Genomic DNA, 57,671 nt, shown 5'->3' on the forward strand with positions numbered 1-57,671 from the left:
TCCACAACGCCGGGCCTGGAGGCGACGAAGAAGGGCTGCCTGGTGGTGGAGGACGACGGCGTGACGACGACCCGCGAGGGCGTGTTCGCCGGCGGCGACGCGGTGACCGGCGCGGCCACTGTGATCCTCGCCATGGGCGCGGGCAAGAAGGCCGCCGAGCAGATTCACGCCTACATCGCCGGAAAATAAACCGATAACGACGCGGCCCGACACTGGCGGGCCGCGTTTTTTTCCAGTTGACACAGGAATTGACCCATGGTATGATAGGCCCAGCTTAGAACAAAGGGTGGTTTTTTTGTTAATTGAGTCTGTTCGGACGATGCACAACTAAATGTTGTACCGGGTCGGGAAAAGGGCGGAGTGACTCCGTCTGTTTTGCCGTACCCGCATCTGCCTGAACAGACTGCTGATACGGCCATTCCTGTGAGATACGGAGGGCGCGGCGGGTTTGTCCCGCCGCGTCTTTTTCTGTTTCATCGGAGCCGAATTGCGACAGTGCGCCCACGGGAGCAGTCTGTCCTCTCAGCCGGAGAGGGCAGGTGCGGCCGTGGGCGTTTTTGACTGTTTTTTTACTTGCAAGGAGGCATTGATCCCTATGAATCAGATTGAAATAACACTTGAATACAATCAAATCAAAGATATGCTCTGCGAATACGCCGTCTCCCCGGCGGCCAGGCGGGAGCTCGCGGCTCTGGAACCCAGCCTCAATGAGCGGGAGTGCCGGAGCAGACTGGCGGAGACCACCGAGGCCCGGCGGATTCTGGACGAATGCGGAAGCCCGCCCCTCTCCGCCATGACGGATATGGAGGAGGCGATCTCCCTCTGTGAAAAGGAGGGGATGCTTTCGGCGGAACAGCTGGAGCACATCGCCCGTTTTCTCAACGCCTGCCGGAAGCTGAAAAGCTATCTGAAAAAGACGGAGGCTGACCGGGGCGGCGTGGCGGGCTACGGACAGTCCATCTGGGAGCTGACCGAGCTGAAGGAGGAGATCGACCAGGCGGTGCAGGGCGGCCAGGTCCTCAGCAGCGCCAGTCCCGCCCTGCGGGACATCCGCCGGAAAATTGAACATCAGAGCGGCCAGATCAAGCGGAAGCTGGACGAGCTGCTGCGGGGGAAAAGGAGCTGCTTTTCCGAGAACGGCGTCTCCATCCGCAATGGCCGGTACGTCCTGCCGGTTCGGAAGGAGTACAAGCACCAGGTCTCCGGTTCGGTGGTGGACATCAGCGGCAGCGGCGCTACCTATTTCATTGAGCCCTCGGCTGTGTCCCGCCTTCAGGATGAGATCAACACCCTGAAAATCGAGGAGGACAACGAGATCCGCAAGGTCCTCTACACCCTTACCGCCCTGGTGGACGAGTGCATGGGGCAGATAAAAATCAATATGGAGGCCATGACCGCCCTGGACGTGGTCTTCGCCAAGGCGCGGCTCAGCGCCGGGATGGGGGCGGTGCCCGCCGAGCTCGAGGCGGGCCGGACCATTGAGATCCGAAAGGGACGGCATCCCCTGCTGCGGCGGGAGGAGTGCGTACCCCTGGACTTTACGCTGGGGGGGCGGACCAGAGGCGTGGTCATCACCGGCCCCAACACAGGCGGGAAGACAGTGGCGCTCAAGACGGTGGGACTGCTGTCCATGATGGCCCAGAGCGGGCTCCACGTCCCGGCGGAGGGGGCGAGATTCCCCCTGCGGGATCAGGTGCTCTGCGACATCGGGGACGGGCAGAGCATTACGGAAAACCTCTCCACCTTCTCCTCCCACATCACCAACGTCATTGATATCCTGTCCCGGGCAAGCCGGGACAGTCTGGTCCTGCTGGACGAGCTGGGCTCCGGCACCGATCCGGCGGAGGGGATGGGAATCGCCGTCGCTATTCTGGAGGAGCTGCGGCGGAAGGGCTGCCTCTTCGTCGCCACCACCCACTATCCCGAGGTGAAGGAGTACGCGGCCAAAGCTGCGGGGCTCCAGAACGCCCGGATGGCATTCGACCGGGAGAGCCTGAAGCCCCTGTACCGGCTGGAGCAGGGGGAAGCGGGTGAGAGCTGCGCGCTCTACATCGCCCGGCGGCTGGGCTTTCCGGAGGAGATGCTGGAGCGGGCCGCCCGGGCGGCTTACGGCGGCTGGGAGACAGAACAGCTGACGGAGGAGGTCTTCTTTGAAGACGAGCGCGCCGCCGCTCCGTCGCAGCTCCGGCGGGAGGCCCCGGTCCGGCAGCGGGAGGCGGCGGCGGACTACGCCATCGGAGACAGCGTGACGGTGGGCCCGGAGGGGAAGCTGGGACTGGTCTTCCGCGGCGCGGACGCAAAGGGGATGGTGGGCGTACAGATTCAGGGCGTGAAGAGCCTTGTCAACCACAAACGCCTGACATTAAAAACCCCCGCCAGTGAGCTCTATCCCCCGGATTACGACTTCTCCATTCTCTTCGACAGCGTGGAAAACCGCAAGGCCCGCCACCAGATGGAGCGGCGCTTTACGCCGGGGCTGACCATCCAAGTGGAGGAGCTGTAGGAGAAGAGGAGACGCGGAAAGGCCGGTACGGGCCGCAGGGCGGATGGGGGGCCTCCGCCCTGCCTGTGCGATTTCCATTTGCCGGGCGCAGCCTTGATTCCATGGAAGACCCAAAGGGCGCCCCGTCTTGATTGACGGGGCGCCCTTTGGGTCTTCCTATTACCAGTTAAAGAGACCGCCGGAGGTGCGGTTATCCAGGACCTCCATGGCGCCCAGGAGCATCTCGGCCGCGTCGCCGCGGGTGAGCTGGGCGGAGAGGCCCAGCGCGCCGGTGCTGTCGGTACGGAGTACGCCGCAGGTCTCCAGGTTGGCGGCGGACTGGACCGCCCAGACGGGGGCCAGCTCGGTGTCGGCATACATGGTCTCGGACACGTCGGAGATCTGGAGGGCGCGGTCCAGCAGGACGGTGGCCTCCGCGCGGGTGATGGTGTTCTCGCTGTTGAAGACGATGCGCCCGTCGGCGTCGGCCGCGCCCTGGATGACACCGGACTTGAGGGCGGAGGCCGCATAGGGCTTGGCCCAGGTGGGGATGGCCACATCGTCGGCAAAGCCGGTGGTGGTCACGTCGGAAAGGGCGTCCATCCCCACGGTCTTCATGGCCATGGCCACGAACTCACTGCGGCTGACGGGGGCGTCGGGATTGAAGAAATACTGGCCGCCCATGCACTCGCCCACGAAGATACCCTCCTCCGCCAGACGGATGGCGGCCTTGTAGGAGGGGACGCCCGCCATGTCGGCATAGGTGACCTTGGTGGAGGACTTGTCGATCTTGATTTTTACGGTGGCGGGGGCGGAGGTGTTGCCCACCGCGTCCACGGCCACGTAGGTGAAGGAGTCCTTGCCGGTCTTGTTCTCGTAGGGGGTGTACACGAACTCGTTGGAGCCGTCCTCGGGCATGGTTACGGCGCCCCGGGCGGGCTTCTGGACCAGCTGGAAGGTGAGAAGGTCGCCCTCAGGGTCGGTGGCTGCGAACTGGGCGGTGATGGCGACATTCTTGTAGGTGCACAGGTCCAGGTTCTCCGCAATGGGCGCGCTGTTCTCGGCAGCCAGCAGGTAGATGCCCACGCTGACGGACTCGCCGGAGGCGCCGTCGGCGAAGACGGGGGTGAAGGCGAAAGCGGTGCTGGCCACCGTGGGGACGGCCAGAGGCTGGAAGCGCAGGCCGGAGACCGCGCTCATGGCCACCACGTCACCCACAGCCAGATCCTGGCCGGCCAGAGTCAGCGCTCCGGCGTTCCGGTCGGGAAGCTGGGCGATGACGATGGAGTCCAGAGCGGCGCTGCCCGTGGTCACAAAGTCGTCGGCGGAGAAAGCGATGGCGGAAGTGCTCAGGCCGTTTTTGGAGAAAGCGGCGACGGTGGGAGCCGTCTCGTCCTTACTGCCGAAGAAGAGGGCGGAGGCGGGCAGGGTAAAGGTCAGTGCCAGGGCGGTCAGGACCACCAGGGGGAGGGAACGGCGCAGAAAATCACGGTGTTTCAAGAGAATAACCTCCTTAATTGGATGCCTGTCAATTGACGGGGAAATTGGATGTAAGCATAGTCTTTGCCAATGGAAAGAGATTATTCCTTTGAAAAAGACCGTGCGCACAATTTTGTGCGCACGGTCTCAGCAGCGCTTCTTTGACAGAAAGCCGCATGGCGGATGGGGTCGATGTCTTGGGAAAAGCTGCCCCATCCGCCATGAAAAGTGTCGTTTTCAGGCGCATGTCCCTGGGCGGCATTTTTGCGTGGGAATCCGCCCTTTTCGTGGAGGAACGGATTGCCGCGCCAGCATGTGTGCCGGCGCGGCAATGAATGCTTGACGAGTTGCGTCCATTTTGCAGCGGGCTCTTTTTTACAATTTGCTTCTGTCCCTGAGCCAGCTTGGCAGGGAGCGCATTTTGATGCTGGAGACGATGCCCATGGCGGCGAACATGGTGACGATGGAGGAGCCGCCGTAGCTGATGAAGGGGAGCGTCAGACCCACCACGGGGAAGATGTAGAGGCACATCCCCACGTTTACGGCAATTTGAATCAGGAGCATTCCGGCATACCCCATGGCAATCAGGGCGGATTGGGGGGAGCGGGCCTTCCGCGCCACCCATACGCAGCGCAGGATGATGCAGGAGAGGAGCAGGAGCAGGAGCGCGCAACCCACCAGGCCGAATTCCTCGCCGCAGACGGCGAAAATTTCGTCCGTCTCGCGGACGTATTTGGGCATGGAGTTGTAGCTCTGGGTCTGGACGCCCTTGAGGAAGCCCTGCCCGAAGAGGCCGCCGCTGCCGATATACAAAATGCTTCTGCTCTGCTGATAGCCGGTGCCCAGGGTCTGCTCCTGCAGAGTGTCCGGGTTGCCGATGAGATGGTCGATGACCACCGTGAAGCGGCGCATGCGGTAATCGCCGCTGACGTGGGGCCAGATGAGCACGACGGCCGCCACGGCGGCCACCAGGGCGAGGAGAAACCAGCGCTTCTTAATTCCGCCGGCCCAGGCGACGGTGACAAAAATGAAGAGATAGGTGAGGACCATGCCAAAGTCCCCCGAGGCCACCGCCACGATGCCGCACATGAACAGGGTGTGTCCGGCGGTCTGAAAGACGGAGAAGGGCTTGGAGAGGCCGCGCTCCTGGAGCTTGTGGAACTGCCAGGCCAGCAGGAGCACAAAGGTGAGCTTGACAATCTCAGCCGGCTGGAGATTGACGGGAAAGCCGGGGATGTGAATCCAGCTCTGGTTGCCGTTTGTCCCCTCGACGCGCAGCGGCGTGAGGGTGAGCAGTACGAAGACGACGTTGAAGACGAGCAGGAGCTTCCAGGACTTCTCGGTGATGAGCTCAATGTCCACCGCGGAAAAGAAGATATAGACCAGGACGCCCAGGAGGATGGCGGCCGCCTGGACCAGGACCTTTCGGTTGTTGTCGCCCAAATAGCGCGTGGCGCTGAAAATAAGCACCAGGCCATAGCCCGACGCGGCGACGCACAGGCCCAGGAGGAGCAGGTCGCCTTTTTGAAAGAACTCGCGGACAGAATCGCGCAGCCAGGACAATGGGCCGCCTCCTTTCTGGGAGAAACGTGAGACACACAGCGTGAGAGAGCCGGACAGACCGTACGGCAAAAGCGGAGGAAACTCCAACCAGTGTATTCTACCATCTTTTGCGGCGAGCGTAAACATTTTTTGCGCGCTCTTAAGACTTATGTTATAATGTCTACCTGATTGAGTGCCAGAGGTGTAATATGGAGTATATTTCAAGCAGCGTAAAAGAGACCGAGGACGTGGGCGCCGGGCTGGCTCAGCGGCTGGCGCCCGGCGCGGTGGTGGCCTTCACCGGGGACCTTGGGGCGGGGAAGACCGCCTTTGTCCGGGGTATGGCCCGGGGATTGGGCGTCGCCGACCGGGTGACCAGCCCCACCTTTACCATTGTCAACGAATACGGAGACGGGCGGCTGCCCCTCTTCCATTTCGATATGTACCGCCTGGGCGGGTCCGACGAGCTCTTCGACATCGGCTGGGAGGATTATCTGGCCCGGGGCGGAATTTGCGCCGTGGAGTGGAGCGAGATTGTCGACGACGCGCTGGACGCGGACTGCATCCGGGTGGATATCCGCCGGGGAGCGGACGACAGCCAGCGGGTCATTACCATAGAGGAGGGGAAGCGGGGATGAAAATACTGGCTTTGGAGTCCTCCGCGGTGGCCTGCTCGGCGGCCCTGTGCGAGGATGAGACGCTGGTGGCCCAGGCCTTTCAGAACAACGGCCTCACTCACAGCCGGACCCTCATGCCCATGTGCGGGGACCTGCTGAAAAACTGCGGCGCGGTCCCGGCGGACGTGGACGTGGTGGCCGTGGCGGCGGGGCCGGGCTCCTTCACGGGGCTGCGCATCGGCGTGGCTGCGGCCAAGGGGCTGGCGTGGTCGCTCGGCAAGCCCTGCGCCGGGGTGTCCACCCTGGAGTCCATGGCCTGGACGGCGGCGCACATGGATATGGAGATCTGCCCTGTGATGGACGCCCGCCGCGGCCAGGTCTACAATGCACGGTTCCTCGGCGTGGACGGCGCGCCCGTCCGGCTGACGGAGGACCGGGCCATCAGCCTGGACGACCTGGGGGCGGAGCTAAAAAATGCCGGAAAACCGCAAATTTTAGTTGGAGACGGAGCGGCATTGTGTTATAATACCTTAAAAGAACGGGGGCTGGACCTGCGCCTTGCGCCGGAGCACCTCCGTTTTCAGAGCGCCTGGGGTGTGGCGCGATGCGCCCTGGAGCAAGCCCGCGCGGGCGCGCTGACCGATGCGGACGGCCTGGTTCCCAGCTACCACCGCCTCTCCCAGGCGGAGCGGGAACGGCTGGAAAAAGAAAAGAATAAAGGGGAATAAAACCATGGATAAGGTACACGTTCTGGACCACCCTCTGCTTCAGCATAAGCTCTGCATCCTGCGGGATGAGAATACCGGCGTAAAGGACTTCCGCGAGGTCGTCTCCGAGATTGCCACCCTTATGTGCTATGAGGCCACACGGGATCTGCCCCTGGAGGACGTGGAGATTAAGACGCCTGTGGCGACCGCCAAGTTCAAGGCCCTTACGGGCAAGAAGCTGGCCATTGTCCCCGTCCTGCGCGCCGGCCTGGGCATGGTGGACGGCATCCTGACCCTGGTCCCCTCCGCCAAGGTGGGACATATCGGCCTCTACCGGGACCCCCAGACCCTGGAGCCCGTGGAGTACTACTGCAAGATGCCCAACGATATCGCCGACCGCGACGTCATTATCCTGGATCCCATGCTGGCCACCGGCGGCTCCGCCTCCGCGGCCATCCAGTTCATCAAGAACTACGGTGTAAAACACATCAAGCTGATGAATATCATTGCCGCGCCCGAGGGGATTGAGCGCGTGCACAAGGACCATCCCGACGTGGACATCTACTGCGCCGCTGTGGACGAGAAGCTCAACGACCATGGCTACATCGTCCCGGGCCTGGGCGATGCGGGTGATCGGATTTTCGGCACGAAGTAGGCGTTTCAGGCGCATTGTCCAGGTGCGCGCCATTGGGCGCGCACAAGCGATTTCCCCTGGTAAAAATCTTGATGCCGGACGGATTGAATCCGTCCGCGCAGAATTCCACCGTCCGCAGACGACGGAATAAAATAAGAATCCGTCATTTCCGGGGACATACGCCTGAGAGATGACACTCCTCGTGACGGATGGGGCGACTTTTTCCCAGGAAATTGAGCTCCAGCCGTCATGCGGCCTTCTTTAGACAGGCTGAAAACTCCGGACGAAAAACGTCCGGAGTTTTTTGTTCAACTCCAGAACGCGATTTTGCCCCTTTCCCGCGCCCATACGGCGCCGGAAAGGGGCGTTTCCTCCGGTCACCTGGGCGGCAGAACACCTGTTTGCTGAGCGCATAAATGTCATTTCTGCGGGGGGGCGGGGCTTCAGGGGAGCGCAGTGAGACGGGCGGTAATTGCGCGAAAGCGGTTGAGTATTTTCCTGGAAGGTGCTATAATATTCTCCAACTGCGTAAACTGGAACAGAGTGAGCCCTGAGAGGAGCTTTTTGATTTGAAAATTGTGGTTTTAGCCGGGGGACTGTCCCCGGAGCGGAATGTATCCCTGTCCACGGGCACCATGGTGGCGGAGGCCCTGCAGAGCCTGGGGCATCAGACTGCGCTGGTGGATATGTACTTCGGCGTGGAGTCCGCCGGGCCGGAGCTGGCCGGGCTGTTTGGCGCGCCCGTCGACCGGGCCGGCAGGAAGGTCAGCCGCCAGGCCCCCGATTTGCAGGAGGTCCGCAGCAGCCGGAAGGGAACCAGCCCCAGCCTCTTCGGTCCCGGCGTGCTGGAGCTGTGCGCCATGGCGGACCTGGTCTTTCTGGCGCTCCACGGCTCCTGCGGAGAGGACGGCAGGGTGCAGGCGGCCTTTGACTTGATGGGCATTCCCTACACGGGCGCGGGCTATCTGGGCAGCGCCATCGCCATGGACAAGGACATGACCAAGCGGCTGGTGGAGGATGTGGTGAACACCCCCGGCTGGAAGACCGTAAGTTACACCGCCGCCGACATCGACGGCCTGGTCGCCACCGCACGGCTGCCCCTGGTGGTGAAGCCGGTGGCCAGCGGCTCCTCCATCGGGGTATCCATCGCCCGCACGGCGGAGGAGCTGCGCAAGGCGCTGACGGCCGGATTGGCCCTGGGCGGGCGGACGGTGCTGGAGCAGTATGTCAGTGGGCGGGAGCTCCAGGTGGCGATTCTGGAGGACCGGGCCCTGCCCTCCATTGAGATTATCCCCAAGCAGGGTTTTTACGACTACGAAAACAAATACCAGCCCGGCGCGGCGACGGAGGTCTGCCCGGCGGAAATTCCCCCAGAGGCGGAGGCCAGACTCCGGGAGGCCGCCGTCCAGGTTTATGAGACTCTGGGCCTGTCCGTCTACTCCAGGGCCGACTTCATTCTGGACGCGGACGGAGAGCCCTGGTTTTTGGAGATTAACACTCTGCCCGGCATGACCCCCACCAGCCTGGTTCCCCAGGAGGCCGCCGCCGTGGGCATCGGCTACGAGGAGCTCTGTCAGCGCATCGTGGAGGCCTCGCTGAAGGCGCGGAGAGAGGGCCGGTAAGGCCGCCTGAATATTCAGCGAGCAGGGCGGGGCTTTTGCGCCCCGACTGCCGCCGAGATAAAAATTCGACGCAAGGAGAATTTTATGGAACCGATGACCATACGGGAGATTCTGACCGCAGTCAATGGCCGCATTCTGAACGATTTTACCGACCTGGACCTGGAGCTTGGCCGGGTGGAGACCGACAGCCGGACCATTCACGAGGGCTCTCTCTTTATCCCGCTGTCCGGCGAGCGCTTCGACGGCCACGCCTACATTGCCAGCGCCCTGGAGGGCGGCGCCGCCGCCTGCTTTACCCAGCGCGAACGGGAGAGCTATCTGCCCGGTAAATGCTATATCAAGGTGGAGCACACCCAGCGGGCCCTGCGGGAGCTGGCGAAGTACTATAAAAAGAAATTTGAGATCCCCGTGGTGGCCGTCACCGGAAGCGTGGGGAAAACCACCACCAAGGACATGGTGGCCGCGGTCCTGGGGGAGCGCTACAAGGTCCTCAAGACCGAGGGGAACCTGAATACCGACATCGGCACCTGCATCACCCTCTTCCGGCTCACCCGGGAGCACGAGATCGCGGTGCTGGAGATGGGTATGAACCACCCCGGCGAGATTGAGGTCATGTCCGCCATCGCGGAGCCGGACGTCTGCCTCATCACCAATATCGGCGACTCCCATATCGAGCACCTGGGCTCCCGGGAGAATATCCTTAAGGCCAAGTGCGAGATCTTCAGCCATGCAAAGCCGTACTGCACCGCCGTCCTCAACGGGGACGACGAGCTGCTGCGCACCCTGGCGGACACGCTGGACGGGAGCCGGGCCGGTCATATCCTGTGGGTGGGCGGCAGGCCCGGCCTGGACTACACCGCCGACCATCTCGTCAGCGACGGAAAGAGCAATCTACACTGTGAAGTGATTACACCTCACATGACTTGCGAAGTGGACATCCCGGCGCTGGGCAGCCATATGATCTACCCCACACTGATGGCGGCGGCCGCTGCGGAGCGGTTCGGCGTGAGCGCGGAGGAGTTCCGGCGGGGCGTGCTCCACTTCGCCCCCACCAAGATGCGCATGAACATCCTCCAGCGGGAGGAGGACATCACCATTCTCAACGACACCTATAACGCCAACCCCCAGTCCATGCGGGCTGCGGTGGAGGTGCTCTCCAAGTCCCACGGGGAGCGGAAGGTGGCCGTGCTGGGCGATATGTTTGAGCTGGGAGCCCTGGCCCCCGCCCTCCATGCGGGCATCGGGTCCTATCTGGGGAAGGCGGGGGTGGACACGCTGGTGGCCGTGGGCGAGCTGGCGAAGAACATCTACGACGCCGCCAGGGACGCCATGGTGCCCGAGGTCCACTACTGCGCCACAAAAGAAGAGGCCCTGCCCGTCCTGGCGCAGGTGGTGAAACCACACACGACCATTTTGGTCAAGGCCTCCCGCGGGATGGCGTTTGAGGAATTGGTGGAGTATCTGAAGGGGCTGACGAAAGAGGCGTAGACGGCGGGCCTGCGCGTCCCTCTACCCGAAGAGCTTGGCCAGGTTCTCCTGGAACGGCGGATAGACCACGCCCTTCTCCGTGACGATTCCGGTCAGCAGGGTGTGTGGGGTGACGTCGAAGGCTGGATTGTAGGTTCCCACCTCCAGCGGCGCGGTCTGTACGCCGAAGACATGGGTTATCTCACTGCCCGGGCGCTCCTCAATGGGGATGCCGCCGCCGTCGGGGATGCTGAGGTCGATGGTGGAGGACGGCAGCGCCGTGTAGAAGGGAATGCCGTGGTGGTGGGCGTTGACCGCCACCGAGTAGGTGCCGATCTTATTGGCGAAGTCCCCGTTGGCCGCCATGCGGTCACAGCCCAGGATGACCATATCGATTTTACCCCGGGCCATCAGGAAGGCCGCCATATTGTCTGCAATCAGCGTGGCCGGAATGCCGTCGCGGACCAGCTCGTAGGCGGTGAGCCGGGCGCCCTGGAGAAGCGGCCGGGTCTCATCGGCGTAAACCATATCGACTTTACCCTGTGCAAAGGCAGAGCGAATGACACCCAGTACCGTCCCGTAGCCGCCGGTGGCGAGGCTGCCGGCATTGCAGTGGGTCAGAACGCGGGCGTGCTCCGGCACCACAGCCGCGCCGTGGGCGCCGATGGCGTGGTTCATCTCCACATCCTCCGCGTGAATGGCCCGGGCCTGCGCAATCAGGGCCGGAACGGCGTCAGGGGAGTTTCCGTGGGCGCTGAGGCAGCGCTCCATCCGGTCCAGGGCCCAGAAGAGGTTGACCGCTGTGGGGCGGCTGGCGGCCAGGACGCCCTTTGCCAGGGCCATATTGGACTGAAAGGCGGCGGGGGAGAGGCTGCGGTATTCCATGGCGGCGAGGCAGTAGCCGTAGGCGGCGGACACGCCGATGGCGGGCGCGCCGCGGACCACCATGGCTGCGATGGCCCCGGCCACAGCCCGGTAATCGGAGAATTCCAGCCAGACTTCCTCCACGGGCAGCTTGGTCTGATCAAGCAGGTAAAGGGAATTGGCTTTCCATTGAATGGCTTCCATAGCGGAGCCTCCGTTCTATTCGTTTGTGAACCATATGATACCATAATGTGCATCGGGAGTAAATAAGAGAGATGATAGATATATCGGTCTCGAACCTCTCCAAGGAGTTCGAGGTAGGCAATAAAATACTGGACGGCCTCTCCTTTCAGGTGGATCAGGGGGAGCGGGTGGGCCTGCTGGGAAAGAACGGCGCGGGGAAGACCACGGTCTTTAAAATCCTCACCGGCGAGCTGGACCACGACGACGGCGAGGTCATGGTGGCCCCGGACAAAACCCTGGGGCTGATCTCCCAGATCCCGGTCTATCCCCCCGCCTATACGGTGGAAGACGTACTGAACACGGCGTTTCGCGGACTCAAGGCCATCGAGTCGGAGATGGAGGACCTGAGCTGCCGCATGGAATTGGACGGCGCGCCCGCCCTGCTCAAGCGGTACGGTGAGCTGGCGGCCTCCTTTGAGGCGCGGGGCGGCTACGATACGGCCACGGCCCTGAACAAGGTCTGCAACGGCCTGGAGATTCCACGGGAGATGCGTGAGCAGCTCTTCTCCGCCCTCTCGGGCGGAGAAAAGACCCGGGTAAACCTGGCCCGGCTCATTCTGGAGGATACGGACATCCTCCTTCTGGACGAGCCCACCAACCATCTGGATCTCCACGCCACCGAATGGCTGGAGGAGTATCTGTCCCGCTATAAAGGAACCGTCCTTGCCATCTCCCATGACCGCTGGTTTCTGGACAAGGTGGTCAGGCGGGTCATTGAGATAGAGAACGGCAGGGCCGAGTTCTACCAGGGCAATTATAGCTTCTACGTGGTGGAGAAGGAGCGCCGCTACGAGGAGAAGCTCAAGCAGTATGAGAAGGAGCAGGCCAAGATTGACCAGCTCCAGGAGGCTGCGGACAAGCTGCACCTGTGGGCGTTCATGGGGGCGGACAAGCTTCACAAGCGGGCCTTCTCCATGGAAAAGCGGATTGAGCGCCTGCGCACCACCGACCGGCCCACCAAGGAGCGCCGCATGGACATCAAGTTCGGGGAGCGGGAGTTTCGAGGGGACGAGGTCATGGTCGTCAAGGGACTGGGCAAGTCCTTTGAGGGCCGCACCCTCTTCTCGGACGTGAATCTGCTGGTGGAGGGGGGCGAGCGTATCGCCCTGCTGGGCGACAACGGCACCGGCAAGTCCACCCTGATTAAGATGATCATGGGGGAGGAGGAGCCCACGGCGGGTAAAATCCGCATGGGGCCCACGGTAAAAATCGGCTATCTGCCCCAGATCATTCACTTTGACCACCCGGAGCGCAATCTGGTGGACACCATGATTTACGACCTTGACTGCTCCACCCAGACCGCCCGCAACCGCCTGGCGGCCTTTAAATTCCAGGGGGAGGACGTGTTCAAGAGCGTCTCCGCCCTCTCCGGCGGCGAGCAGAGCCGGCTGCGGCTGTGCATGCTCATGGACGAGAAGATCAACCTCCTGATTCTGGACGAGCCGACCAACCACCTGGATGTGGCCAGCCGGGAATGGATTGAGGAGGCGGTGGAGACCTACGAGGGAAATCTGCTCTTCGTCTCCCACGACCGCTACTTTATCAACCGCTTTGCCACCCGCATCTGGATGCTGGAGGACGGGCACATCACCGACTTTGACGGCACCTATGAGGAATACCAGGACGCCAGGGAGCGGAAGGCCGCTGCAGGGCGCGACGACTCCGGCGCGCCGGCCTCCGCCGCCAGGCAGGTCAAAAAGGAAAAGCCCAAGCGCCCCGGCGGCACCAAGGAGCTGGAGAAGCAGGTGAACGTGGCCGAGCGCGAGGTCTCCAAGGCCGAGGAGAAAATGTTTGAGCTGGAGCAGGAGATTGAGGCGGCCGCCAGCAACTATCTGAGACTCCAGGAGCTCTACGAGCAGCGCACCGCGCTGGAGTATGAGATTGCCACGCTCTATACCAGGTGGGAGAAGCTGGCCGCCGAGCTGGAGGAAGTCCAGGGATGAGGCGGCAAAGGCGAAGCCGCCGCGGCTACAGCGGGAAAAAGCCCACCATCGCCCCCTTTCTCCTGGCGGCCGTACTGGCGGCGGCCGCGCTGCTGATAGAACTCTTCGTCAACGCGGGCATCCGCTTCATCGCTCTGCCGCTGCTGGCGCTGGCGGTGGTCTGCGCCGTCTACGGGCTCTCCCTGCGGTGTGAGCCGGGGCTGGGCAGGGCCGTGCGGATCGTGTTGGTGGCCGTGCTGGCTGCGTCCCTGGTGTTTTTCGCCGTACTGGAGGGCGTCATTATCGCCGGAAGCAGGACGGAGCTGAAGGGCGAACCCCAGGTGGTGGTGGTGCTGGGCGCCCAGGTGAAGCAGAGCGGGCCTGCCGCCCTGCTGCGGGACCGGCTGGAAACCGCCGCAGAATATCTGAAGGAGCATCCGGAGCTTCCGGTGGTGGTCTCCGGCGGACAGGGGCGGGACGAACCCACCACTGAGGCCCTGGCGATGCGGGACTACCTGGCCGCCCGGGGCATTGAGGCGGAGCGGATCTGGATGGAGGACGAATCCCACAACACCAGCGAAAATCTGCTGAATACCCGGGCGCTGCTGGAGGGGAAGGGGTATGAAATGGATGACACCCACCTGCTGGTGGTGTCCAACGGCTTCCACCTCACCCGGGTGCGGATGCTGGCGGAGCGCTATGGGCTGGAGATCTCCACCCTGGCGGCCCCGGCCACCGACCTGCCGGCCAAGGTCTCCAGCTACGTGCGGGAGCTCCCGGCGGTGGTCAAATCCTTCCTGTTCGACTGAGACGGGAAATACCCGCACGGGATGGGACAGAATACAAAAAAGATATTGTGAGGAATACCTATGCTTGACAAGCTCAAAAGCCTGGAGCTTCACTATCAGGACCTGGAGGCGCGTCTCAATGCCCCCGAGACCTACGGAGACCCGGCTTTGGTGGCAAAGCTGAATAAGGAACAGAAGGAGCTCTCGCCGGTGGTGGAGGCATACCGCCTTTACATCCGCCGGCAGGGGGACCTGGCGGACGCCCAGGCGCTGATGTCCGACCCGGATATGAAGGAGCTGGCCCAGGAGGAGTACGCCCAGGCCAAGGAGGACATCGAGCGCCTGGAGCATGAGATTAAGATTCTTCTCCTGCCCTGCGACCCCAACGACAGTAAAAACGTCATCGTGGAGATTCGGGCCGGGGTGGGCGGCGAGGAGGCCGCCCTCTTCGCCAACTCCCTGATGCGGATGTACTCCATGTACGCGGACGCGAAGCGCTGGAAGGTGGAGGTGGCCAACCTCAACGAGACGGAGCTGGGCGGTGTAAAGGAAGTATCCTTTATTGTTGAGGGAGACGGGGCCTACAGCCGTCTTAAGTTCGAGAGCGGCGTGCACCGGGTCCAGCGGGTGCCCGAGACCGAGTCGGGCGGACGAATTCACACCTCCACCGTGACGGTGGCGGTCCTTCCCGAGGTGGAGGACGTGGATGTGGAGGTCAATCCGGCGGACATCGAGATGCAGGTCTTCCGCTCCTCCGGGGCGGGCGGACAGCACGTAAACAAGACCTCCTCCGCCGTGCGGCTCATCCACAAGCCCTCGGGCCTGGTGGTTGAGTGCCAGCAGGAGCGCAGCCAGTTTCAAAACAGGGACCGGGCCATGCAGATTCTCCGCTCCCGGCTCTATGAGATGGAGCAGGAGCGGGTCTCCAGCGAGCTGACGGAGGAGCGCCGCAGCCAGGTTGGCACCGGGATGCGCAACGAGCGCATCCGCACCTACAATTTTCCCCAGGGGCGGCTCACCGACCACCGGATAGGATTAACGCTTTACAGGCTGGACGCTGTGATGAACGGCGACCTGGACGAGATTATTGACGGCCTGGTCACGGCTGACCAGGCGGAACGGCTCAAGCAAAACGGGGAGGGGCGCTGACCCCGCCCGGCAACACGCAATCGAAAAGGAGAACAGAGCGATGGAGATGTATGTCCGTTACCATAACCTGCCCGAGGGGGTCACCCCCGACACGCTGAAGCTGGAGCTTGCCAATCTTCTGGAGGAGGACGGCTGGCTGACCGGCTCCGGAGAGGGGTACGTGGAGCTGGAGCTGGAGGACGAGCTGACCAATCCCAAGCACGGCATCCTGGCAGTGAAGCACTATCTGCAGAGCGCGGGCTACCCCCGCGACACCATGATCGAGCTGTCCGGCGTGGCCGTGGGCATATACGAGTAAGCATTGCAGTCAAAAAGCCGGCGGGTAAAATAACAGGAGGAACTGACGATGAAAAAAGCGACCAGCATCTTGACTCTGATTTCCGGTGTGGTCCTCTTTGCGGCGGGACTTCTCGGCCTGCTCCAGTCCTGCATGGAGCGGCCCGAGGACTGGAAGTAATACGATTCTGAGCTTTCGAGGCGAGTGACTTTGACGACAAAACGACTGGCCGGCCGGGATACGTTGCAGGCCGCGGACATTCTGCGCCGGGGCGGACTGCTGGGCATTCCCACGGAGACGGTCTACGGCCTGGGCGCCAACGGTCTGGACCCGGCGGCGGTGGGCCGCATCTTTGAGGCCAAGGGCCGCCCACAGGACAACCCCCTGATTCTGCACATCCCCACCGCAGACTGGCTGGAGCGGTACTGCGCGGATGTCCCGGCAGCGGCCTACGCGCTGGCGGAGCGGTTCTGGCCCGGGCCGCTGACCATCATCCTGAAGCGGAGGGAACACGTGCCCGACGCGGTGACCGCGGGGTTGGACACGGTGGGGATGCGCTGCCCGGCCCATCCGCTGTGCCGGGAAATCATCGCGGCCGCCGGTCTGCCGGTGGCCGCCCCCTCGGGCAACACCTCCGGCAGGCCCAGCCCCACCACGGCGGCGCATATGCTGGAGGATATGGACGGAAAGATTGACGGCATTGTGGACGGCGGACCCTGCACAGTGGGGGTGGAGTCCACGATTGTCGATCTGACGGCGGACCCGCCCAGGCTCCTGCGGCCCGGCGGCGTGACGCTGGAGGAGCTGCGGAGCGTACTGGGGGAGGTGGCCGTGGACAAGGCGGTCACCGGCCTGTTGTCGGCGGGCGAGCAGCCCCGGGCCCCCGGTATGAAGTACCGCCACTACGCGCCCAAGGCCCCGGTGACGGTGGTCAGGGGGGACCCTGAAAAGGGCGCCGCGTACATTCTGGCCCATATCCGGCCGGGAAGCGGGGTTATCTGCTTCGACGAGTACGCGCCGCGCTTTGCGGGGCATCCCGTGGAGCTTCTGGGTCCCGCGGGCGACAAGGCGGAGCAGGCCCGGCACGTCTTCGACGCGCTGCGCTTTTTCGACGGCACCGGGGTGGAGGAGATCTGGGCCCAGTGCCCCGACGACGCCGGAATCGGGCTGGCCGTCTCCAACCGCCTGAACAAGGCGGCGGGATTTCATATCATAGACATAGAATAGGAGAACTGAGCTGATTCAGCAAATAAAACCATGAAATTAGAGTGTATTCATCAAGTGGCCGTCGTCCGCGAGCCGGGCGTCCTGATTGAGGACGCCCAGTCGGCCCTGGACCTTCTGGCCGCAGTACGGTACGAGACCGGCTGCAGCGCGATGATTCTGCCCAGGGAGGCGCTGTGCGGGGACTTTTTCCGCCTGCCCACCGGCCTTGCGGGGGAGATTCTGCAAAAGTTCGTCAATTACGGCATGGCGCTGGCTGTGGTGGGGGATTTCTCGGCCTTCACGAGCAAGAACCTCCGCGACTTCTTCTACGAGAGCAACCGGGGGAAAACCGTGTGCTTTCTGCCCACCGAGGCAGAGGCCCTGGAGCGGCTGGGCGCGGAGCGGTGAGGGGAGATGGACGCTGTGGAGCCCCGGGAGAGGAAGCAATTTATGTACGACGCGCTGAATGCGCTGGGCATCCCCTATGAGGTGACGGAGCATCCGGCGGCCTTTACGGTGGAGGAGATTGACGGGCTGAACCTTCCCCACGGGGAACTGATTGCCAAAAACCTCTTTCTCAGGGACGACAAGGGCCGCCGACACTTCCTTCTCGTCCTGCGGAAAGAGAAGCGGGCGGATTTAAAGGCCGTCGCCGCCGCAATGGGGCTGGGGCGGCTGGGGTTTGCCTCGGAGGAGCGGCTGGAGCGCTTTCTGGGGCTCAAAAAGGGCTCCGTATCGCCGCTGGGCGTGCTCAACGACGGGGCGCGATGCGTGGAGGTCCTGCTGGACGCAGATTTGCAGGAGCTGCCCGGCATTATGGTGCACCCCAACGACAATACCGCCTCCGTGCTTTTGCGGGTAGAGGACCTGGCGCGGCTGATACGGGCCCATGGCAGCCGCGTGACATGGATTACCATATAAGGCGGGGGTGCAGATAATGAAAATCATCGGCATCACGGGTCCCACCGGGGCGGGAAAGACCACGGCGCTGGGCGCCCTCAGCGGGTTGGGCGGTTATCTTATCGACTGCGACGCGGTCTATCACCGCCTGCTGGACTGCAGCGCACCCATGTGTTCGGAGTTGACGGCGCGTTTCGGTTGGAGTATTCTGGATGCGGAGGGAAGGCTGGACCGTAAACGGCTGGGAGAGATTGTCTTTCACGACGCCGGGGCCCTGTCCGACCTGAACGCCATCACCCACCGCTACGTGGGTGAAGAGGTGGATCGGCTGCTGGCCTCCGCCCGGGCGGAGGGGCGGACCGCCGCCGCCATTGACGCCATCGCCCTCATTGAGAGCGGGCTGAGTGAAAAATGTGGTGTGGTGGTGGGCATCCTGGCCCCCGCCGAGGTGCGCGTGCGCCGGATTATGGCGCGGGAGGGCATAGCCGAAGCGTATGCCCGCGCCCGGGTGGAGGCGCAGAAAGAAGAGAGCTATTTCCGGGCACACTGTACCTATATCCTTGAAAACGGCGCGGACGATACGCCCGAGACCTTCCGGGCCAGGGCGAAGAAGCTGTTTTCACAGATTCTTGAGAATGGGGTGCAGCCGTCTGCCCCCGGTCACAGACAGCAAGCAACATAAAGGAGGAATCATCCCATGGAAGAAAAACAAAAAACCGCCGGCGAGCTGCTGCGGGAGACCCTGCTCTACAACAGGAAGAACGGCTATGACCGCCTGACCGCCGAGGACGAGGCGGCGATGAGGTCCTACTGCGAGGACTACAAAAAGTTCCTGGACGCGGGCAAGACCGAGCGTGAGTGTGTGGACGAGACCGTGCGCCAGGCCGAGGCCCGGGGCTTCAAGCCCTTTGTCCGGGGCATGGCGGTGAATCCCGGGGACAGGATCTACCGGGTGAACCGGGGCAAGGCCGTCATGCTGGCCGTGGTCGGCTCCGCGCCCCTGAGCGAGGGCGTGGCCATCGGCGCGGCCCACATCGACTCCCCTCGGCTGGATTTGAAGCAGAACCCCATCTACGAGGCCGACGAGCTGGGCTTCCTCAAGACCCACTACTACGGCGGCATCCGCAAGTATCAGTGGGTGACCATCCCCCTGGAGCTCCACGGCGTCATCGTCCTCAAGGACGGCTCCACCGTGAAGGTGGCCATCGGCGCGGGGGCGGGGGACCCCGTCTTCACCGTGGACGACCTGCTGCCCCATCTGGCCGCTGAGCAGTCCAAGAAGCCCCTGGGCGAGGCCATTCCCGGCGAGAGCCTGAACCTGCTGGTGGGCAGCCGCCCCTTCAAGGACGACGAGGGCTCCGAGCGCGTGAAGCTGGCCCTGTTGGACATTCTCAACCAGAAGTACGGCATCGTGGAGGAGGACTTCATCTCCGCCGAGCTCTCCGCCGTGCCCGCCTTCCGGGCCAGCGATATCGGCTTCGACCGCTCTCTCATCGGCGCCTACGGCCACGACGACCGGGTCTGCGGCTACGCCTGCCTCGCCGCCCTCTTCGCCCTGGGCACCCCCCGCCGCACCGCCGTGTGCATGCTGGCGGACAAGGAGGAGATCGGGTCCGAGGGCGTGTCGGGCATGAAGTCCGCCGCTTTCGACACCTTTATGTCCGACCTGTGCGACACCCAGCACCTTCCGCTGAAGGTCTGCTATGAGCACTCCTTCTGCCTCTCGGCCGACGTCTGCGCCGCCTTTGACCCCAATTTCCCCGAGGCCTTCGAGAAGCGCAACAGCGCCCTGGTGAACTACGGCATGAGCTTTTGCAAGTACACCGGGTCCCGGGGCAAGTCCGGCGCGTCGGACGCCTCCGCCGAGGTGGTGGCCTACGTCCGCAGGACCCTGGACGCCGCCGGCGTGGTCTGGCAGATGGCGGAGCTGGGTAAGGTGGACCAGGGCGGCGGCGGCACCGTGGCCGTCTATATGGCGGAGCGGGACATCGACACCCTGGACGCCGGTGTGCCGGTGCTGTCTATGCACGCCCCGTTCGAGACCGTGGGCAAGCTGGACTGCTACATGACCTACAAGGGCATGAAGGCCGTCTACGAGGCGTAAATGGCGCCGCGGCGGTATTCTGCTGGTTGTCATTATCAATAAATCAGGTCGGCTGCCGCCTATCCTGTCATCCTCTCCAAAGGCCCGGGGTACAGTGCGTGTACCCCGGGCCCTTTTCCGTCTTGGGAGGAGGGCGCGGCGGAGGAACAGCAGGACACACGGCGGCGGTTCCTCTGTGCTGCTCCGCGCAGAGGCGGGGCGGGAACGTCGCGCCGGTGCTGTTTGAGGGGCGGCGCCCTGGGAGATATCGCCGCCGTTCGTTTATTTTGCCGGGGATTTGCGCATACTGTCACCAAGCGAAACAATGGGGAGGCAGATGCATGAGCGACGAGACCGGAGAGACCCTGGAGACGGGAAATGAGGACAAGACCGCCAGCATGAACGACCGCCAGCAGCAGATTGTGGACATGGGGTCGGCGACCATCAAGACGGAGCGGGGGACCATCCATACCCTGACCATCGTGGGCCAGATTGAGGGACACCAGATTCTGCCGCCCACCTTGAAATCGACCAAATACGAGCATGTGATGCCCCTGCTGGCCACCATTGAGGAGAGCGAGGAAGTGGACGGCCTGCTGGTGCTCCTCAACACCGTGGGGGGCGATATCGAGGCGGGGCTGGGAATTGCGGAGCTTATCTCCAGCATGTCCAAGCCCACGGTCTCTCTGGTGCTGGGGGGAGGGCACTCCATCGGCGTGCCCCTGGCGGTGTCCGCCAAGACGTCCTTCGTCGCGCCGTCGGCGGCCATGACCATCCATCCTGTGCGGCTGAACGGGCTGGTCATCGGCGTGCCCCAGACATTCAACTACTTTGAGCGGATTCAGGAGCGCATCATTCAGTTTGTAACCCGCAACAGCAGAGTAAAGCGGGAGGACTTTACAAAAATGATGCTCCAGACCGGGGAACTGGCGGCGGATGTGGGCAGCGTGATCTATGGCGAGGAGGCGGTCAAAATTGGCCTCATCGACCACATCGGCGGGCTGGCCGACGCGCTGGAGTGCCTGCACGCCATGATAGATGAGAGGAGACAGAAGCAGGAGACAAAGGTACGGTAAGCGGCGGACGAGGGGAAGGGCGGCCGTCCCCTTATCCGGCACGGCGCGGCCCTGCCGCTTTCCCACGTGTGGAGGCCGTTGACGTCAGGCCTGGGGCGGGCAGCTGATTGGCTGCCCGCCCTTTCAGCGGCTTCGTTGACATAATCCCAATAAAAATGATGGAAAACCTCTCACAATTGTGGTAGAATACTCTTGTATGTCTATTCGCTGACTGTGGAGGGAACCGCATGACGTATCTGATGTCCATCCTGATGGGGCTCATCCAAGGTGTCGCTGAATTTCTGCCCATCTCCAGTTCGGGACACCTGGCTCTCTTCCAGGCGTTTTTCGGCATGGAAAACGTGGAGGAACAGCATATGTTCTTTACAGTACTCCTCCATTTCGGCACGCTGATCTCAGTGTGTATCGTCTACTGGCGGGACATTGTGGAGATGATACGGGAGTTCTTCCTGGGCATTGCCGCCCTGTTTTCCAAGCGGCCTGACCGCGGCGCACCTCCCCCGGCCCGGCGGCTTGTTATGCTGATCATCCTCGGTACATTGCCCCTCTTTGTGATGGTGTTTCTCAAGGGGGCCATCGAAGCCCTATTCGTCAGTTCCATACCGGTTTCCTGTATGCTGCTTCTGACCGGCTTCATCCTCTTTTTCTCCGACCGGCTGGCCCGGGGCCGCAAAACTGCGAAGAACGCCACCGTGACGGACGCGCTGCTGGTGGGCTGCGCCCAGGCGGTGGCCATTATTCCCGGCATCTCCCGGTCGGGCGCGACCATCTCTGCGGGAATGATGCGGGGGTTTGACCGCAATTTCGCCGTTCGGTTCTCCTTCCTCCTGTCCCTGCCCGCCATTGTGGGGGCCAATATTCTGGAGCTGAAGGACGCGGTGACGGCGGCGGACTTCTCCACGGCGGTGGTGCCGCTCCTGCCGGTCTACCTGGTGGGCGTGCTGGCGGCTGCCGTTGTGGGTTACTTCGCCATCCGGCTGGTCAAATCCCTGGCGGACAAGGGTAAGTTCGGCAAGTTCGCCTACTACTGCTGGGGCGTGGGCGCGGTGAGCCTGATTGCAGGGATACTGAAGTTTGTAATACTGAAATAGGCGGATTTGCAGCATCGCCGCGAGTGCGGCGTCCCAAGCGTTTTGCCTGCAGCAAAGCCTTGATGCCGGGCGGATTGACTCCGCCCGGGCAGATGAAAAGACGGGGTCCCCGCACGGCGCAGGCCGGGTGGGGCTCAAGTTCGCCTGCTACTGCTGGGGCGTGGGCGCGGTGAGCCTGATTGCAGGAATACTGAAGTTTGTGATACTGAAATAGGCGAATTTGCCGCATCGCTGCGAGTGCGGCGTCCCAAGCGTTTTGCCTGCAGCAAAACCTTGATGCCGGGCGGATTGACTCCGCCTGGGCAGATGAAAAGACGGGGTCCCCGCACGGCGCAGGCCGGGTGAGGGTCAAGTTCGCCTGGTACCGCTGGTGCGTGAGCGGGGTGAGCCTGATTGCAGGGATATTGAAATTTGTGATATTGAAATTTGTGATATTGAAAAAGGCGAATTTGCCGCATCGCCGCGAGTGCGGCGATCTAAGCGTTTTGCCTGCGGCAAAACCTTGATGCGGGGCGGATTGACTCCGCCCGGGCAGATGAAAAGACGGGGTCCCCGCATGGCGCAGGCCGGGTGGGGCATACTCCACTCCTAGGAAAGGATTGATTCCATTGGCAACAGCCCAAAAGAAGTCGACAGGGGGAAAGCGGACCGCGTCCTCCTCCGGCGCCCGGCGGAGCAGCTCGTCCTCCAAATCCACGGGGAGCCGGAAGAAGACCGCCCCCCAGCCCAAGCCCATCCGGCGTGAGGTGGGGGCGGTGGTATGCCTGCTGCTGGCCATCTTCTCCGCCTTTGGCTACTTCAACATCCACGCCCTTTTCATCGATTTCTTCGTGAACATCGTGAAGGGCCTCATCGGGTACGGCTTCTGGCTGCTGCCGCCCATGCTGTTGGCCACCAGTGTGATTCTTGCCCTCCACCGGGGCCGCCCGGTCCGGGCGCGGGTGTGGTGCGCCATGCTGATGCCGGTGATTTTCGGCTGTATCCTCCACCTTTTCATGGCGAAGGGGGAGTACACCTGGGGCTGGGAGCTCTTTAAAACCCTCTGGGCCGAGGGACAGGCCCTCCAGAGCGGCGGCGCGGTGAGCGGTCTTATGTCGGTGGCGTTTATCGCGGTGTTCAGCAAAATTGGCGCGGGCATCGTGTTCATTCTGGGCGCGGGCGTTATGCTGATGGCCGCGGCCAATGTGACCGTGGTGGATATCGTGGACTACATCCGGGACCGTCCCCGCCCCGAATACGAGGAGCAGGAGATCCCCGAACCAAGACCCCGGGAGCGGAAAGCGCCCGCCGAGCCCGCCGTCCAAAAGGCGGCCCCGGCGGGGAGGCGGAGGCCCAACATTGATATCCCGGTGGACGACGGCCCCCTGCCCGGCCGTGCGGAGCCGGAGCCCCAGATTGCGGAGAAAAAGGAGAAGCTCTTCAACCGCAAGCCCTCGGTGCCTACCCCGGACCAGATTCTGGCGGGCGCGGCTCAGGAGCGGCCCGCGCCTGTGGCGGAGAGTATCCCCACGCCGGAGAGCGTTATCACGCCGCCCCCCGCTGTCCCCACGCCCATCCCCGAGCCTGTTGTAGTGACCCGGCCCGCGCCGGAGCCCGCTGCGCCCGTCCCCGTGCCGCCCATGCCGGAGATTGAGCGGGAGCCCGCCGTGCCCAAGGTGAAGGCCAGTGAGGCCGCCAGGGCCGCCGCGGAGGTGGCGCAGGAGGTGGAGAAGAGTCTGGAGCAGGGCGCGCCTGCCTACCAGTACCCGCCGGTTTCGCTTCTGAAGGAGGGGGACGGCGTGGTGGGCGGAGACGCCCTGGCGGAGCTGCGGGCCAATCAGAACCGGCTGTCCGACACCATCCGTTCCTTCGGCATCGACGCCAACATCGTCAACGTGACCCGGGGCCCCTCCGTGACCCGGTATGAGCTGGAGCTGGACCAGGGCGTGCGGCTGAACAAGCTGACCAATCTGGCCGACGACATCGCCCTGGCCCTGGGGGCCACCGGCGTGCGCATCGCCCCCATCCCGGACAAGATCTCCATGGTGGGCATCGAGGTGCCCAACAAGCTGGTCTCGCCGGTCTACATCCATGAGGTAATCGACTCCAAGGAGTTTCGGGACAACCCCTCCAAGGTGTCCTTCGCCGTGGGCAAGGACATCGGAGGCAACTGTATCGTGGGCAACATCGCCAAGCTGCCCCATATGCTGATTGCCGGCACCACCGGCTCGGGTAAGTCGGTGTGCACCAACTCCCTTATTATCTCCCTCCTCTACAAGGCCACGCCTGAGGAGGTCCGCCTCATCATGGTGGACCCGAAGATGGTGGAGCTGGGCATCTATAACGGCATTCCCCATCTGCTCATTCCCGTGGTGACCGACCCCAAAAAGGCGGCGGGCGCCCTCCAGTGGGCCGTCACCGAGATGATGAAGCGCTACCGCGCCTTCTCTGAGGTGGGGGTCAGGGACCTGTCGTCCTACAACGCCCACGCGGCCAGGACTGAGGGCATGAGCAAGATGCCTCAGATTGTGGTGGTCATCGACGAGCTGGCCGATTTGATGCTGGTGGCCGCCAAGGAGGTGGAGGAGTCCATCTGCCGGGTGGCCCAGATGGGCCGGGCCTCGGGCATGCATCTGGTTATCGCCACTCAGCGGCCCTCCGCCGATGTGATCACCGGACTGATGAAGGCCAATATCCCCTCCCGCATCGCCTTCGCGGTGGCCTCCAGCCTGGAGTCCCGCATCATTCTGGATACCACCGGCGCGGAAAAGCTGGTGGGCCGGGGCGATATGCTGTATTTTCCGCTGGGCACCGGGAAACCCCAGCGCGTTCAGGGCTGTCTGATCTCAGACAGCGAGGTGGCCGCGGTGGTGGACTTCATCAAGCAGAGCGGCACCGCCGAGTACGACGAGGAGATCATCAGCGAGATTGAGCAGCACGCCGCCGAAAAAGAGAAGGGCGGCAAGGGGGTGGGCGGCTCCGCCCCCGACGCCGTGGACGACGCCTTTGACGAGCTGCTCCCCGCCGCCATCGAGGTGGTGGTGGAGACCGGGCAGGCCAGCGTCTCCATGCTCCAGCGCCGCCTGAAGCTGGGCTATTCCCGCGCCGCCCGGCTGGTGGACCAGATGGAGGAGAAGGGGGTTGTGGGCCCCTTCGAGGGCTCCAAGCCCCGGCAGCTCCTCATCACCAAGGAGCAGTGGCAGGAGATGCAGTTCCGCCAGGGCATGGTGGACTCCGCGCCCGACGCCGGTCCGGTCCCCGAGGAATTCGACTACGAGGGGGACGCTGTACCCCAGAGCCGCGAGATGCCGCCCTTCGACATGGGGGACGACTGATATGTACGAGGTTAAGCCGAGAAACGGAGACGAGCTCCGCCCGCTGGTGGGCCTGGGCGCGTACAACAGGTGCTTTATCCAGGCGCAGTCGGATATCTCCTGCGCCATGGAGGATGAGGCGGGCCGCTGTATCGCGGGGCTCGTCGGCTGGCAGGCGGATGGGCTTGCCATGGTGGACGTCCTCTGGGTGGAGGAGGCGTTTCGCGGGCAGGGCCTGGGGACAAGGCTGCTCCGCTTTGCGGAGGAGGCAGGCCGGACGCGGGGCGCCCGGCTGATGGAGCTGAACACCTTCGGCTTTCAGGCTCCGGGCTTCTACGAGAAGCAGGGCTACCGCCGCTTTGCCGCGCTGGAGGGCGTCATCGGCCAGTATGGACATTATTTTTATGTCAAAGAGCTTTAAACGATAAAAAGAGCCTCCGCAGATGCAGTCTGCGGAGGCTCTTTTTCAATTTCATCCTGTAAAGTAAAGCGGTGTACAGTACCGACGGCGGACATTGAGTACTGATTGAGACGCACGGGATGGTTTTCTATGTAGCGTCTTAGAAGTCGACCTCGGTGCCGTAGTAGATGCAGGTGAAGAGCTTCTCCATCGTGGCGGGGTCGATGGGGCGGGGGTTGGAACCGGTGCAGGCGTCGCCCACGGCGTTCTCGGCGATGGCGGCGATCTTCTCCTTGAACTCATCCTCAATGATGCCGAAGTCCTTCAAGGTGTTGGGGATGCCCATGGTGTCGTTCATGGCGCGGATCTTGGCGCGCAGGCCCTGGACCAGCTCGTCGGTGCCGGCGCCGGTCACGCCCATGGTGCGGGCAATGTCTGCATAGCGCTCGGCCACGCCGGGGGCCTTGGAGTTGTAGGCGATGACGTAGGGCAGGTACATGGCGTTGGCCAGGCCGTGGATGATGTGGCCGGTGGAGAAGGCGGCGCCGGTCTTGTGGGCCATGGAGTGGACAATGCCCAGCAGCGCGTTGGAGAAGGCCATGCCGGCCAGGCACTGGCCGTAGTGCATCTCCTCGCGGCAGGTCATATCGCCGTTGAAGGACTTGATGAGGTCGTTGTTCACAATGTCGATGGCCTTGAGGGCCAGAGGGTCGGTGAAGACGGTGTGCAGGGTGGACACATAGGCCTCAATGGCGTGGGTCAGGGCGTCCATGCCGGTGTGGGCAACCAGCTTGGCGGGCATGGTCTCGGCCAGAGCGGGGTCGATGATGGCGACATCGGGGGTGATGTTAAAGTCGGCCAGGGGGTACTTGATACCCTTGTGGTAGTCGGTGATGACGGAGAAGGCGGTAACCTCGGTGGCGGTGCCGGAGGTGGAGGGGATGGCGCAGAATTTGGCCTTTTGGCGCAGCTCAGGGAAGTTAAAGGGGATGCAGAGGGCCTCAAAGGTGGTGTCGGGGTACTCATAGAAGGCCCACATGGCCTTGGCGGCGTCGATGGGAGAACCACCGCCCATGGCGACGATCCAGTCGGGCTGATACTCACGCATCACGGCCGCGCCGCTCATCACGGTCTCCACGGAGGGGTCGGGCTCGACATTCTCAATGAGCTTGGTCTCAATGCCGGCCTCTTTCAGATAGTCCACGACCTTATCGACAAAGCCAAAACGCTTCATAGAGCCGCCGCCAAGCACGAGGACGGCCTTTTTGCCCTTCAGGGTCTTCAGGTTCTCCAGAGCGTTGGCGCCATAATATACATCGCGGGGCAGAGTAAATCTGGACATAATGAGTACCTCCATATAGTAATATGTAATTGTGAAATCTTTAACAACTTTTCTTACCGGACCCTATCATACCCCTTTGATAAAATTTTGTCAATGGTATTTCGGCGAATTTTTAGTAAAAAAGCGCGGGAAAAATTCCCGCGCTTTTGGTACATTTTGATAGTCTAAAATACTCATATGGTGAGGGTTCCGCTCTCGTCCTCGATAAGGAGGAGAATGCGCTCCTCGTTGCCGGTCTGAGCGTTCACATAGACGATGCAGTGCTTTCCATCGCCGGTTTCGCATTTAAACTCATGGCACAGAACTTCGTTCTCGCCTCCGGTGGGGATCAGGGCAAGCTGGTGGGAGAGGAGCCTGAGGGAGGGGTCCAGCACGGCCTGGGCCTGAGCCAGCGCAACCGCAGGCTCCGCCAGGGTGCGCTGGGTGTGGTTCATCAGGTAGCCCTCGGACTCAAAGCCGACGATGCGTCCGTTGTCCAAGGCCACCGTGACCTTGATAAGGTCGGGATAGCAGACCACTTCGCCCTGACAGGCGGCGAAGTTGACGGTCAGCCGGTTGTCCTGATTGATGTGGTAGCTGGGGGAGAGGCCGGCATACCCCCGCACCGTAAGGAATGCAGCGGCTGTCTCCACGGCCTCCTCCGGGGTGAGGACGGCTTCGCCCACGCTTCGGGAGTTCATCAGAGAGGCCACCATGCCGCCCTGCCGGGTCACCTCCAGATAGACCTCGCCGCCGTCCACCGCCGCGGAGAAGCCCCAGGTGGGGATCCTGCCCTCGCCGGCGGAGACCAGGGAGAAGATCTCCGGCTTGAGGTCCAGGAACGCGGCGGCGGCCGCCCTGGCATCATCCTGGGAAATCTCCTCACAGCCCTCCAGCATCCGGGGGGAGCGGCTGGCGATGTGCTCCGAGAAGGGGCCGTCGTAGATGAGGGTGGGGACCTCGGGAAAGTCGGATTCCACAGTCTGGAAGGCGGAGCCCGCGAGGGCCTGCCCTCCGTCCTCGGTGGCGGAGGAGAGCCGACGCTCGGCGGACTTTAGATCTTCCAGGGTAATGGTGCCGGAGTGAATATCGGCCTGGAGGTCCTGGAGCATCTGAGACAGGGCGGAGGCGGCGGCGGACAGGGAGCGGAGGTTGGAGCGCTCCTCCTCGCTGCAAACGCCGTTCACCGCCGTGTTTTTGGAGAGGGCCACGGCGTAATCCCCCACCTTGGCGACAAAGGAGGCGGTCTCCTCCAGCTCCACGTTGCCGTAGGGCAGCTCGCCGATGGCCATCTGTGCCGACATGGCCCGGCCAAACAGCTCGGTGCACAGGGAGGAGAGAAGGGAGGGCGAGGTGGCGTAGCTGGCCTTTTGGAGGGCCGTATCCAGCTCGGAGACGGCGGTGGTCAGCTCGGCAAAGGCGTGCTGGTAGTTGTTATTCAGATGATTCTCATAGGCCGCGGCACGGCTGTGGCCCTGCACGGCAAAGCCGCCCGTGACGGCGAAAGCGCCTGCCAGAAAACTGGCGGCAAGTATTTTGGCCTTACGGCTCCGCTTGTGGTTTCGCATCATAAAACACGCCCCTTTTGTTGCTAGTGTGGCCGGTTTGGGGCGTGTTTTATGGGATGTAAATTTTGTCAGCGAATCAGCCGTTCAATTTCTGAAAACAGGACGGCACCCACATGGCAGACCGGGCACTCGGCGGGAGGCGCGTCCCCCTCGTGAATGCAGCCGCAGACGGTGCACCTCCAGCGCCTGTCCGCCGCGGATGAGGCCTCGGGGGCGGGCGCCTCCGGCGGCATCTCCTCGAACAGATTTGCACCCACATGGCAGACCGGACACTCGGCGGGAGGCGCGTCCCCCTCGTGGATGCAGCCGCAGACGGCGCACCTCCAGCGCCTGCCGCCGGCAGGGGCCGCGCCGGGCGCGGGGTACTCCGTGAGGGGTTTCTCCACCATGCCGGAGGGACCCAGATCGCCGGCCCGGTTTATATAGGCGGTGTGGAGCAGGTCCTCAGCCCGCCGGGAGAGCGGCACGCCGTAGTACTCCTCATAGACCCGCCTGATGTCCGGATTCTCGTGGGAGAAGCGCAGGGACATGGAGCCGTCCCTGGCGTAGAGGGAGTCGATGCGGGCACTGCGGACGCCGTCGCTCATGGGAATTTCGGTCTTGGGCTGTCCGCCGCCGCCGATGCAGCCGCCCCGGCAGGTCATGACCTCCACGAAGTCATACCCGGCCCGGCCCGCCTTCCACTCCTCAATGAGGAGCTTCGCGTTGGCGGTGCCGTGGACCACGGCCAGGGTGAGGGGGACGCCGGCAATCTCCACGCGGGCGGTGCGGACCCCATCCATTCCCCGGACGGGGGTGAGATTCAGGTAGTCGGCCGGGGGATTCTTCCCGGTGACCAGCCAGTAGGCGGTCCGGGCGGCCGCCTCCATCACGCCGCCGGTATTGCCGAAGATGACGCCTGCGCCGGAGGCCGCGCCCATGAGACTGTCGTAACCGCTCTCCGGGAGGGCGGCGAAGTCCACGCCCTCCTCCTTGAGCCACTTGGCAAGCTCCCGGGTGGTGATTACGTGGTCCATATCCCGCAGGCCCGCGACGCCGGTCTCCCGGGCGGCGCCGGCCATCTCCGGGCGGCGGATCTCAAATTTCTTGGCGGTGCAGGGCGTGACGGCAACGTTAACGATTTTTGCCGGGTCAATGCCCATCCGGGCGGCGAAATAGGTCTTGACGGTGGGACCCTGCATCCCGATGGGACTCTTGGCGGAGGAGATGTGGGGAAGAATCTCGGGGTAGAAGGTCTCGGCGAACTTTACCCAGGCGGGGCAGCAGCTGGTGAATTGGGGCAGGGGTCCGGCCTTTTTTGTAATCCGCTCCACCAGCTCGCTGGCCTCCTCCATAATGGTGAGATCGGCGGAAAAATTGGTGTCCAGCACGTAGTCGGCGCCCAGCGCACGGAGGGCGGCCACCATCTGTCCCTCCACAAAGGCCCCGGCGGGGAGGCCGAAGGACTCGCCCAGCCCTACCCGGACCGAGGGGGAGGTGCTGAAAATGACCACCTTGTCCGGGTCGCGGACGGCGTCGCGGACAGCAGAGTACTCGTATGCCTCGGTAATGGAGTCCACCGGACAGGCGTTGGCGCACTGGCCGCAGTGGATACAGATGGCGGTATCGCCGGTGCTCAGCAGATCGTACAGCCGCCCGACGGCGATCTCCCGCTCGCAGACTCGGCGGCAGCCGCCGCACTTGATGCAGAGGGACTCATCCCTCACAATCGCCGGGTTGTCCCCCTCAATGGGAATACGGATATCCGCAAAAGCATGCCTGTTCATTCCAATCACTCTCTTTCTCTATATATAGTATTGATAATTATTACTATAATAGAGAGAATGGCGGTTAGTCAACCACAACTATCAAAATATCCCTGCGGATGTTCCGCAGGGATATTTTTTGGAATATTTCATCGTGCAGAGAGCGGCGCATCACGATTTCCCGCCGGCCTTCAGCGCCCGGGTGGCGTTCAGGATGGCCAGAACGGACACGCCCACGTCTGCGAAGACCGCCTCCCACATATTCGCCATACCCATCGCGCCCAGTGCCAGTACCAGCAGCTTGACGGCCAGGGCAAAGACGATGTTCTGCTTGACGATGCGCAGGGTTTTGCGGGCGATGCCGATGGCGGCGGCAATTTTAGAGGGCTGATCGTCCATGAGGACGATATCCGCGGCCTCGATGGCGGCGTCGGACCCCAGGCCGCCCATAGCGATGCCGATGTCGGCCCGGGAGAGGACGGGAGCGTCGTTGATGCCGTCGCCCACGAAGGCGAGGGCGCCCTTGCCTGTCTTCTGCGTCAGCAGGGCTTCCACCCGATCCACCTTGTCCGCGGGGAGAAGCTGGGTGTGGACTTCGTCCAGGCCCAGCTCACCGGCCACCGCCTCGCCCACGGCCCTGGCGTCGCCGGTGAGCATGACGGTTTTGCGCACGCCCTGGGTCTTCAGGTCTGCGATGGCCCGGGCGGCATCGCTCTTCACCTCGTCGGAGATGACGATGTGGCCCAGGTACTCGCCCTCGGCGGCCACATGGACGGTGGTGCCGACCTTGTGGCAGGGGTGCCACTTGACGCCGATCTCCTCCATGAGCTTGTCGTTGCCGGCGCAGATGAGCTGCCCGTCCACCCTGGCGCGGACGCCGCGGCCGGAGAGCTCCTCCACATCGGCGACGCGGCCGGCGTCCAGGGGCGCGTTATAGGCGTCCCTGAGAGAGCGGGAGATGGGGTGGTCGGAGTAGGACTCCGCCAGGGCGGCCAGCTCCAGAAGCCGGGACTCAGAGCACTGGTCGGGGTGGATGGCAGTCACGTTGAACACGCCCTTGGTCAGGGTGCCGGTCTTATCAAAAACGACTATCTCCGCGTTGGAGAGGACCTCCAGGTAGTTGCCGCCCTTGACCAGGATGCCCTGCTTGGAAGCCCCGCCGATGCCGCCGAAGAAGGAGAGGGGCACTGAGATGACCAGGGCGCAGGGGCAGGAGATGACCAGGAAGATGAGGGCGCGGTGGATGCTCTCGGACCAGCCCACATCGGCGAAGAAGGGGAGGAAAACTGCCAAAAGGGCGGCGACGAGGACCACCACGGGGGTATAGTACCGGGCGAACTTTGTGATGAAATGTTCGGCCTTGGCCTTCTTGCTGCTGGAGTTTTCCACCAGGTCCAGGATTTTGGCCACGGTGGACTCCTCAAAGGGCTTTGTGACACGGATGCGGAGCAGGCCGGTCATGTTGACACAGCCGGAAATCACGTCGCTGTCGGGCGACGCCTCCCGGGGGAGGGACTCGCCGGTGAGGGCGGAGGTGTTGACGCTGGATGTCCCCTCCAGCACCACGCCGTCCAAGGGGATGCGCTCGCCGGGCTTTACCACAATGATGTCGCCCAGAGCCACGTCCTCCGGGTCCACCTGCTCCAGCCTGCCGTCGCGCTCGATATTGGCATAGTCCGGGCGGATGTCCATCAGCTCGGTGATGGACTTGCGGGAGCGGTCCACGGCGTAGCTCTGAAAGAGCTCGCCCACCTGGTAGAAGAGCATGACGAAGACGGCCTCGGGGTAATCGCCGGTGAAGAACGCGCCCACCGTGGCAAGAGCCATAAGAAAATTCTCGTCAAATATCTGCCCGTGGGCGATGTTGCGTACGGCGCGCCACAGAACGTCCCAGCCGATGACTGCATAGGGGACCAGGAAGAGGGGGAGCCGGAAGAGCCCTTCCAGAGGGATGAGGACCGCTATTACCAGCAAAACCGCGCTGGAGATAATCCGCGCGAGCATTTTTTTCTGCTTCATTGACATGGTTTATCCACTCCGTTATGGCTTTTGGAGCACGGCAAGCCCCGCGGGCAGCCGCCCCTTGACCAGAATGTAGTCCGCCCTTCCCAGGCCGCAGCCATCGATCATCTCCCGATAGCTGCGCCGGGTAAAGCGGTGTTTGGGCCGGAAGCCGGCCAGCTGATAGGCGGGAATCAGAATATTGGTGAAGCCCCAGCCGCCCTCGCCCTGGAGAAAGGTGGGGAGCAGCAGCAGGCCGCCCGGCCTCGTCACCCGCCAGAGCTCCCGGACCGCATCCTCCGGAGCGGGGAGGAGGTGGAGGACGTTGGCCGCGACGGTTACGTCGTACCAATCGTCCGGGTCGGGGAGGGACAGGAGGTCGCGCCGCTCAAAGGAGATGTTGGCGAGCCCCAGCCGCGCAGCCTTGGTTTTGGCCCGCTCAAGCATCGGCAGGGACATATCCGTACACAGGACGTGCCCGGCCCTGGACGCGGCGGCGATGGAGATCGCCCCGGTGCCCGCCGCGCACTCCAGCACGCCGGCCCCGGCGGGGATGCGCTTGACCACAGCGCGGAGAATGCCCTCCACCGCCGTGCGGTTGGTCCTCTCCGCCAGATCATAAAACCCGGCCCAGCGGTCCCAAAAGCTCCTTGGCATAGCTCAGAGCTGGATGGTGCAGTCTGGCTCCACCTTCCTGCAGACGGCGACGACCTGGGCCATAATCTCGTCAAAACGGGCGTCATCGGCGTCGATGCTGAGCTTCTGGGTCATAAAGCTGACGGAGGCGTCGTTCACGCCGTCGATCTTCTTGATGGCGTCCTCCATCTTGGCGGCGCAGTTGGCACAGTCCAGATCCATCAGCTTAAAACGCTTTTTCATGGTAATACCCTCCAATAATCGTGTTATGATGACAGCACGGGATGAATCCCCGGCTGCGCCCCGGGGAGGGGGCTACTCGGCAACGTGCTCCATGCCTTGATCGATGATGGTGCGCACATGGGCGTCGGCCAGGGAATAAAAGACCGTCTTGCCCTCCCGGCGGTATTTGACCAGCTTGCTCTGCTTGAGGGCCCGGAGCTGGTGGGATATGGCCGACTGGGTCATGTTGAGGAGCTGGGCGATGTCACATACGCACATCTCGGACTCAAACAGGACGTACAGAATTTTGATGCGGGTGGAGTCGCCAAAAATTTTAAAGAGCTCGGCCAGATCGTAGAGAATCTCATCGTCAGGCATGGCGGCGTTGACCTTGTCGACGATCTCCTCGTGGGCGTGAATGAATTCACAGCGCTCGACTCCGTTTTTATCCTCCATGGAAATCCTCCTTCCTAATTACATATGAGCTATTGTTCATATGTTTATTATACACGGCGCCGGGCTGTTGTCAATAGGAATTTTTGAAAAAGCCGGAGCGGCTTGATTCCAGGGTTAGGCCTTACAGATTTCAAGGAAAAACTGCGCCGTCCAGGCGGAAAAAAGCCCGCCGATTGGACGTGTTGGCATTTTTCAAGCAAGGTCTAAGCCGGGCGGGAGAATCCGGCGTTTCACAGGGATTCCGGACGGTTTGACGGAGAGACAAAAAAGCGGAGGTATTCGGGAACGGTCCCGAATACCTCCGCTTTTTTGTCTCTACACCGGCCGTTCGCCCCGGGACTTGGAAGAATTGTCCGCGGGGACTTCAGGCGGGCGCCTGCGCGGGTTCTGGTGGCTGCGCATAATGATAAACGCCGCCAGGAGCAGGAGCGCGCCCACAGCAGCCATGATGATGGGCAGCCAGTTCATCTGCCGCTCCAGGATCAGCAGCGTGCCGGAGGAGGGGGCGCGGAAGACCAGGTAGCTGCCGTCCGCGGTGGAGGCGGGGAAGGCCAGCGCGCCGTCCTGCAGGATTCCCGCCCTGCACCTGCCGTCGCCGCAGCGGACGCGCAGGGTGACCTCCTCCACGGCGTCCCCGCCGGAAATCTCATAGCTGTATGCCGCCCGCAGGCTGTACCCCGCGGGAATGAGATAGGCGTCGGGCGTCCAGTCCTCCAGGAGAAGTGCGGCGTCGGGGGAGAAGCTGCCCTCCGCCAGCAGGCGGGGCTGGGCCTCTCCGGTGGAGATGGCGGAGACGAGGGGCGTATAGACTGCGTGAACGGTGATGCTGCGGGTGATATCGTCCGCGTCAAACACCTCCCAGGCGGCGGAACAGCCCTCCCGCCCGGGGAGCGGCGGGAACTGGTCGGGGGAGAGCCTGCCGCCGTAGTCCACGGTAATCGTCTTCAAGGTCTGCCCATCGGCCTGGAAAGTCACTTCAAAGGTGTAAAACTGCGCGGGCAGGCCTTCCAGCGCGGTGAAGTCGGCGTAGCTCAGCGGCATCGCCCGGCCCGCGTAGTTCACGCCGTCCACCCCTGCCAGCTCCTCCGCCAGAAAGAAGTTGCCTGAGAGGGTGCCGTCCGATCCGCCCGCGATGGCTCCCAGCCTTTCGCCGTCGCTGTCGATGCGCACCATGGCGCGGCAGTCCTGGATGTCCCGGCCGGACCCGGCCACGCCGCCTACGCTGTCGTTGCCGGTGAGGTCGCAGAGCACATAGCACCGGCGGATGGGGGAGCGGGCCTGCCCGGCCACGCCGCCGCAGTAGCTGCCGCCGGCGGCCTCCACGCTGCCGTAATTCTGGCAGTCCAGCACGGCGCCCAGGTCGCCCCGGCCGACGATGCCGCCCACGCAGTCGTTCTTGGCGGCCACAGCGCCGAGATTCACGCAGGCGCGGGTGGTGGCCTTGATAACGGCGGTGGTGTCCACCAGAATTTTGTCGGCGTCGATGTCCAGATCATTTTCCGGGTCGGGGTCCAGCTCCAGGGAGACGATGCCCACCACGCCGCCCACGTTGCCGTCGCCGCTCACGGCGCCCTCGTTCCGGCAGGAGAAAACCCTGCCCCTGGCGCCGTCATCCTCCACACTGTCGGACACGTCGTCCACTTTTTTCTCCGGCGTCTCCTTGAGGCCCGCGGCCGCCAGACGCACCGCGTCCAGCTGGCGGATGATGGCGTTGGTGGTGTTGGTAATGTCGGCGTTGGCGGAAGAGGCGTTGGCGGTCATCTGGTCCACCCGGGCGTTGATGAGGTCCAGCTGGCCGTAGATGCTGTCGAAGGCAGCCCGGCCCTCTGTGTCAGTCTGTTCGCCCCAGGCCTTCAGCGTGTCCTCAATGCTGTTGACCGCGCCGTTCACGGTTTTGAGGTGCCCGGCGGCCTGGCCGGAGAAGTCCCCGGCGTGGCCGTTCAGGGCGGAGCCCGCCCCGTCCAGCCGGTCGGCGGCCTCGACCATGGCGTTGCGGGTATCGGACGCCACCTTGGAGAGGATTTCGCCGGAGTCCTCCACCGCATCCCGGATGAAGCCGAGCTGGGCCGTCAGATCCTTGACTGCGCCGCTGATGTTTTTCACCGGGGTGGAGAGGTCGAAACCGTTCAGATAAGCGGTCGCGTCCTGGACGGCGGCGAGCTTCTGGGAGAAGTCCAGCGCTTCGTTGGTAAGCGCGCCGCTGACGGCCTGAAGGAACTGATCCAGCTTCTTCAGTGCGGCGGAGAGATCCTCCATCGCCTTCTGGATGGTCTCCTCGTCGGTGTGGATCATGTCGATGTAGAAGGAGACAAGGTCATAAGCGCGCTCCAGCTCGCTGCCTGTTTCGGTGAGGCCCTTGTCCAGCGCTTTCCGCAGATCAGTGAGGGCTGCGCCCAGCGCGTCCACATCGGAATTGGCAGCGGTAGTGAAGGCGTCCGCGCTGTCAATCAGCGCGGAGAGGGACGCGTTGATCTCCTGCGCGTCGTCGTAGACCTGGTCGAGGGCGGCTTTGGCGTTGTCCGCAGCATCGGCGGAGCTGGACTGGGCGGTATCGCCGATGGAGCCGAGGGCGTCGTTGATGGCGGACACATCGTTTACCGTATTGGCTCCGGCGGCGGAGAGCTCCGCCGTCAGGTCGGACAGGAGGGAGGTGAGGCTGCCCAGAGCCTCGGAGAGGGCTTTGGTGGGGTCCTCACCGTAGATGAGGTTGGAGTCCGGCTCAAACTGGCCCACAATCCCGCCGATATCTTTCCGGCCCTGGATAGAGCCGTAGTTCACGCAGTGCTCCACAACGCCGTTCTGCAGCCCGGCTACGCCGCCCGTGTTGTAGCCCGTGTGCTGGTAGCCCACGCCGCCGTAGTTGGTGCTGCCGGTGATCGCTCCGGTGTTCCGGCCTGCGATACCGCCGGTATCCATGGCGTTCTCGTTTTCGCCGATGTTCACGCTGCCCCGGTTGACACAGGAGGAGATGCTGCCGTCGTTGCGGCCGGCCGCGCCGCCGGTCCGGCGGTTCCCGGTGAGGTCGGCCGCGCTGGTACAGGAGTGGATGGACCCGGTCTCGGCGTTTACGCCGGCGATGCCGCCCACGTCCTCGTCGCCGGCCACTGCGCCGGAGACGGCGCAGTCCCGGATGGTTCCCCGGTTCTGCCCGGCGATAATGCCCAGTCCGGACTTGGTTCCGCTGGGGGCAACCCGGCCCTCGACGGTCAGATCATGGACCACCGCCCCGGCCTGGAGGTAGCGGATGAAGCCGTAGTCGGAGCCTTTTCCTGTGTAGGAGAAACCCCTTACAGTATGACCGCCGCCGTCGAATTCTCCGCAGAAGACAGGGATGGGGGCGAAGTCTGAGCCCGCCAGGTCGATATCGGCGGCGAGCACAACCGTGAGGCCCTGGGAGTAGGTGTCCAGCGTGCAGTCCCTGGAGAGCTGGACCAGCTCCCGGGCGGTGGAGATGGAGAGTGTGGTCTCCGGGGCCGGCGTTCCGCCCGCGGCCGGGGCGGGTGGGAGAAGCCCGCAGAGGAGCAGCAGCGCCAGAAGGGCGGCGGAGACGCGGCTAAGTCTCTTCATCGTCCTCCACCTCCTTTTCCTGGTATTTGCTCTCAATGAGGGCGTCCACGCTGCCCCGAATGACGCCCTTAATCTCGCCGTCCACAAAGCCGGAGACATGGCCGCGGATGTGGCCGTCCAGCCGCATGACGCCGTTGTTGAAGCGCTGCTTGCCGTCCCGCCGGAGGGTGATTGCGGTGCGCTCGATGAGCCAGTCGCCCAGAAGCAGGAGTTGGGGCAGCACCGTCATGACCAGAATGATGGACGTCAGGGTGCCCCGGCCCAGGGTCGCGCCGATGGAGCTGATGATGGAATCGGTGGACAGCCTGCCGATGAGGAAGCCCGCCACCGTCATAATGGTACCCGAGGTGAAGACGGTGGGAAAGCTCTGGGTCAGGGCCTCCACGACGGCATCCTTGCGGTCCATGAGGGTCTTCAGCTCCATATAGCGGTTTGTGATGACGATGGCGTAGTCGATGGTCGCGCCCATCTGGATGGCACTGACAATGAGATAGGAGAGGAAGAAGAGGTTGGTCCCGGTGAGATAGGGGAAGGAGAAATTGATCCAGATGGAGCCCTGAATGGTGAGGACCAACAGGATGGGGAGACCTGCGGATTTGAAGGTGAAGAGCAAAATCACCATGACAAAGAGGACGGTGAGGATGCTGATCTTCAGGTTGTCGCCGGAGAAGGAGTCGCTCAGGTCCCGGGCGTTGGTGGAGTTGCCCACCAGCACCACGTCGCCGCCGTAGTACTGGGCGGCGACGGCGCGCATCTCGTCCAGAAGGGCATAGGTCTCACCGCTCTCCTCCGGGAGGTCGGCGGTGAAGACCAGGCGGGACCAGTTCCTGCCCTGGAGCTGGCGGAGGCCGTCGTCCAGCGTGGCCTGGAGGTCCTCCACCTGCTCCGCCTGTTCCCCCGTCAGGTTCACGACCCCCTTGTCCTTCTGCTCCAGCAGGAACTGGAACACGTCCAGCAGGGGGGCGGAGTAGTCGTCCGGGTTCTGGAAGATGGCCCCGTACTCCTCCACGCTCAGGCCGTAGGCCTGGTAGAGGAGCCGGGCCAGCTCAATATCCACCCCGGCCAGCTCGGCGAACTGGCGGGGGCTCATCTTGTCGGTGAGCATCCGGCCGTCCTCCACCTCAATGTTGGCAAGGCCCGTGGCGCCCTTGATGCCGGGCAGCTCCGCCACCCGGCGGAGGACGGCCCCCTCCTTGTCGTAGTCCCCCCGGGGCACCAGCATGGCGATGGTGTTGCTGTACCCGAAGGCGTCGTTGATTTTGTCCGCGGCGATGCGGTACTCCGGCTTGTTGCCCGAATTGGTGGAGTTGGTGGAGAAGACATACTCGCACTGGTTGGAGCAGAAGATGCCGCCTACCACCACTATGAGGAAAATGACGGGCAGCACAAAGCGGGTCTTGACCACCGCTCTGCCCCAGAATGTGATGCGGGGGACGAAATTTTTGTGCCGGGTCTTCTCGATGCCGCGGTTGAAGAGCATCAGCAGGCCGGGCATAAGGAGGAAGACGGTGAGCATGGAGCAAATGATGCCCTTGGAGAGCACCAGGCCCATGTCCAGGCCGATTTTAAGCTGCATGAGCATCAGTGCCACCAGGCCGGAGATGGTGGTGAGGGAGGAGGAGGAGATCTCCACGATGGCCTTGGAGAGCGCGGTCACGTCGGCGTCCCGGGCGTCCAGGCCGTTGTCCCGCTCCTCCATATAGCGGTGGCAGAAGATGATGGCGTAGTCGATGGCCAGGGCCAATTGCAGCACCACGGCAATGGCGTTGGTGACAAAGGAGATGGAGCCGAACCAGTAGTTGGTGCCCATGTTCAGCACGGCGGACACCACGAAGACGATGAGGAAGACGATGACCTCCAGATAGCTCTTGGAGGTGAAGAGGAGCACCGCCACAATGACCACGGCGGCAATGAGGAGAATGACGCTCATCTCCTTCATCAGGCTGTCTGAGTCGTACTCCCCCGCGCTGGAGCTGATGTAGTGGTCGTAGGGCTTCACCAGCTCCTGAACGGCCTGGGCGGCGGTGAGCACCGTATCGTCCCCGTCCTCGCCGTCGTAGCCCACGCCGATAAGGGCGGCGGCGTCCTTGTAGTGGTCCTCGGAGTCGTCAAAGGTCACCGAGGCCACGCCGTCGACGGCCTCAATCCGGTCGGCCACCTCCCGGGCCTGTTCCCAGGTCACGCTGGTGAGCATCACGTTGGCGCTGGCGAGGGTGGTGAACTCCTCGTCCATCAGGGTGAGGCCCCGCCGGGTCTCGGTATTGGCGGGGAGGTAGGTGGTGATGTCGTTATTGACCACCACCTTATTGATGGACGCGCCGCAGAAGAGGACCGCCGCCAAAAAGACCAGATAGAAGGCTTTGCGCTTGTCGACGATGAAGCCGGCCAGCTTATCCATAAAGCTCAGTGTTTTTTTGCCCTCAGACATGGAAGATCAGCCTTTCCGCGTGAGATAGAAGCACATCATCCGAAACCGGCATATCGTTGTCCAGCCACCAGCGGATGAGCGCCAGGCAGGCCCCGGCATAGAAGCGGGCGACAATATCCGCCCGGAGGTCCGGGGAACCGGGAGGAGAAAAGCCGCCCGCCGCGAAGTTCTGAGTCAGCTCCTCTGCCACAGAATTCTCCAGCGCCTGCAAATCCGCGCCCCCGGCGAAGGCGGCGGAGCGGTAGAGGCCCCGGTGCTCCCGCATAAAGGAGAGGGCGTTCTGGAAGATGGTCATGAAATAGGTCCTGGGGTCGCCGCCCCGCGAGGCCCCTCCCGCGGGCTGGAAGGCCCGGTAGATCTCCGAGACCGCATACCGCAGCAGGGCGTATTTGTCCTCAAAATGAGCGTAAAAGGTGGTGCGGTGGACCATGGCGCGCTCGCAGATGTCCACCACCGAGATTTCACTGAGAGGCCGCTCCTCCATGAGTTCCATGAGGGCGGTCATCAGAAATTTTTTGGTCCGCCGCTGGCGCAGGTCCTCCCTGGGACCGCCGCTGCCGTCGTGCCGCATCGTGCTCCCCTCCGTTTCCCGGATGTTCTGTTGGTATGGGGAACTATAGCACTCTAATCTATAGTTGTCAAGATAATCTACAAATGTATGGATAAAGCATAAAAAAGCCCCGCGGAAACTCCCGCGGGACTGGCAGAATGGCGATGCGGACGGAACCTGCGCGGCAGACAGAGGCTGTGCAGAAGAATGACGCGGCGGCCCGTTCTTCTCGTTAAATTTCATAAACTCCCGTTGGCACTTTACTTCAAATCCACCGGATCGCGGTAGCACTCCTTCGCGGCGGAGAGCACCTCGGAGAAGATGCGCACGCCAACGCTGGAGATGATGACCAGCTGTGTCTGACCCAGGGCGTCGCCCCAGTCCTCCATCTGCAGGACGGAACCCACCATGCTGATGTTTTTCATCCCCACGGTGGTTTTACAAAAACCCTTGACCCGGTAGGTGGCGGGAGCAATGTTCTCCAGAAAGCGCCGCAGCGCCTCGGGGGAGACCGCCTCAGCCGTGCTCAGGGTGACGGTGACGGGGCGGGAGCTCTCTGTGTTGGAGGTCTCCCGGGCCGCGGCCTCCCCGGGCGCGCCCTCGGACAGAATGGCCCGCAGGGAGACCCGGGCGTAGGTGCTGCGGTGGATTGCGGCCTTGGGGTTGATCTCTCGGATGGAGGCCTCCACCTGGGAGAGCTGCTCCTCATCCACCAGGTCGGTCTTGTTGAGAATCACCGCCCGGCTGTACTCCACCTGGCGGCGGAGGGCCAGCAGGAGCTTGAGGTATTTGGGGAAGTAGAGGGCGTCCACCAGGCAGACTGCGCCGCAGTAGTCGTAGGAGGCGCCGGAGAGGGTGCGTATCTGGTCCAGTATGGAGGAGATGCTGGAGGGGTCGGCAAGACCGGAGGCCTCCACAAAGACATAGTCCAGGTCACGGTCCGCCAGACTGATGAGGGAGTCCACAAAGGAGTCCTTGATGCAGGCGCAGAAAATGGAGCCGTTGTTGAGCTCAATCATCTTCGCACCGGGGATATCCTGCCGGATCAGGGCGCCGTCCACGCCGGTGCCGCTGAACTCGTTGACGATCAGCCCCACCTTCGTGCCGGAAAATTCCTCCAGGATGTGGTTGAGAAAGGTGGTCTTGCCGGCCCCGAGAAAGCCGGTCAAAAGTACCAGTTTGCTCATTTCAATCTCCTCCGGTCAAAAGTTCATATTCATGATGTACTCCTCCATGAACCTGGGGCTTGTGGCCAGCTCCAGGTGCTCGATGGAGGCGGGAAGGGCCTGGCAGCGGTCCAGCTGAGCGGAATCCAGCAGACACAGTTGAACGCCCTGGCCCGCGCCGTTGCCGATGGAGACGATGCGCTCCCGGGGGATGGGGGGGAGGAGGCCGATCTCAAGGGCGTGGTCCACGTCAATATAGTTGCCGAAGGCCCCGGCCAGGTAGAGGGCGTCCAGATCCTCCAGCGCCAGCCCGGACGCCTCCAGAAGCGCGACGCAGCCGGAGTAGATGGAGCTCTTGGCCAGCTGAATCTGCCGCACATCGTGCTGGGCGAGGTAGACGCTCTGTTCCCCGCGGGTGAAGAAGAAGGCGGGATTGTACTCCCCCGCCTCGCCCAGATACTGGTCCAGAGTGCTGCCTGGGTGGGCGGCGCGGAACTCGTCGGCGGGGAGGAGCCGCCCGCTCTCGTCGATGACTCCGGCGGAGCGCAGCTCAGCCACGGCGTCGATAATGGCGGAGCCGCAAAGGCCCTTTGCTTCACCGCCTCCGATGACCCGGAAGGAGAGGGCGTCTCCGTCGATGGAGATCTTTTCAATGGCCCCATCCATGCCTCGCATCCCGCAGGCGATGTTTCCGCCCTCCAGGGCGGGACCGCAGGCGGTGGAGGCGACCTTGTAGGAGCCGCCGCCCCCGGCGGCGATTTCGCCGTTGGTGCCCAGATCCACCATCAGACAGCGGCGCTCGTCCACGGGGAGCGTGAGGAGGACGGAGGCGGTGTCCGCGCCTACGAAGCCGCCCAGCAGGGGCAGAAAATCCACCCTGCCGCCGGCCGCCATGTCCATCCCCACCTCGGCGCCGGCGCAGCGGACCAGTCCCGCCGTCACGTTGACGAAGGGATCGGCGGCGAGCCCCGAGGGGTCCAGCCCAAGGAAGAGGTGCTGCATGGTGCTGTTGCCGCAGAGAACCAGGTGGTAGAGGTGGGCGCGGTAGCCGGGAATATCCGACTCGGCGGCGGCGAGCAGGCCGTTGACGGTGTCCCGTATGTGGCCGGTCAGCTCGTCCAGGCCGTCCTCCGCCTGCTGGGTGTGGAGAATGCGGCTGATGACGTCGGCGCCCCGGACGATCTGTCCGTTGAGCGTGGACTCGGTCCGCAGCAGCTTACCGCTGTTCAGGTCGTAGGCGTAGAGGACCACCGAGGTGGTGCCGATGTCGATGGCGCCGCCGTAGAGCATGGACGTGGTGTCCCCCGCCTCTACCGCGACTACCTCGCCCCGGTAGGAGACAAAGGTGATTTCACCGACGGAGTGGTCGGCAATCAGCCTGGAAAAGCTGCGCAGCAGGGCGGGGGAGCCTGTTTCAAGGTATGCGCCGCAGTGCCCGGGCATCAGTTCGCCCCTGGTAAAGCAGCGCTTGGAGACGGCGGGGGAGAGCGCGAGCTTGTGGGCGGTGCGGCCCTCCGTGATGATGGCGGCGGCGCGGGAGAGCTGCGTTTCCTCCAGATAAACCGCCATGTCTCTGTCCACGATTGTCCTGCAGGCGAGGACGGTCTCCCGGGTTCCCCCGGACTCCACCACAACGGCGCATTTGCCGCAGGTGCCCCGTCCCCCGCACACCAGGTCCAGGGGAAACCCCGCGTCGGCGCAGGCCTGGGCAAGGGTCTCCCCGCCGCCGGCCTTGTGGGTCACGCCCTGGTTGACGAGCTTAATGTGATACATAGGCTGAAACCTCCATAATTCCAGTGGTAAATTGACGCAGTGAAAAGCCTCAGGAGCAGGCCGCGGGGCCGTCCTCACAGCGGAAGAAGCAGGTGACGTTGGGGCACTTGCTGCAGTCGTGCTCCACCGAGATTTCCGGGTTGCTGCCGTCCGCGCCGAAGAGGTAGAGCATGGACTTCTCCGGGTAGAGCATATAGCTCTCCGTCAGGCGCACGTGCGCCAGCGCCTGTTCGCCCCGGAAGGACTCCAGCAGGGGGGCCTGGTACTCCAGACCCAGCTCCTCCTCCCCCGGAGAGAAGCGGCGGGTGAGATGGCAGCCGAGGGTCTTCATGGCCGCAGCAATCTGGCGGTTCATCTGGTCCGAGGCGTTGAAGAGAATCTCGTTGACCAGGTCGTTGAGAATGTACCCCTCCAGAAAATCACCCTGCTCCAGCAGTCCGCCAATTGCGGACATAATTTCCTCCGAGCAGGAGGAGAGGCAGGTGACCAGATAGGCGCAGGAGTCCACCTCCGGGATGCCCACCGGCTGAAAATTTTTCTGAACGGTGTAGGCGTGGACCATCTGCAGGCGGGTCTCGGCAATTTCCGCCAGAGCGGGAAAGGAGGCCGCAGCGTAGTGGTGGACATTGGTGCCCGCTTCGATTCTCAGCCGCCGGAAAATTCGGTCACGGTCGTACTGGATGGACACATCGGCATGGTAAATCATACGTTACCCCTCTTTTCTTCAACAATTTGACTCTTGTACTGACGGGGAGTCATCCCCGTTATTTTTTTAAAAATCTTGGTAAAATAGCTCTGGTCGTCAAAGCCGACCAGGCCCGCAATCTCCAGCAGGCTCTTGTCCGTGCTGCGCATAAGCTCGATGCTGTGCTCAATGCGGGTGTTGTTGAGATAGTCGGTAAAGCTGGTGTTCAGCTCCTGCCGGAAGAGCTTGGAGAGGTAGGTGTCGTTCAGATAGAGATTGGCGGCCAGGTCCCGCAGCGTCAGCTTTTCCATGTAGTGGGCGCTGATGTAGGCCACAGCTCTGGTGGTGGCGGAGGAGACCTGGGGCAGGGCGGCGAAGACGTCGTCCAGGAAGTGGAGCACCACGTCCCGGGTCCACGCGGTCAGCTCCTCCAGGGTGCTGATGGCGTTGGGGTAGGCGATGAGCTCGAAATTGGTGCCGAAGATATCGCGCAGGATGGCCCCGTGTCCCGTCGCCATTCTGGACAGAGAGATGTACAGCTCAAAGATATGGAGCTTGATGCTGTCGAAATTGCCGCCCTCCACCAGGATGAGCTCCTCAAACAGCTCATCCAGGCAGGCGAGGGCGGCCTCGCGGTCCCTGTTCTCAATCTCCTTGCTCAGCCGGGCCTCCAGCTCGGTATAGGTGGGGCCGGAGAGGGCGGTGGAGGGGGTGTCCAGCTTGTTCTGCTTGCGCTTCTGGATGTGGTCGCCCACGGTGAGCTGACGCTTGTAGCGCTCCCGGAGCTGGTCGTAGCTGTCCCAGTTTTTGTGGCTGTGGACCACCGCACTGTACAGGAGGAGGGAAAACTTTTGAATTTGATTTGGAGTATACACCTGAATTTGGGAAATGAAAAGAGCAATTTTTGCAAGCTGCTCCACGGCGGAGGGGTTCAGAGAGATGGCCTGTCCGAGATGGCCCTCGTTGATAGGCCCCATGGCGAGGGGCCCCGCCACCGCGCAGGCGCAGTATTTCTCCTCCACGATGACCGGTACGGCGATGTGGATGAGGCCTACGGGGCAGGTGTAGATATAGGGCTCACCCAGCTCGTAGGAGGATTTGGCGGAAAAGACCAGATTTTTGGTGCACTCGCTCTCCGGCTGGTGGTAGGCCTCAAAAAATTTGCAGAATTTCCTGTCGGCCAGAAACTCCTCCCGTATTCCGCCCTCCGGGGTGTATAATGTGACTGGGATGCCGGTGCTCTCGCTGAAGGCCTCCAGATATTCGTGGAGCCGCTTTTGGTTGATTGTTGGCAAAAGGCCGCACCTCCTGAACCCAACGCGTACTTTGGCGGAACTTGTAAAAAAAGCCCGGCGTCGGAATTGGTAAATTGGTAAAATTCTGATTGCCAATTTGTAATTTCACCATCACTATAACCCGGTTTTGGCAGAAAAGCAATAAAAAATTGAGGGCTGTAACCTCTGCGTTGGGTGAAACGCCAGATTTGAACAAAAAGAAATGGTATTTTTCTTAGAAATTAAATGGGAAATTAGATATACTGCAAATGGACAACAGAAAGGAACATGCCTGATGAATCAGTTCAACGCTATTTTTCAGAGCATCATCGACGGGGATGAGGAACAGACCGTACAGCTGTGCCAAGACATGCTCGCCAAGGGCTGTCGTCCGATTGACATTCTTGAAAAGGGAATGATTCCGGCGATGGACCGCCTGGGCGTCCTGCTGAACAGGGAGGAGCGGTTCATCCCCCAGGTCCTCATCTCGGCCAGGGCGATGCAGAGCGCCGTTGCAATCATCCGGCCGCTGCTGCTGAACAAGGCGGAGTCCGGAACCGCGCGGGAGACCGTGATTGTCGGGACGGTTCAGGGCGACATCCACACCATCGGCAAAAACCTGGTGGGAATTATGCTCCAGAGCGCCGGCTTCGACGTGGCGGACCTGGGCTCCAACGTCAGCCCCGAGGAGTTCATCCGGCAGATACGCGCACATAACGCCCGCATCGTGGCCATGTCCGCCATGCTGACCACCTCCATGAACAGCATGAAGAACACCGTGCAGCGCCTCAAGCGGGAGGACTTCGGCTATCCGCTGCATGTCATCGTGGGCGGCGGCCCCATCTCTCCCAGCTTTGCCCGGGAGATTGGCGCGGACTTCTCCGCCACCATGATGGACACCATGCGCCGGGCGGTGGAGATCAGCACCACAAAGCACTAAACTTCGGAATCAAAAAGCGGAGCTGCTTTTGATTACATAAAAGAAGCAAGAAGAAATGAAGAACTATTTGAGAAGGAGCGGAAAACTATGTCCATTCTGAACGAAATCTCCGAGCTTGTCATCAAGGGCGACATCATGGGAACCAAGGCCAAGGTGGCCGAGGCCGTCGACCAGAAAGTCGACGCCACCTCCATCCTGAACGACGGTCTGATGCCCGGCATCAACGAGATCGGTGAGCGCTTCGCCAAGGGCCAGATTTTCGTGCCCAACGTTCTCCTCTCCGCGAAGGCTATGAACACCGGCGTTGAGGTCATCCAGCCCCTGCTGGCCGCCGGCGGCGACACCACCATCGGCACCGCCGTGGTCGCCACCGTGAAGGGCGACCTCCACGACATCGGCAAGAACCTGGTCGCTCTGATGATGAAGAGCGTCAACCTGAAGGTCATCGACCTGGGCGCCAACGTGTCCGCCGAGAAGTTCGTCGAAGCCATCAACGAGTATCACCCCGACATCGTGGGCCTGTCCGCACTGCTGACCACCACCATGAACGAGCAGGGCCATGTCATCGAGGTCCTGAAGGAAGCCGGCGTACGCGACCAGGTCAAGGTCATGATTGGCGGCGCCCCCGTCACCCAGGGCTGGGCCGACAAGATTGGCGCCGACGCCTTCACCGCCGACGCCGCCGAGGCCTCCCGCTGGGCCAAGACCTACTGCACCAGCATCCGGTAAGAGTCGCTTTCACGGCGGTTCCCCAATCGAATTTTGCTGAAATAATGAAATGGAGGGCATGACCCCATGGTAGGAAGAATTAAATACAATGTCATGAACGACCAGGAGCTTCAGCACATGAAGTCCCGTCTGGAGCAGCTGCTCATTGAGCGCGGCATCCATCTGGATCACGAGGAGATGCTGGCCGACCTGGCCAAGCTGGGCTGCGTCGTCGACATGGAGAACAAGGACGTCAAGTTCACCAAGGAGCTTATCGACAAGGCTGTGGCCGCCATCCCCGAGAAGTTCACCCTGTATTCTCCCGGCGGCAAGAACGACCTGACCTTCCCCCATCCCGAGGGCAAGTTCTACACCCGCACCAACACCGGCGCGCCCAACTACCGCACCGTGAAGGGCGACACCCACTACACCACCCTGGAAGAGGTGGACGAGTGGTATAAGCTCACCAACGCCATGGAGAATATCGACTACGTGACCCTGCCCTCCACCTCCGGCGAGTATGTGCCCGGCGACGCCGTGGACGTGTACACCCTGGAGAAGGCCCTGAAGCACTCCGCCAAGCACATCTGGATTCAGCCCTATGAGTCCGACAACGTGCAGTGGCTCATCGATATGGCCGCCGCCGCCGTGGGCGGGCACGACAAGCTCCGCGAGAAGCCCATCGTCAGCTTTATCGCCTGCGGCGTGCCCAGCCTGACCTTCAAGCACATGGACGCCGAGGTCCTCTACCGCTGCGCCAAGGCCGGCGTGCCCGTGCAGCCCTGCTCCCTGCCCACAGCCGGCGCCAACACCCCCGTCACCGCCCAGGGCACCGCGTTTATCGCCTGCGCCGAGGTCTTCGCCCAGATCATCATGCTGGAGCTTCTGTGCCCGGGCCTGCCCGTCATCGCCACCACACTGCTGTTCTCCATGGATATGCAGACTACTTATACCCTCCAGTCCAACACCCAGATCACCATCGCCCGGCTCATCTGCATGGAGCTCTTCGAGCGCGGCTACAACATCCGCGCCCACTCCTACGGCACCGGCACTGACAGCCTGACCATGGACGCTCAGAACTTCATTGAGCGCACCAACCTCATCGACGCCATGGCCATGAGCGAGGCCTCCGTCCTGGGCGGCGCCGGCCAGCTGGAGACCGCCAAGACCATCAGCCCCCTGCAGCTCATCATCGACAACGAGATCTTCGGCATCGCCCAGCGCATCCGCTGCGGCCTGGCCGTGGACGACGAGACCCTCGACTGGGATGAGCTCATCGCCGGCATGGACAAGGACCCCGCCTTCAGCTTCCTGATGAGCGAGCACACCTTCCGCCACTATGCCGAGCCCCACCGCCCCGACATGTTCAACCGCGACGGTCTGGTCCGCTGGGAGCAGGAGGGGAGCAAGACCCTCACCGACAAGGCGCTGGAGAAGTTCGAGGCCATCATGGCAGCCGAGGATACCTATGCCCTGAGCGCCGACAAGGCCGCCGAGGTGGAGAAGGTCCTCAAGCAGGCCCATGCCGCTCTGGTAAAGTAATTAAGCAGCCAATCCGCACGATGTCGCCCGCCAATGGCGGGCGACATCGTGGGTAACGGCCCGATCCTGACAGCGGGCCGGCAGCGCATACCCACTCATATTTCCTGGTTTATCCGGAATGAAAGAAAGGGGCGCAGACATGAAACTGACAAAAACCGAAAAGATTTGGATTACAGTCGTAGCCATCTTCTATATCCTCTACAATATCCCCGGCATTCCTCCCTATGGCGAGGCCATCCCCACCTTTATCCACGCCGCTCTGACCGTGCTCCCCCTGTGGATCGCCGTCTATATCGGTCTGTCCAGGGTCTACAAGATCTACAAACTGAGGGACGACGCGGACGAGGAAACTGCGTCTGAGAAAAAGGAGGGTTAACCGATGCTGAGTGCCAGCACTATTTGGATTGCCTTTGGCGTATATATGGTCTTCCTCCTCGGGGTGGCCGTTTTTGTCACCCAGAAGGAGAAGCGCCAGAAGGTGGGCGGCAGCCTGCTGACTGCCTCCGTGCCCTGGCCCGTCCTGGTCATGACCTACATCGCCTCCCTGATGAGCACCTGGGTGTTCTTCGCCGGCCCCGGCGCCTACTACCGCGGCGGCCTGGGCTACTGGATCTCCGAGCTGAGCTACATCGCCCTGTTCCCCATCATCGCCCACTTCACCATGAACAAGGTGTGGATCGTCAACAAGCAGAGGAAGGGCGCGTTTACCACTCCCGCCGACTTCTACTATGACCGCTTCAAGAGTCCTGTTCTGCGCACCATCCTGGGCATTATCTTCCTGGCCGCCTCCTTCCCCTACATCTCTTCCGTGCTGGTGGCTATCGCCCAGGCGGCGCAGTACGCCACCGACGGCGCCATCAATTACCGCATGGCCGTTATCGTGGTGGGCCTGATCATGACCGTCTTCGTCTGCATCGGCGGCGTCAAGTCCGCCGCCATGGCCGACACGGTCCAGGGCCTGCTGTTTATCCTGATGCTCTGGGTCATCGTCATCGCCTGCCTCATTGTGGGCTTCGGCGGCTCGTTGAACCTGGCGCTGGATAACCTCTGGGAGCACACCCAGTCCTTCTTCTCCTATCCCGGTCCCTCCGGATGGACGCCCTACGCGGGACGCTTCGGCTACCCGTTCTCCTGCGCCATCGGCTGGACCATCATGCTGCCCCATGTGTTCGTCCGCTCCGGCTACTTCGGCGACAACCTGAAGGCCCAGCGCAAGCTGTCCTTCCTGACCCCCGTGCTCCAGGCCGTCGTGTGGACCGGCACCATGATGATCGGCCTCATCGGCCTGGCCCTGGTGAACAACCTGGCCGCCAGCGAGTCCGAGCTCATCATCCCCTACATGATCAAGAACTTCGTCCTGAACTTCAACCCCGTCCTGGCCAAGGTTCTGATGGTCGGCTTCTTCGTGGGCGCCTCCGCCGTGGGTCTTTCCACCGCCAACGCCTTCCTGAGCGTCAGCTCCGCCATCGTCTCCTCCGACCTCATCAAGAATACCTTCCACATCAACGTGCCCAAGAGCAAGGAGACCCTGGTCAACCGTATCATCATTGCGGTCCTGGGCCTGGGCTCTCTGCTTCTGGCCATCGATCCCCCCGACCTTATCTTTACGCTCATCATGTTCTCCATCGCCATCGTCATGCCCCTGTTCCCGATTCTGGTGGCCGGCCTCTACTGGAAGAAGGCCACCAAGCAGGCGGCCATCGTCTCCGCCATCGTGGGCACCGTGCTGGTGCTGCTGACCTACTTCGTCTGGAATATCGGCGGCACCTGGTACGGCGCCATCGGTATGCTGGGCTCCACCATCACCATGGTGGTGGTAAGCCTCTTCACCAAGCAGCCTGAGAGCGACGCCGCGCCCTTCTACGAGGCGCTGGAGTCCGGCATGAAGCGCTACTACGTGGTGAAGGATAAGAAGTCCGCCAAGGCCGCTGCCAAGGCAGGCGAGTAAAGAAAATCCACTGTCAGCGGGGCAGGGGGGAGGCGGCTCCCCCCATTGCCCCGGCACAGAAAGGAATCGTGTTTGTTATGGGTAAAGAACTGATTTTCAAGACCATGCGTCACGAGCCTACCGAGCGTGTGCCCTGGGTGCCCTTCTCCGGCATCCACTCGGGCAAGCTCAAGGGCTATAACGCCGAGGAGATCCTCCAGGACGGTCAGAAGCTCTACGAGTCCCTGATGGAGGTCGCCCGGCTCTACGGACCCGACGGCATGCCCATCATGTTCGACCTCCAGCTGGAGGCCGAGATCCTGGGCTGCGAGCTGATGTGGGCCAAGGACAACCCGCCCTCCGTCGCCACCCACCCCTTCGAGGGCGACAACAAGGGGATTCCCTGCAAGTGCAAGATGCCCACCCCCGAGTCCGGCCGCATCCCCGTGATGCTGGAGGCGATGACCAAGCTAAAGGCCTCCGTGGGCGAGGACATCGCCCTCTACGGCCTCATCTGCGGCCCCTTCACCCTGGCCTCCCATCTCCGCGGCAGCGAGATCTTCCTGGATATGCTCATGGACGAGCAGTATGTCCGCGACCTGGTGAGCTACTGCGCCGAGGTCTCCATCAAGATGTGCGACTACTACCTCAACGCGGGTATGGACATCATCGCCGTGGTGGACCCCCTGGTCAGCCAGATTGCCCCCGAGTCCTTCGACGCCATGCTGGCCGAGTCCTTCAAGGCCGTGTTCGATTACATCCGCAGCCGCGGGGCCTTCTCCTCCTTCTTTGTGTGCGGCAACGCCACGCCTCAGCTGGAGGTCATGTGCAAGACCTACCCCGACTCCATCGCCGTGGACGAGAACGTGGACTTTGTCTACGGCAAGAGCATCTCCGACAAATACAACATCGCCATCAGCGGCAACATCCCCCTGACCACCGTAATGCTCCACGGCACACCCAAGGACAACATGAAGTTTGTGGTGGAGCTGCTGGACAAGGTGGAGGATCACCGCAATATGATCGTCAGCCCCGGCTGCGATATGCCCTATGACGTGCCCGTGGAGAACACCGTTGCCTGCTCCCAGGCGGTAAAGAACACCGACCAGTGCCGCGAGATGATTAAGGACTATACCGGTCCCGACGACAGCGGCATCCGCATTGAGCTGCCTGACTACGAGCACTTGGAGAAGCCCTTCATCGAGGTTTTCACCCTGGACTCCGTCCAGTGTGCCGCCTGCACCTATATGATGGCCGCCGCCAAGGCGGCCAAGGAGTACTTCGGCGATAAGATTGACATCATCGAGTACAAGTACACCGTCCGGGAGAACGTGGTCCGCTGCAAGAAGATGGGCATCACCAACCTGCCCACGATGTGCATCAATGGCCAGATTAAGCACGTCTCCATGATCCCCGACAGTGAGGCGCTTCGAGCTGAAATCGAAGCTTTGCTGTAAATAAATTTCCTCTCTCTCAAACGCACAACGCACCCGGTATCCTGGGGGGATACCGGGTGCGTTGTGCGTTTTGCGGCAATTTCAAAATAGTATAAGGCAGGGGAGGGGGTTACTTCTTCTTGACAAAGAAGCTGGCGATCAGCGCGCCGACGCCGATTAGCCCGATGAAGAAGAAAAAAAAGAAGTCCACGATGACGCCCGGCTCGCTTGCCGCCCGGGCCAGCATTTGGGCGAAGCCGCCGGTGGTGACGCTGGCGATTGTCAGCACGGCCTGGATACCGATGAGAATGGCGGCGGCAAGCCGGAGACCGAAGGGGTCCATGTTCTTTATCTTATTCATAGCGAAACCTCACATAGTAAGAGTCGCAGTCGGCAGCCCTGGCCGCGCAATGCGTTGGACGGCGGCGCTGTAGGCGGCCGTCTATCTAAATTGTATGGTTCCGGGGATAAAAAGTCAAGAACGATTCAGCCCAAGCTCTCCGGCGCAACTGCGGGTTGCGCGCACGGCTGAAAGGGAGCGCTTTATTTGGTGGAAAACGGATAGCCTTTCGTGATATAGTAAAATATCAAACAAAAGGAGAGCGCATATGAGTCTGGGCCGGAATTTACAGTTTCTCAGAAAAATGCACGATGGAATGACGCAGGAAGAGCTGGCGGAGAAAATGGCGGTGAGCAGACAGACCATCTCAAAGTGGGAGCTGGATACGGCCTGTCCCGAAATGGACAAACTGATTGAGCTTTGTCAAATATTTTCCTGTACGCTGGATCAGCTGATCCGGGAGGATATGGCTGCGTCCGGCGAGATGTATTCCCATATGAGAATAGAAGACGTAGAGCAGTTCCGGTATTTCAGATACGCGGTGATCAGCGCGGACCCGGAAGGGGACGCCATCCAGCATATCAAGCGCTGGGCCGCAGCCTGCGGAGTGGAGGAGCCCGAACTCATCGGCTGGGATTTCCCGCATGTCTCGCAGGAGCAGATCAATGTGTACCACATGCACGGCTATGCGGCGGCGTGGATTCTGCCGCCGGATTTTGACTTGCCCGGCAAGCGCGCCGAGATTATCGTTCAGAATAGACAAAGGTACGCGGCGCTTACCGTCAAAGACCCGTTTAAAGCCCCGTTCAGCGTCATTCCCAACGCCTATAAGACGCTCATGTCCTATATGCAGATGAATGGGCTTCAGCTGAAATATGAGAAAGAGGTTCTCACCTGTTTTGAGCGGGTGTATTCCCAAAACGGGATTGAGTATATGGACGTGTATATCGCGGTGAAGTAGGCTTCATGGTTGTTTCACTCGATTTTGCTTTCGAGTGCGATGGTAGGACTTTAAATAATCCCATAAGTACCTCCTCTAAAGTCAACTCCTACTGCACTTCATTTATGCTATATTGAAGATATTACATATAAATACAGCTCTTGTATTCTATTGTAATAAGCCACAAAAAATAGCAAGGACGGGAATATGCCCCACCCTTGTCCATCATAGAATATCCTCAATAGAAATGATAAATCCGAACTACATTACACACCTGGATAATGTAGTTCGAATTTATCATAAGTTGGTTGGAGTGTAATTATAGGACTTAAAGAAGCACAGAAATATCAACGGTTCGCAGGCTGCAAGCAATAGGTTTTTATCCAAATGTTAATTCATCTGTTTTTTCAGCATTTAAGAGGCTCTCCAGAGAAGTGTATTTCGTACCTTGAAAATAACAAGCACTTCTGCTGCCCAATTTAATTTCATGCGGTAACTTTTTGGGCGCGCCATCAAAAATACAGACCTTCTCATTTTTCTCTGGGTCATCGCGAAACTCTTTAATCTTTGCGTAATGGGTAATTGCAGAAACTGGTTGCCCGCGATAGATAGCAATATACTTCACGCGATGTTCTCTGATAGGACTAATGCGGCAAGGATACCAGCACGGTATTTCAGATTCCCCTAAAAATGTTTCTTCAAACCCTCTTTCCTTAGACGCAAATATTACTGTGTCAAACCGTTCTAAGTTTGCTTCTTCGATTGCCGCATCAACATCAATTCCATGTGCTTCTTTTAGGTATTGCATTGAATCTGTCAGAAATTTATCGATGGCTTCTTCAATTAGTGTGTTTCTTGAAAAACTTTTTGAATCGCTTATGGAAGAAAATTGCTTTGTCACCATGTCAATACGTTCAATCTTAGTGTCGTCCAGGTAGACCGCTATCTGCTTTTTAGGCGCTTTGCTGTTCTTTAAAAGAATATCAAAATAGTTCATGTTATTTCCCATCATATTTTACTCCTCCGCAGTATTTAATCTGTAATTAGCATACCACTTCACTTTGCTTTTGTCAATATCAATTTTGATATTATAATATAATATTGTTATTTGCACACGTTTAACTTAACGCTTTTTAATGATCGATCATCTCCACAATATGTTACTTTATAAAGGAGAAATTTACCCCGAAATGATAAATAAAAAAGACCTGTACGTTAAAACGTACAGGTCTTTGGTCAGAGTGAAATTATTGGACTTGGAGAAACCCAGGAAAAACAATGGTCTGTGAGCAGTGGGCAAGCGGTATTTACAACAATCATTTAAACTGTGGACAAACGCCATCAAAGGAAATGACGGGCGGCCCCGGCTATGCCACACACGGCGGCGCGGCGGGGGAAATATCCTCCAGAGCCGCCCTCTTTTCCATGGTTGGAAAAGGGCGGGGGGATAAGGTTGAACCCGCAAATTAAAAAATCGGAGCGTTTGGAAACGAAACACATATGAAACCGGAGCCTGGCCTGTTCGCTTTTAAACCTAAAAAAGCCGCTTGTATCAAGGCTTTGCGGGCTCGGTTTGAAGAGGGCTGATATCCTTCTATGGCCTGCCCCTGCTTTGGACTTCAAAGCGTAACATTCAAAGTCGGAGCGTGGACATTTAGACCCTCAAATCCCAGGAATGTTCACCGCCTGGTGCAGCACCTGATAGAGATAGGCGGCATCCACCGGCTTGGCCACAAAGCCGCTCATCCCCGCCTCCATGGCCGCATCCACATCCTCCTGAAAGGAGTTGGCCGTCATGGCGATGATGGGCACGCTCCCGGCGTCCGGACGGTCCATGGCCCGGATGGCCCGGGTTGCCTCCAGGCCGTTCAGCTCCGGCATCTGAATATCCATCAGAACGGCCTGAAAGTCCCCGGGCGCGCTGTCCCGGAAGAGGGAAACGGCCACCGCCCCGTTCTCGGCCCGGTGCACCTTGGCGCCCTGGAGCTCCAGCAGCTCGGTGGCGATCTCGGCGTTCAGGTCGTTGTCCTCAGCCAGCAGGATGCGCATCCCTTCCAGGGACTGGGGCCGCTCGGAGGGCTCCGGCGTGGACTCTCCGCCGCCCAGAGGAAGGGATACCTCAAAGTAAAACTCGCTGCCCTCGCCCGGCGCGCTCCTGAGCTTCAGCGCCCCGCCCATCAGCTCCACCAGGGTTCGGCTGATGGCAAGGCCCAGGCCGGTCCCCTGGCTCTTGGCCAGGTTGGGGCCCACCTGCTCAAAGGCGCCGAATATCCGCTCCTGATGCTCAGGCGCAATGCCTACGCCGCTGTCAAGAATCTGGAAACGGTAGCTCCCCCGCCCGTTCCCCCGCTCCGTCTCGGTGACGGTAAGGCGGACCCGCCCGCCGGAGGGGGTGAACTTAAAGGCGTTGGAGACCAGGTTGCTCAGAACCTGCTTGAGGCGCACGGCGTCCCCCAGCACGGCGTCGTCGGTGAGGTCCCGCTCCACCGAGAAGCTGAGCTCCCGCCGTCCCGCCTCCGGGGTCATCATGCTCTCCAGGTCGGTCAGAAGCCGCCCCAGGGAGAAGGGTTCGCTGGAGACCGTCATCATACCGTTGTCGATACGGCTCATGTCCAGAATGTCGCTGATGAGGCTCAATAAGTAGTGGGAAGAGGCGCGAAGCTTCAATAGATTCTCCCGCACGCCCTCCGGGACATCCTCTCTCCGGCAGGTGAGCTCGCTCAGTCCCACGATGGCGTTCATAGGGGTACGGATTTCGTGGCTCATCCGGGAGAGAAACTCACCTTTGGCCCGGCTGGCGGCCTCCGCCCGCTCCAGCTCGCTCGTCATGCGGGCGGCGCGGATGCGGGAGCGGGTCACCACCAGCAGCAGGATGCCCAGCAGCAGGAAGATGCCGGCGCACACGGAAATGAAGAGGAAAGGGTTGGCGTAGACCAGCTCTACCACGGAGAGATGGCCTACGCCTGCCGAGATCAGGTTTTGATTGACCAGGGTGGCCTTGTCCCCGCTGCTCAGGCTGTTGACGGCCTTGTTTATGATGGTGAGCAGATCCACCTGGGTGGGACGGGGCAGGGCAAAGCAAATGTCATTGCGGTTGTTGACGAGGGTGTTGGGCACCACGTTGGAGTAGTGGTGCTCTTGGATGACCTGCTCGATCCGGGCGGAGATGCCGTAAACAAAATCCACCTCGCCCCGGTTTACGGCTGCCAAGGCATCAGGCACGCTGCGGTACGTCCGTTCCTCGGCGGCCCGGATGCTGGCGGGGATGTGCCGCCCCTCCATGACCGCGCCCACCAGGCCTTCGGCGGGGAAGCTGACCGACTTGTTCCGGGCGACGATGTCGTTGAGGGAGGCGTAGGTGCTGGACAGGGCCATATCCATCTCCACACCTTCATCCGCCGTACCCAGGAAGGCGCCCAGCATATCCGCCTCGCCCCGGCGCACCAACTCGATGGCTTCGGCATAGCTGTCCGCGGTCACGTAAGTAAAAGTAAGGCCGGTGTACGCCGCCACCCGGTCCAGGACGTCCGGGATCAGCCCGTTATGGAGGTAGTTGGACGACTCCAGGCAGTAGAAGGGGTGCCACTGGGCCACCACCGCCACCGATACGGTTTGTTTTTGGCTGATGTACGCTTTTTCCTCATCGTTTAAAAAAATACTTGCAATGCCGCTGTCGGTGAAGTTGGCGTCATAGCGCTCTCTGGCAAAGTTGGGGTTGGAGTCGGCAATCTTCTCCAGCGCCATGTTGAGCCCCTCCAGGATGTCCGTGCGATCCGGCGTCGTAACGATATAGTGGGGCTGGGAATCAAACACGGCCACAGGGCGAAAGGTCTCGTCACCGTCGGAGCGGTTGCCCAGCAGCATGTCGACCTCCCCATCCTTTAAATACTGGTACAGGTTCCCCTCCTCCGACATCTGCTCGGCTCCGTAGTAGACGATGGTGCAGTCGATCTTGTTGACGGTGAGGAAATCCTGGAGCCTGCGGATGTTCTCCCCGGCGCGGTCGTAAACGCCGATGGCCTTTCCGGCCATGCTCTCCCAGTCGTAGGCCCGTATGCTCTCATCGTCCCTGCGGGAGAGCAGGACGGACTTGGTATACCCCGCGTTATAGTCCGGGTAGGCGAAGTACTGCTCCAGCACCGGCTGGTAATAGGCCCCGCCCAACAGGTCGTATTCTCCATTCACAAAGCCCGAGAGGGCCGAGTCGCCATCCGTATCCACATATTCATACTTCCAGCCGGTGTAGTTGGCGATCTCGTTGAGATAGTCCACCACAATACCGTGCCGGTTGCCGAATTCATCCGTCTCCGTGAATCCGGGTACTTGGGGGAAGGGGACCTTCAGAACCCGCTCCGACGCCGCCGCCCGGACGCGGCCTGAAAAGAGGGTCGGAAGGATAACGGCCAAGGTCAGCAGAAGGGCCCCGCCCCGCAGGACGACCCTTTTTAAGTTTCTCATGTCACGATTCCCCTTTCCCGAGATGGTGCGCCCGACCTGATAGATAAATATTTTTCCATATGATTTTTAAATTCAATCGGTTACCCAACCATTTCTTATAGTTGCGCCTCCCAGACCGGCCCAACCGCCTGGTGTATTATGCATTC

47 protein-coding genes and 1 pseudogene (1 of these 48 running past the window's edge) are annotated in these 57,671 nt (G+C 61.7%); 27 read left to right on the forward strand and 21 right to left on the reverse strand.

The genetic code is table 11. The annotated features are described in order from the left end of the window. Positions 1–189, forward strand: a pseudogene (locus H8S62_RS12470) (dihydropyrimidine dehydrogenase); the annotation flags it as partial. Positions 190–595: 406 nt separating this feature from the next. Then, positions 596–2,503 carry an endonuclease MutS2 gene (locus H8S62_RS12475; protein WP_155151516.1) on the forward strand — a complete coding sequence of 636 codons (1,908 nt, stop codon included), beginning with the start codon at positions 596–598 and terminating at the stop codon, positions 2,501–2,503. Positions 2,504–2,662: 159 nt separating this feature from the next. Here the strand turns inward: H8S62_RS12475 and H8S62_RS12480 are convergent, their stop codons facing one another. Both H8S62_RS12480 and H8S62_RS12485 read right to left on the reverse strand, forming a co-directional pair. After that, on the reverse strand, positions 2,663–3,982 hold the full coding sequence (locus H8S62_RS12480) for an Ig-like domain-containing protein (protein ID WP_155151519.1): 1,320 nt from the start codon (positions 3,980–3,982) through the stop codon (positions 2,663–2,665). 354 nt (positions 3,983–4,336) lie between these two features. Continuing rightward, positions 4,337–5,524: an FtsW/RodA/SpoVE family cell cycle protein gene (locus H8S62_RS12485; protein ID WP_186919634.1), complete on the reverse strand. Its 1,188-nt coding sequence runs from the start codon at positions 5,522–5,524 to the stop codon at positions 4,337–4,339. Positions 5,525–5,712: 188 nt separating this feature from the next. Between H8S62_RS12485 and tsaE the strand changes: the two genes are divergently transcribed. The 5 genes from tsaE (at position 5,713) to H8S62_RS12510 (ending at position 10,571) form a co-directional block, all read left to right on the forward strand. After that, complete coding sequence (tsaE, locus tag H8S62_RS12490) at positions 5,713–6,141, forward strand: tRNA (adenosine(37)-N6)-threonylcarbamoyltransferase complex ATPase subunit type 1 TsaE (protein WP_155151524.1); 429 nt, start codon at positions 5,713–5,715, stop codon at positions 6,139–6,141. Further along, the gene (gene tsaB / locus H8S62_RS12495) at positions 6,138–6,848 is read left to right on the forward strand and encodes a tRNA (adenosine(37)-N6)-threonylcarbamoyltransferase complex dimerization subunit type 1 TsaB (RefSeq protein ID WP_186919636.1); all 711 of its coding nucleotides are present in this window, start codon (positions 6,138–6,140) and stop codon (positions 6,846–6,848) included. Before tsaE ends, tsaB begins: the two co-directional genes overlap by 4 nt. 4 nt (positions 6,849–6,852) lie before the next feature. Then, positions 6,853–7,482, forward strand: a complete 630-nt coding sequence (gene upp / locus H8S62_RS12500) for a uracil phosphoribosyltransferase (protein WP_155151530.1) — start codon at positions 6,853–6,855, stop codon at positions 7,480–7,482. 557 nt (positions 7,483–8,039) lie between these two features. Continuing rightward, positions 8,040–9,083, forward strand: coding sequence for a D-alanine--D-alanine ligase family protein (locus H8S62_RS12505; protein ID WP_341481062.1), 1,044 nt, complete (start codon positions 8,040–8,042; stop codon positions 9,081–9,083). 84 nt (positions 9,084–9,167) lie between these two features. Further along, complete coding sequence (locus tag H8S62_RS12510) at positions 9,168–10,571, forward strand: UDP-N-acetylmuramoyl-tripeptide--D-alanyl-D-alanine ligase (protein WP_186919639.1); 1,404 nt, start codon at positions 9,168–9,170, stop codon at positions 10,569–10,571. A 21-nt stretch (positions 10,572–10,592) separates the two neighbouring features. Here the strand turns inward: H8S62_RS12510 and mtnA are convergent, their stop codons facing one another. Then, positions 10,593–11,618 carry an S-methyl-5-thioribose-1-phosphate isomerase gene (mtnA, locus tag H8S62_RS12515; RefSeq protein WP_186919641.1) on the reverse strand — a complete coding sequence of 342 codons (1,026 nt, stop codon included), beginning with the start codon at positions 11,616–11,618 and terminating at the stop codon, positions 10,593–10,595. A 71-nt stretch (positions 11,619–11,689) separates the two neighbouring features. On the opposite strand from mtnA, the gene abc-f reads away from it, so the two are divergent. From abc-f to H8S62_RS12580, 13 genes are all read left to right on the forward strand, one after another. Next, the gene (gene abc-f, locus H8S62_RS12520) at positions 11,690–13,600 is read left to right on the forward strand and encodes a ribosomal protection-like ABC-F family protein (protein ID WP_186919643.1); all 1,911 of its coding nucleotides are present in this window, start codon (positions 11,690–11,692) and stop codon (positions 13,598–13,600) included. Further along, positions 13,597–14,388, forward strand: coding sequence for a YdcF family protein (locus H8S62_RS12525; protein WP_186919645.1), 792 nt, complete (start codon positions 13,597–13,599; stop codon positions 14,386–14,388). Before abc-f ends, H8S62_RS12525 begins: the two co-directional genes overlap by 4 nt. A gap of 60 nt (positions 14,389–14,448) precedes the next feature. Continuing rightward, the gene (gene prfA / locus H8S62_RS12530; protein WP_155151547.1) at positions 14,449–15,516 is read left to right on the forward strand and encodes a peptide chain release factor 1; all 1,068 of its coding nucleotides are present in this window, start codon (positions 14,449–14,451) and stop codon (positions 15,514–15,516) included. Positions 15,517–15,556: 40 nt separating this feature from the next. Further along, positions 15,557–15,814 carry a hypothetical protein gene (locus tag H8S62_RS12535; protein ID WP_155151550.1) on the forward strand — a complete coding sequence of 86 codons (258 nt, stop codon included), beginning with the start codon at positions 15,557–15,559 and terminating at the stop codon, positions 15,812–15,814. 189 nt (positions 15,815–16,003) lie between these two features. Further along, positions 16,004–17,020 (forward strand): L-threonylcarbamoyladenylate synthase, encoded by a 1,017-nt coding sequence (locus tag H8S62_RS12540; protein WP_186919647.1) that lies wholly within the window; start codon positions 16,004–16,006, stop codon positions 17,018–17,020. 30 nt (positions 17,021–17,050) lie between these two features. Continuing rightward, a complete protein-coding gene (locus tag H8S62_RS12545; protein WP_155151557.1) occupies positions 17,051–17,407 on the forward strand; it encodes a DUF4180 domain-containing protein in 357 nt (118 codons plus the stop codon). 42 nt (positions 17,408–17,449) lie between these two features. Then, the gene (locus H8S62_RS12550; protein WP_243255672.1) at positions 17,450–17,920 is read left to right on the forward strand and encodes a prolyl-tRNA synthetase associated domain-containing protein; all 471 of its coding nucleotides are present in this window, start codon (positions 17,450–17,452) and stop codon (positions 17,918–17,920) included. Positions 17,921–17,936: 16 nt separating this feature from the next. Further along, complete coding sequence (gene coaE / locus H8S62_RS12555) at positions 17,937–18,581, forward strand: dephospho-CoA kinase (RefSeq protein ID WP_186919650.1); 645 nt, start codon at positions 17,937–17,939, stop codon at positions 18,579–18,581. 15 nt (positions 18,582–18,596) lie between these two features. After that, positions 18,597–20,003, forward strand: a complete 1,407-nt coding sequence (locus tag H8S62_RS12560) for an aminopeptidase (protein ID WP_155151565.1) — start codon at positions 18,597–18,599, stop codon at positions 20,001–20,003. Between the two features lie 320 nt (positions 20,004–20,323). Further along, a complete protein-coding gene (locus tag H8S62_RS12565) occupies positions 20,324–21,058 on the forward strand; it encodes a ClpP family protease (protein ID WP_155151568.1) in 735 nt (244 codons plus the stop codon). Positions 21,059–21,285: 227 nt separating this feature from the next. Continuing rightward, complete coding sequence (locus H8S62_RS12570; protein ID WP_155151571.1) at positions 21,286–22,149, forward strand: undecaprenyl-diphosphate phosphatase; 864 nt, start codon at positions 21,286–21,288, stop codon at positions 22,147–22,149. Positions 22,150–22,757: 608 nt separating this feature from the next. Then, positions 22,758–25,463: an FtsK/SpoIIIE family DNA translocase gene (locus tag H8S62_RS12575; RefSeq protein WP_186919651.1), complete on the forward strand. Its 2,706-nt coding sequence runs from the start codon at positions 22,758–22,760 to the stop codon at positions 25,461–25,463. 1 nt (position 25,464) lies between these two features. Beyond that, positions 25,465–25,863 (forward strand): GNAT family N-acetyltransferase, encoded by a 399-nt coding sequence (locus H8S62_RS12580; RefSeq protein ID WP_155151577.1) that lies wholly within the window; start codon positions 25,465–25,467, stop codon positions 25,861–25,863. A 139-nt stretch (positions 25,864–26,002) separates the two neighbouring features. Here the strand turns inward: H8S62_RS12580 and H8S62_RS12585 are convergent, their stop codons facing one another. The 14 genes from H8S62_RS12585 to H8S62_RS12650 form a co-directional block, all read right to left on the reverse strand. Next, the gene (locus H8S62_RS12585) at positions 26,003–27,184 is read right to left on the reverse strand and encodes an iron-containing alcohol dehydrogenase (protein ID WP_155151579.1); all 1,182 of its coding nucleotides are present in this window, start codon (positions 27,182–27,184) and stop codon (positions 26,003–26,005) included. 173 nt (positions 27,185–27,357) lie between these two features. Continuing rightward, positions 27,358–28,734 carry a germination protein YpeB gene (ypeB, locus tag H8S62_RS12590; RefSeq protein ID WP_243255675.1) on the reverse strand — a complete coding sequence of 459 codons (1,377 nt, stop codon included), beginning with the start codon at positions 28,732–28,734 and terminating at the stop codon, positions 27,358–27,360. 65 nt (positions 28,735–28,799) lie between these two features. Beyond that, on the reverse strand, positions 28,800–30,497 hold the full coding sequence (locus tag H8S62_RS12595) for a [FeFe] hydrogenase, group A (RefSeq protein WP_186919653.1): 1,698 nt from the start codon (positions 30,495–30,497) through the stop codon (positions 28,800–28,802). A gap of 150 nt (positions 30,498–30,647) precedes the next feature. Further along, positions 30,648–32,501 carry a heavy metal translocating P-type ATPase gene (locus tag H8S62_RS12600; protein ID WP_186919655.1) on the reverse strand — a complete coding sequence of 618 codons (1,854 nt, stop codon included), beginning with the start codon at positions 32,499–32,501 and terminating at the stop codon, positions 30,648–30,650. 15 nt (positions 32,502–32,516) lie between these two features. Then, positions 32,517–33,134: a class I SAM-dependent methyltransferase gene (locus H8S62_RS12605; RefSeq protein ID WP_186919657.1), complete on the reverse strand. Its 618-nt coding sequence runs from the start codon at positions 33,132–33,134 to the stop codon at positions 32,517–32,519. A 3-nt stretch (positions 33,135–33,137) separates the two neighbouring features. Continuing rightward, a complete protein-coding gene (locus tag H8S62_RS12610) occupies positions 33,138–33,356 on the reverse strand; it encodes a cation transporter (protein ID WP_186919658.1) in 219 nt (72 codons plus the stop codon). Positions 33,357–33,428: 72 nt separating this feature from the next. Beyond that, complete coding sequence (locus H8S62_RS12615) at positions 33,429–33,791, reverse strand: ArsR/SmtB family transcription factor (RefSeq protein ID WP_155151596.1); 363 nt, start codon at positions 33,789–33,791, stop codon at positions 33,429–33,431. A 315-nt stretch (positions 33,792–34,106) separates the two neighbouring features. Then, positions 34,107–37,358: a peptidase gene (locus H8S62_RS12620; protein WP_186919660.1), complete on the reverse strand. Its 3,252-nt coding sequence runs from the start codon at positions 37,356–37,358 to the stop codon at positions 34,107–34,109. Further along, complete coding sequence (locus H8S62_RS12625; protein ID WP_186919662.1) at positions 37,345–39,786, reverse strand: efflux RND transporter permease subunit; 2,442 nt, start codon at positions 39,784–39,786, stop codon at positions 37,345–37,347. Before H8S62_RS12625 ends, H8S62_RS12620 begins: the two co-directional genes overlap by 14 nt. Continuing rightward, positions 39,779–40,357: a TetR/AcrR family transcriptional regulator gene (locus H8S62_RS12630; protein ID WP_155151223.1), complete on the reverse strand. Its 579-nt coding sequence runs from the start codon at positions 40,355–40,357 to the stop codon at positions 39,779–39,781. Before H8S62_RS12630 ends, H8S62_RS12625 begins: the two co-directional genes overlap by 8 nt. A gap of 239 nt (positions 40,358–40,596) precedes the next feature. Further along, positions 40,597–41,523, reverse strand: a complete 927-nt coding sequence (locus H8S62_RS12635) for a CobW family GTP-binding protein (protein WP_155151220.1) — start codon at positions 41,521–41,523, stop codon at positions 40,597–40,599. Positions 41,524–41,538: 15 nt separating this feature from the next. Continuing rightward, positions 41,539–43,275 (reverse strand): ASKHA domain-containing protein, encoded by a 1,737-nt coding sequence (locus H8S62_RS12640; protein ID WP_186919664.1) that lies wholly within the window; start codon positions 43,273–43,275, stop codon positions 41,539–41,541. 49 nt (positions 43,276–43,324) lie between these two features. Further along, on the reverse strand, positions 43,325–43,981 hold the full coding sequence (locus tag H8S62_RS12645) for a hypothetical protein (protein WP_155151214.1): 657 nt from the start codon (positions 43,979–43,981) through the stop codon (positions 43,325–43,327). Continuing rightward, on the reverse strand, positions 43,978–45,255 hold the full coding sequence (locus H8S62_RS12650) for an AraC family transcriptional regulator (RefSeq protein WP_173023588.1): 1,278 nt from the start codon (positions 45,253–45,255) through the stop codon (positions 43,978–43,980). The genes H8S62_RS12645 and H8S62_RS12650 overlap by 4 nt, the downstream gene beginning before the upstream one ends. Positions 45,256–45,529: 274 nt before the next feature. On the opposite strand from H8S62_RS12650, the gene H8S62_RS12655 reads away from it, so the two are divergent. From H8S62_RS12655 to H8S62_RS12680, 6 genes are all read left to right on the forward strand, one after another. Then, on the forward strand, positions 45,530–46,174 hold the full coding sequence (locus tag H8S62_RS12655; RefSeq protein ID WP_173023587.1) for a corrinoid protein: 645 nt from the start codon (positions 45,530–45,532) through the stop codon (positions 46,172–46,174). An 87-nt stretch (positions 46,175–46,261) separates the two neighbouring features. Continuing rightward, on the forward strand, positions 46,262–46,903 hold the full coding sequence (locus H8S62_RS12660) for a corrinoid protein (RefSeq protein WP_155151205.1): 642 nt from the start codon (positions 46,262–46,264) through the stop codon (positions 46,901–46,903). Positions 46,904–46,969: 66 nt separating this feature from the next. Then, positions 46,970–48,424 carry a trimethylamine methyltransferase family protein gene (locus tag H8S62_RS12665; RefSeq protein ID WP_155151202.1) on the forward strand — a complete coding sequence of 485 codons (1,455 nt, stop codon included), beginning with the start codon at positions 46,970–46,972 and terminating at the stop codon, positions 48,422–48,424. Between the two features lie 139 nt (positions 48,425–48,563). After that, positions 48,564–48,800: a hypothetical protein gene (locus H8S62_RS12670; protein WP_155151198.1), complete on the forward strand. Its 237-nt coding sequence runs from the start codon at positions 48,564–48,566 to the stop codon at positions 48,798–48,800. Positions 48,801–48,803: 3 nt separating this feature from the next. After that, positions 48,804–50,372 (forward strand): sodium:solute symporter family protein, encoded by a 1,569-nt coding sequence (locus H8S62_RS12675; protein WP_155151195.1) that lies wholly within the window; start codon positions 48,804–48,806, stop codon positions 50,370–50,372. Between the two features lie 77 nt (positions 50,373–50,449). Continuing rightward, the gene (locus H8S62_RS12680) at positions 50,450–51,808 is read left to right on the forward strand and encodes a uroporphyrinogen decarboxylase family protein (protein WP_186919665.1); all 1,359 of its coding nucleotides are present in this window, start codon (positions 50,450–50,452) and stop codon (positions 51,806–51,808) included. A gap of 109 nt (positions 51,809–51,917) precedes the next feature. Here the strand turns inward: H8S62_RS12680 and H8S62_RS12685 are convergent, their stop codons facing one another. Further along, on the reverse strand, positions 51,918–52,148 hold the full coding sequence (locus H8S62_RS12685; RefSeq protein WP_155151190.1) for a hypothetical protein: 231 nt from the start codon (positions 52,146–52,148) through the stop codon (positions 51,918–51,920). Positions 52,149–52,395: 247 nt separating this feature from the next. Between H8S62_RS12685 and H8S62_RS12690 the strand changes: the two genes are divergently transcribed. Beyond that, positions 52,396–53,088, forward strand: a complete 693-nt coding sequence (locus H8S62_RS12690) for a helix-turn-helix domain-containing protein (protein WP_186919667.1) — start codon at positions 52,396–52,398, stop codon at positions 53,086–53,088. A gap of 358 nt (positions 53,089–53,446) precedes the next feature. Here H8S62_RS12690 and H8S62_RS12695 read toward each other — a convergent pair whose 3' ends face one another. The 3 genes from H8S62_RS12695 to H8S62_RS12705 all read right to left on the reverse strand — a co-directional run. Continuing rightward, entirely contained in the window at positions 53,447–54,079 is a 633-nt protein-coding gene (locus H8S62_RS12695; RefSeq protein ID WP_155151184.1) for a hypothetical protein, read from the reverse strand. Between the two features lie 650 nt (positions 54,080–54,729). Continuing rightward, entirely contained in the window at positions 54,730–57,525 is a 2,796-nt protein-coding gene (locus H8S62_RS12700) for an ATP-binding protein (protein WP_186919669.1), read from the reverse strand. A gap of 136 nt (positions 57,526–57,661) precedes the next feature. Then, positions 57,662–57,671, reverse strand: partial view of a response regulator gene (locus H8S62_RS12705; RefSeq protein WP_186919671.1) — the 3' end only. It continues 2,906 nt past the right edge of the window; only the last 10 of its 2,916 coding nucleotides appear in the window; its start codon lies beyond the right edge, outside the window — the gene reads right to left on this strand; it ends in the stop codon at positions 57,662–57,664.

This window comes from Lawsonibacter faecis, assembly GCF_014287675.1.
GTDB lineage: Bacteria > Bacillota > Clostridia > Oscillospirales > Oscillospiraceae > Pseudoflavonifractor > Pseudoflavonifractor faecis.

What these genes read in the sequence shown, in the direction of transcription:
- H8S62_RS12565 (WP_155151568.1), top strand. Translation starts at nt 20,324, where the DNA reads ATGAGCGACGAGACCGGAGAGACCCTGGAGACGGGAAATGAGGACAAG.
- H8S62_RS12695 (WP_155151184.1), bottom strand. Translation starts at nt 54,079, where the DNA reads ATGATGGGAAATAACATGAACTATTTTGATATTCTTTTAAAGAACAGC.
- H8S62_RS12625 (WP_186919662.1), bottom strand. Translation starts at nt 39,786, where the DNA reads ATGTCTGAGGGCAAAAAAACACTGAGCTTTATGGATAAGCTGGCCGGC.
- H8S62_RS12475 (WP_155151516.1), top strand. Translation starts at nt 596, where the DNA reads ATGAATCAGATTGAAATAACACTTGAATACAATCAAATCAAAGATATG.
- H8S62_RS12615 (WP_155151596.1), bottom strand. Translation starts at nt 33,791, where the DNA reads ATGGAGGATAAAAACGGAGTCGAGCGCTGTGAATTCATTCACGCCCAC.
- H8S62_RS12570 (WP_155151571.1), top strand. Translation starts at nt 21,286, where the DNA reads ATGACGTATCTGATGTCCATCCTGATGGGGCTCATCCAAGGTGTCGCT.
- H8S62_RS12525 (WP_186919645.1), top strand. Translation starts at nt 13,597, where the DNA reads ATGAGGCGGCAAAGGCGAAGCCGCCGCGGCTACAGCGGGAAAAAGCCC.
- H8S62_RS12660 (WP_155151205.1), top strand. Translation starts at nt 46,262, where the DNA reads ATGTCCATTCTGAACGAAATCTCCGAGCTTGTCATCAAGGGCGACATC.
- coaE (WP_186919650.1), top strand. Translation starts at nt 17,937, where the DNA reads ATGAAAATCATCGGCATCACGGGTCCCACCGGGGCGGGAAAGACCACG.
- H8S62_RS12675 (WP_155151195.1), top strand. Translation starts at nt 48,804, where the DNA reads ATGCTGAGTGCCAGCACTATTTGGATTGCCTTTGGCGTATATATGGTC.
- upp (WP_155151530.1), top strand. Translation starts at nt 6,853, where the DNA reads ATGGATAAGGTACACGTTCTGGACCACCCTCTGCTTCAGCATAAGCTC.
- H8S62_RS12550 (WP_243255672.1), top strand. Translation starts at nt 17,450, where the DNA reads ATGTACGACGCGCTGAATGCGCTGGGCATCCCCTATGAGGTGACGGAG.
- H8S62_RS12620 (WP_186919660.1), bottom strand. Translation starts at nt 37,358, where the DNA reads ATGAAGAGACTTAGCCGCGTCTCCGCCGCCCTTCTGGCGCTGCTGCTC.
- H8S62_RS12580 (WP_155151577.1), top strand. Translation starts at nt 25,465, where the DNA reads ATGTACGAGGTTAAGCCGAGAAACGGAGACGAGCTCCGCCCGCTGGTG.
- ypeB (WP_243255675.1), bottom strand. Translation starts at nt 28,734, where the DNA reads ATGATGCGAAACCACAAGCGGAGCCGTAAGGCCAAAATACTTGCCGCC.
- H8S62_RS12610 (WP_186919658.1), bottom strand. Translation starts at nt 33,356, where the DNA reads ATGAAAAAGCGTTTTAAGCTGATGGATCTGGACTGTGCCAACTGCGCC.
- H8S62_RS12605 (WP_186919657.1), bottom strand. Translation starts at nt 33,134, where the DNA reads ATGCCAAGGAGCTTTTGGGACCGCTGGGCCGGGTTTTATGATCTGGCG.
- H8S62_RS12510 (WP_186919639.1), top strand. Translation starts at nt 9,168, where the DNA reads ATGGAACCGATGACCATACGGGAGATTCTGACCGCAGTCAATGGCCGC.
- H8S62_RS12700 (WP_186919669.1), bottom strand. Translation starts at nt 57,525, where the DNA reads ATGAGAAACTTAAAAAGGGTCGTCCTGCGGGGCGGGGCCCTTCTGCTG.
- mtnA (WP_186919641.1), bottom strand. Translation starts at nt 11,618, where the DNA reads ATGGAAGCCATTCAATGGAAAGCCAATTCCCTTTACCTGCTTGATCAG.
- H8S62_RS12545 (WP_155151557.1), top strand. Translation starts at nt 17,051, where the DNA reads ATGAAATTAGAGTGTATTCATCAAGTGGCCGTCGTCCGCGAGCCGGGC.
- tsaB (WP_186919636.1), top strand. Translation starts at nt 6,138, where the DNA reads ATGAAAATACTGGCTTTGGAGTCCTCCGCGGTGGCCTGCTCGGCGGCC.
- H8S62_RS12680 (WP_186919665.1), top strand. Translation starts at nt 50,450, where the DNA reads ATGGGTAAAGAACTGATTTTCAAGACCATGCGTCACGAGCCTACCGAG.
- H8S62_RS12645 (WP_155151214.1), bottom strand. Translation starts at nt 43,981, where the DNA reads ATGATTTACCATGCCGATGTGTCCATCCAGTACGACCGTGACCGAATT.
- H8S62_RS12560 (WP_155151565.1), top strand. Translation starts at nt 18,597, where the DNA reads ATGGAAGAAAAACAAAAAACCGCCGGCGAGCTGCTGCGGGAGACCCTG.
- abc-f (WP_186919643.1), top strand. Translation starts at nt 11,690, where the DNA reads ATGATAGATATATCGGTCTCGAACCTCTCCAAGGAGTTCGAGGTAGGC.
- H8S62_RS12640 (WP_186919664.1), bottom strand. Translation starts at nt 43,275, where the DNA reads ATGTATCACATTAAGCTCGTCAACCAGGGCGTGACCCACAAGGCCGGC.
- tsaE (WP_155151524.1), top strand. Translation starts at nt 5,713, where the DNA reads ATGGAGTATATTTCAAGCAGCGTAAAAGAGACCGAGGACGTGGGCGCC.
- H8S62_RS12655 (WP_173023587.1), top strand. Translation starts at nt 45,530, where the DNA reads ATGAATCAGTTCAACGCTATTTTTCAGAGCATCATCGACGGGGATGAG.
- H8S62_RS12600 (WP_186919655.1), bottom strand. Translation starts at nt 32,501, where the DNA reads ATGTCAATGAAGCAGAAAAAAATGCTCGCGCGGATTATCTCCAGCGCG.
- H8S62_RS12585 (WP_155151579.1), bottom strand. Translation starts at nt 27,184, where the DNA reads ATGTCCAGATTTACTCTGCCCCGCGATGTATATTATGGCGCCAACGCT.
- H8S62_RS12635 (WP_155151220.1), bottom strand. Translation starts at nt 41,523, where the DNA reads ATGAGCAAACTGGTACTTTTGACCGGCTTTCTCGGGGCCGGCAAGACC.
- H8S62_RS12535 (WP_155151550.1), top strand. Translation starts at nt 15,557, where the DNA reads ATGGAGATGTATGTCCGTTACCATAACCTGCCCGAGGGGGTCACCCCC.
- H8S62_RS12670 (WP_155151198.1), top strand. Translation starts at nt 48,564, where the DNA reads ATGAAACTGACAAAAACCGAAAAGATTTGGATTACAGTCGTAGCCATC.
- H8S62_RS12665 (WP_155151202.1), top strand. Translation starts at nt 46,970, where the DNA reads ATGGTAGGAAGAATTAAATACAATGTCATGAACGACCAGGAGCTTCAG.
- H8S62_RS12595 (WP_186919653.1), bottom strand. Translation starts at nt 30,497, where the DNA reads ATGAACAGGCATGCTTTTGCGGATATCCGTATTCCCATTGAGGGGGAC.
- prfA (WP_155151547.1), top strand. Translation starts at nt 14,449, where the DNA reads ATGCTTGACAAGCTCAAAAGCCTGGAGCTTCACTATCAGGACCTGGAG.
- H8S62_RS12630 (WP_155151223.1), bottom strand. Translation starts at nt 40,357, where the DNA reads ATGCGGCACGACGGCAGCGGCGGTCCCAGGGAGGACCTGCGCCAGCGG.
- H8S62_RS12685 (WP_155151190.1), bottom strand. Translation starts at nt 52,148, where the DNA reads ATGAATAAGATAAAGAACATGGACCCCTTCGGTCTCCGGCTTGCCGCC.
- H8S62_RS12690 (WP_186919667.1), top strand. Translation starts at nt 52,396, where the DNA reads ATGAGTCTGGGCCGGAATTTACAGTTTCTCAGAAAAATGCACGATGGA.